This window comes from Actinoallomurus sp. NBC_01490, from assembly GCF_036227085.1.
In the GTDB taxonomy this organism is placed as follows: Bacteria; Actinomycetota; Actinomycetes; order Streptosporangiales; family Streptosporangiaceae; genus Actinoallomurus; species Actinoallomurus oryzae.
On sequence record NZ_CP109433.1, the window covers coordinates 7,439,105 to 7,496,775 of the forward strand.

Here is a 57,671-nt window from a genome sequence, read left to right on the forward strand (position 1 = left end):
TTCTCTTCTTCAAGCACGGCGTCGGAGGCTACCGGCCCGGCATCGGCCTCCCGCCGCCGGTCCACTGCCTGGTCGCCGGCCTGCCCCGCCCGCCGGGCCTGCTTGACCCACAACCGCAGCGTCTCGCGGTTGACGCCCAGGTCCTTGGCCACCGACGCGTACGTCGCGGTCGGATCCGACAGATACAACGCCACCGCGTCGGCCTTGAACTCCTCTGAGTAGACCTTCATCGCCACGCAGGACCCCTCTCACCCCCAGACCTCCATGATCCAGGGCGCTCAGGGTGTCCACACCTCAGGGGGAGGCCCCCTCATCGATCTCACGGACCCGTACCCGTTCTGCCACCCGCACAGACTGGCCGTGACCTACCGCCTGGGGCCAGCATCCCGACGGCGCGTCACCGCAACAGGGCAAACGTTGCTTGATGCGGCACTAGGTAGCAAGGTCATGAGCCTTGTTCTGACTGTCTGCGCAGGCCCAAAGGCGGCCCAGCCCGACCCGCTCACGACCCTTCGGTTCCGATCATGGCCGCTGTTTTCTTCGCCGTCGGCGCACGCCCGGCGCAGGCGTCGTTCCCAAGATCGCCTCCGCCATTGCAGTCCACGCCGGCTTGTTCACGGATATCAGCGACGATCACTTCGTTCTTGCTGCGTACCATCACGCCGTTGTCAGCGACGTGGACGAGGTTGCCGTCGAACGGCTGCACCGCTCCGTCCACCTCAATGACACCGCGGGATGGACGCCGTAAAGAGGTCGGCGAGCCGGCGAGCCGTCTCCGGACTCGCCGACGATCACGGGGTCGTCGATGCGGCATTCGTCGGGGATCAGCGATGCCCAGCGAACGTGGGCATCCGGGAAGAGCGCCCGGTCCGTGGTGTTAAAGCTGACTCGTCGTAGTTGCAGATAGCCGCGAGGTAAGGATCTTCGAGGGGCTCAATGGGATCGAGGTAACCAGACGTCCGCTCTGACATGATCACCGCACGAGCCCGATGGCGGCCATCGCACCGGCGATCGCGACCACCGGCGATCGCGATAGGCGAAGAGCCGGGACAATTTCCCAGTTCCCTTGCAGACTGGGCATATCGTTCATGAGCTCAGAAGGGACTGCGGATGGTCGTCGTTGCGGTGGAAACCGAGGATGGGACCGATCCGATCCAGGTCCAACTCACGGATGCACCTCGTGCGGAGGTGTCGGACGTCTACGCCGACGAGACGATCCGCAGCGCGCGGGAAAAGGTCGTGAAGCTGGCGCAACCGCTGTTCTCCGAGGCCATCGACCTCATACGGTCATGCGCGACACAGGTTAAGCAGAAGCTCGATGAGATGCCGGCGCAGACGCGTCCCGACGAGTTGGAGGTGCAGTTCGCGGTGAAGCTGGACGCCAAGTTCGGCGCCGCCATCGTGGAGTCCACCAGCGGCGCGCAGTTGCAGGTCACGATGCGCTGGAACGGCGACGGGAATGGCTGAGGCCGGCACCGTCCCGCTCCTGCCGTACAGCTACGTGCTCGGGCAGGACACGCTCCGCCGCGCCCTCGAGATCGCCTACGTCGCGCCGTCGGTCGGCGGAGTCTTGGTCAGTGGCGAGCGGGGCACCGCGAAGTCCACGACGGTACGCGCGTTCGCCCGGATGATGTACGGCGAGTTGCCGGTGACGTTGCCGATCAACGCGACGGATGACCGGGTCGTCGGCGGCTGGCGAATCGATGCCCTGATGGCGGGAAGGACCGAGCCTCAGCCCGGGCTGCTCGAACACGCGAACGAGCAGGGCGTGCTATACATCGACGAGGTCAACCTGCTGGACGACCACATCGTCAACCTGATCCTCGACGTAGTCTCGACGGGCCTGTTGGCGGTGCAGCGAGAGGGACTCGACCGGTCGGACATCCCTCTGTCGTTCACGCTGGTCGGGACCATGAACCCCGAGGAGGGGACGCTGCGCCCCCAGCTCCTCGACCGGTTCGGGCTGCTGGTGCCGGTGACCGCCGAGTCGGATCCGCGGGTACGCCGTGAGATCCTGCGGACCGTCCTACGCTTCGACGAGGAGCGCGCCCGGCCGACCTCGGAATGGCTCGACCGCGGTGCCGCGCTCGACGGCGAGCGGCGGGACAGGATCCGGGACGCCCGCGATGCCTTCGCCGACGTGCGCCTCGGTGACGACGCCGCCACCCTGTGCGCACGGATCGCCGCGGAGTTCCAGGTGGCGGGCCACCGGGGCGAGATCGTCATGGCGCAGGCCGCGAGGGCGACGGCGGCCCTGGAACGACGGACGGAGCCGACGCCGGAGGACGTACGGGCGGTCGCACCGCTCGCGATCATGCATCGCAGGCGCGAGGCGGTGTACGGCGAGGGCATCGCCTGGACCGACGAGGACGCGGCGACCCTCGACAAGGTGCTCGCGGAGGATCGTTGATGCACGTCCGCGAGCGGGTGGCCACGGCACTGGCCTGTGCGGCACTTGATCGCCAGCTCGCCGGGATCCTCATATTCGACCTCGACCCGGATCTCCTCCAGCCATTGACGCGCTGGCTGTGCGACCTGATCGGGGCGTCACCCTCGGTCAGCGTGCTGGGCGCCACGACGACCGACGGCGACCTGTGGACGCGAGTCCGCCCCGAACTCGCCGGAGCGGCTGGTTTTCGGCTGGAGCATGGTCCGCTCGTCGGCGTCGGCCGGCCGCCGGGCCTGATCGTCGTGCCTGATCTCACCCGGCTCGGACTCGCCGGCGCCCGAGCCGCCGTGACCATGATCGGGGCGGACGTGGTCCATCTCGAACGGACCGGCCTGCAGGTGCGCTGGCGCCCCGAGGACTACTGGATCGCCTGCTGCCGACGCGACGAGGTGGGGAGGGTCTCGCCGCACCTGCTCGATCGGTTCGCGGTCCGTATCGACGCGGCCGGCCTGGGCGTGCGCCGAGAGACGGACCCGGACGCCGCGCCCGTGCTCGACCCGCCGGATCCACGCTGGGTAACGGCCGTACGGACGGGCCGGTTGGCCAGTCTGTCGAAAGCGGCGGCCGAGGACGTCGTGGAACGCCTTCCGCTGGGCGCCGCGGGCATGCGGCGTGAGCTGGCGCTCGCCCGCATCGCCCGCGCGCTGGCCGCGCTGGACGATGACACCGTCGTCGAGCACGAGCACGTCGATGCCGCGGCGCGCCTAATCGGGCTCACCCCACCGGCCGCCACCGACGCCCCTGCCGCCTCGCCCGTTGAACCGCTCGTACGCGGCGTTGACGAGCCCGGTGACGGGGAGGTCCAGCAGGAGGTACGCCGGATCGAGGTGCCCGAAGGAGATTCCGTGCCGCTGCGGGCCGGTCCGCTTCCGGACGCCGAAGAACGCAGGTACCCCTATCCCGAGGATCATGCCGATCTCGAGCACGACCCCGACCCGCTCCGCTTCGGCGCCCGCCGGCGGACTGGCGGGCCGCCGCGTGGCCATCCAGTCGGAACACGGCCGGCGCGTGAGCTCCGCGACATCGCCGTGACCGCGAGCCTGCTGGAGTCGGCGAGGTTCCAGGCGGTCCGCTGCGGACGGCAGCACTTCCGGCTCGGCCACCCGCTTCACGTCGAAGCAGCGGACCTGCGCAGCCACCTGCGAGCACCACGACCGGCACATCTGCTCGTCCTGGTGCTCGACCACACCTGCCACCGCGATTGGGACTGGTACGACGCACTGACGCCGTATCTGCGGTGGGCGTACGCCGCCCGCGCGTCGGTGGGCGTGGTCGAAGTGGGCGCGGCCGACGCACCCGACGAGTTGTGCGCACGGGGGTTCTCCGCACGCGGACTGCTCGATCCCCGGGTGGCCGCAGCTCTGGAACGCCGACCCGGCCGGGCCACGCCACTCGCCCACGGCCTCAGCCTCGCCGCACGTCAGCTGCGCCATAACACCCAGCACGGAGACGCACCCGTCACCGAGGCGGTACTGCTCGTCGCCACCGACGGCCGTGCCAACATCCCGCTCGCGGCCAGCCGGTCGAGGCGCCTGCCGGAACGCGTCGCCGCCGAAGGCGTCCAGGACGCCCTCCGCGTGGCCTGCCAGATCGGCACGCTGCACCGGGTACACAGCGTCGTCGTCGGTCCCGGCTCTCGTCCCGGCGCCCACCTCACGACGATGCTGGCGGACGCACTCGGCGGTTCCGTCATCACCGACGGCGCAGGGGAGGACGGGTGATCCCCGAGCACCGCCGCCGGTTTCTGGGCGCCGTACTCGGAGGCGCCCGGCGCGCTCCGGGCGGCGCGGGACGGAGTCGGCCCCCGGTGGCCCGGAGCCGCCCGACGCCGGAGGCCCGCGACACGCCGGCTTCGGCAACGGATACCCGAGACGCCGGCGATCCGATGGTGCTCGACGTCATCGAGGCCAACCTCGGCGCGGGCCTGCCGGAAGGCATGGCCCTTCTCACGGTCATTCCAGTACGCCAGGACGATGGGAGCCCCGGTTTCCGGCTGCGCGGTGTCTGCTGCTGCGGCGATGGCACCGAGTTTCCGAAGGTGTACGGCCGCCCCCGGCTGGAGCTCGGATCCCTGGTGTCCGGCGACGGTGAGCTGCCCGCGGACGTGCTGAGTCTCATGCAAATCTGGTCACGGACGAAGACCAGGCTGACCCGATGGCTGGATCGGCGCCTCGCCGCCCACGGGGACCGGCTCCAGCTGGTGATCTGGGATGACACGGGATACCGCATCCCCTGGGAACTGTTCTGGCTGGAAAATGACTCCGGCCGCTACGAAGGTTGGCTGGGCGGCATCGTGACCATCACCCGGTGGCTGTCCATCCACACCCCCTGGCCCGAGGCCGTACGCGACTATCGCTCCGCGCACACCTGCACCGGGCCGGTGGCCACCTACATCGATGGGGCGATGGACCACGACCTGTCACTTCTCAGCGGCTACCGGATCGAGCGCAGCGGCAGCATGTACGAACTGACCAAGGCGCTCAGGGCCGACGGCGATGCCCTGGCCCTGGTCTATGTCGCCGCGCATGGGGAGTTCGGCGAGCAGGTGTCCGAGTGCACCCTGGGCAGCCTGTCGCTGATGCACGTTGATCCGATGAGGTTCCTGCGGCTGAAACCGTCGGCCACGTTCGTCTTTCTCAACGCCTGTCATTCGGGCTCTCTGGGCTATGACACGAAGTGGATCAACGACCGAGTGCTGCGCGGATTCGCGGAGGTCTTCCTGCGATCGGGCGCGGCCGGGGTGCTCGCGACGAACGGTGGCGTGGGTGACCGCCTGGCCCACGAAATGGCCGGTGAACTGCTCCGGCGTCTTCGCGACACCCCGGGACTGTCGGTGGCGCAAGCCGTCCGCGATCTGCGGGCCGAGGCCGCGAGCCTGGCGCCGATCGACCTCGCCGCGGTCACCGGCACTGCGGCCAACAAGAAGCTCCTTACGCTGCTGTACCGATTCATGTATGTCTGTTACGGGAGCCCGCGCACGCAAGTCATCCCGGACACGGCCAAGGGGGCGCGATGACTCCCGGCACCGAGATCAGGCTGTCGCTGGAGCCGGTCGTGACGCGGCCTCGCGTCATGACGCCCGGACGCCCGCACCTCGTGGCCGTCGATCTCCGCCTCGCCGGCCCCATCGAGGAATGGCCGTACGACGAGGAGGAGTTCGCCTTCACCTGCATGCTCGACGGGGCGGGCGGCCTTTCGACGGTGGCCGTGAATGACGCCACCGTCCTGGTCCACCGTTTCGGCGGCTCGTACGGTCCCGCCGAGTTCCTCGTCACGCCCGGTGAGACGGCCGGCGACCACTCCCTCTGGCTCAGCATCCTCACGCCGCGCGGCGTCGTGATCCACACGTCCGAACTGCCGGTACGCGTGCGGACGGCACCGCCGGACGCCAACCCGACGGCGACCCGCTCGCTCCTCGCACCGGTCCCGGTCGCCCGCCGAGCGGACCGGGAGCAAAGCGGCCCGCGTCCGGACGAAGCGGATTCGAGTGCGCAGCACGTCTACATCGCGATCGAGCCCATCGACACCATCCCCGATCGCAGAGTGTCCACGTTGATCACGGACTTGCTCACCATGGCGGGCGTCAGGGACGGCGACTGCTCCATCGAAAATCTCGGACCGAACGGAGCGTTCTGCGTTCTGTATCCGGATTCGGTCCGATCGGTTCCCGCGTTTCTGATCGAGTTGCGGCGCGCTTCCCCCCTGGCCGGGCTCCGGCTCTGCGTCGCGCTCGATAGCGGCGTCGCGGGGCCCGCACGGGCGACGCCGTCAGTGCTCCTACGGCTACTCAGCTCCTCCACGCTGCGCGTGGCCGAGAAACTGGAGGACAGCGTCGCCGTCATCGTGACTGACGATCTCTTTCAGGATCTGATCGATGAATTCCGACGGCTCCGACCGTGGACCTTCCGTAGCGCGCAGGTCAGTGGGCCCAGCGAAGACGTCTCCAATCATGCCTGGTTCTCGGTTCCGAGTCTGGAGCAGCTCCAGGAAGATCTCGCGAAAGTCCTAGCCGAGCTCTTCGGCCAGCGGACGAGCGCCTCATCCATTCTGGCGGACGTCGGCTTCCCGTCCCACCGCATACCGACCATGCAGAATCCAATAGAGTTCTGGGAGCCGATCGCGGCAGATTTCGCTCACGGAGTCGTCCCCGGTGGCCTTGCTCAGCTCGCGGAAACGGCGAGTCACTCCTATCCGGAAAATCTCGAGCTGCGACGCATCACCAGGGCCCTTCGGGAGGTCGAGCCATCGTCGTACGAGGTCCTCACGCTGGTCGGCAGCGATCGCTACGACGACTTCCTGCAATTGGTGCGCGCCCGGATCGATCCCGGCGCCGAAATATTGGCGGTCTCCCCCCGGACGTGCGCGGTGCTGATCGGTGATCCGCCCCCTCTAGAGGAGGTCCATTCGATTAGGGAGGCGACAAGTGGATGGGGCGAGGTACGGCTCCAGCTGCGCCGATACGCCTTCCGTCCCGCGGCGCTGGAAAGTCTGCTGGTTCGGCACACTGACGGCCAGGCGTTCGAACTGCGCGGCTTGCCGAATACCACACAGGTCCGGGGAATCGCCGAGGCGCTGGCCGACCAGTACCCCACGCCGGATGAGCCGCACGACCTGGTGCTGGAACGGGTCGGCCCGCAGGGGACGCCCCATCGGCTCGACCCGAACCAGACGCTGCACGATGCCGGGATCCTCGATGGTGACGAACTACGCCTCGTCCGGGCACCCGCGGAGGACGATGACCACCTCGTGGCGCTTCTGCGCCGGCCCGATGTCCACCTCATCGTCGACGGCGACAATGTGGCCCGTCACCGGGACAACCCTCTGCCCCCCGACGATCGGCACGGGAGTGTGGTGACCCGTCTTGGCCGTCTGGCGAGGGAGACCGGTGCGGAGGTCACCTGTGTTTTCGAGGGCCGGGAGTTGACGCCCGGGGCGGTCGTCGCACCACGCGCGGTAGTAAGGGTAAGGGTGCTGTTCAGCGAGCCTGGCGGGTCCGTCGAGGAACTGATCGAGCGACTAGCCCGGGCGGAGCCCGCAGAACGCCCCGTTGTAGTCGTCTCATCTGACCGGATCCTGACCTCGGCACTCCCGGACTCGATCGCAGTTGTTCGATCCGACGTGCTGCTGCGCCACCTCACCCGGACGCCCGGGGACACCATTCGAGGTCCGCGGCCCGAACTGGCTCAGGAACTACGAGACCTTACCGGAGCAGATCTTGAGCTCATAACCATCAGGGATTTCATGGCGGGCACTAAGACTCATCCGGCGTCGACAGTCTCCGACGAGACGCTCAGCGAATTGCCTGAGGTTGAGAACGCTATAGAACTGCCGGCGATCTTTACCGACCCTTCCACTTCACCGAATCTACTCGATATCTCTCATCAAGAGTTTGAGCACCTCATTCACTATCTACTGAATAGAATCTATTCCGGATACAATGTGACGCCAGCGGATGGACCCGGTGGTCGCGGCATAGACTTTCTGCTGGTTAATCCTCAGATCGGAAAGTCCATTGTAGTGGAGGTCAAACATTCTCGCCGCGCACTCGACTCACACGCCGTGTACGAGGTGTTTAGCGGTCTAGAGTTTGCCGAAGCCGCAGCGGCTCTCCTTATAACTACCTCATCATTCACGAGGCAGGCTAGAGAAGCCGCGAAAGACCTTCCTGTGACATTGATTGCCGGCAAGACGCTACTCGGCCTACTTAGCTCCATAGGAATTGACGCCGTGATTGATGATGGAAGTTGAGTGCTAGTTGAAAGGTATTGCGCTTTGTGAAATTCGATCGCCAAATGGCCCGGCTCGGGATCCGTCGGATTAGCCGCATAGGCGCTCGATTTGCAGCCACTTTAAGAGCGGGCGATGGACAACGAGATTCAGCTGATCAGCGACGGTGATGGACTGGCGGTCATCGGGAATGCGACGGATGTCGAGCGCTTCCTCGTCTCGGAGGGACTTTCGTCGAAGGATCTCGGCCTGCAACGGCTCAAGTCCGTCGCCGGCACCGGGTCTGCAGTCGCGCAGGCAGGTTCGGAGATTGCCGCCAACTCCGGTCACTGGGTGAAGCCGACCCCGAAGTCTGCGCGGCTTGTCCATAAGTACGGGCTGAGGGAAAGCTCGAAGACGGTCTCAACACAGGTGTGACGAGGGGGCCCAAGGGTCAAATCAGGGGATTCGTCGAATTCGCGAAGGTGCAGGGGCCCCGATCGCTTCTGACCAACCCGGCTTTCCTTGCCGGCGCCGCGGGGATCATGGCGCAGTTTGCGATGCAACAGACCATGGACGAGATCACCGACTATCTCGCCACGATCGACGCGAAGGTCGACGACGTGCTGCGCGCCCAGAAGGACGCCGTGCTGGCCCGCATGATCGGAGTCGGCTTCGTCATCGAGGAGGCTATGGCCATCCGAGAAAAAGAGGGGCAGGGTCGATCCCGTCAGACCCCCGTGCCCCCTCCTGTCGCACCTACCTGCTCGGGGCTTCGTGCGCCTGATCGCGGGCGGCCGGGTCGCGGTCACCTTCGTATTCGAAGTCTCACTCTGCCGCAGCCCCTACGACTTCCCAAATGTAAAAGGCCGAGCGCCGGTGGGCGTCCAACCAGGAACTCGTCGGCGATCCCGCTGGTGAGCTTGCCCTTTACCGAGCTAACCCGGTTGAGGGTCTCGTTGCCGCGGCTTCTGGCGGCATCGACGCCCTTTGCTCCTGTCTCGAGCACCTTGTCTCTCGCCTCCGCGGCCGCGTCCATCCATCGTCTCGCCTCCGAGGACTGGCGACCAGACTCAATCCCAAGCCGCCCGTGGAAGTCATAGACGCCGGTCGCGACATGGTTGCTCGCCTGACTACAGCCGGGGACTTGGTCGGGTGCAGCAGCACCTTCGCGTTGGCCGTGCCGGCAGCCGCGTTCATCCGGGCCACCAGCCGTTCGGTGCACCGCGAGATGTGTTCCAGCCGGTCCTGTCAGGCAGGCTTCAGTCCGAGGCGATGCCCGTCCAGCTCCTCCGGAGACGCGTCCAGCACCCGGTCGAGTTCGAGCACGGCGATCGCGCCCTGCAGTTGGAAGCAGCGAGCCAGAACAGCGAGCCACTCCCGAACCATGGACTCGGCTTCCTTGGCCGTCGTGGCGAGATCATCGATCTTGGCCTTGCGCTCCATCTTCTCCGCGAGCGCGTCGAGCTGCCGCAATGCGTACGCCTGGGTTTCTGCGATCGTCGCCGGTGCGGCCTGAACCTTCGACCACGTGACCGCCGCAATGCCCGTCACGCAGAACTGAGGGCGGCGTTGGATGTGCTGGTGGCAGTGACCTCGAACAGCTGGTCGGCCGGCAGAAGGCTGGGTGGCGTGTGCGGGCGGTCGGGCACGTGGTCGACAGTCCGGGTGGATTCGTGACCTGGCTTGACCCGGGTCCGCGGTGCGAGGTCCGGGGGCGTGGCGTGGGAGATCAGCTCGCGCTGGTCAGATCTTCGGTCGTACGGGCACTGAAGCCGGTCGTCCTGGACTCGCCACACTTACCGGCCTGGGAGGCGATCAGGCCGAAGGTATGTCCGGGGAGTTCAGGTTAGCGACGTGCGGGGACAGCGCGGGATCGTCACGGGCGTCATCGAAAATATTCTGGAGTGTCTTCAGGTAGGTCTGCCTGGCATTTTCGACCAGCGTGCGTCCCCGCTGAGTGATCTGGGTGTACACGCCGCGCCGGTCGGTTTGGCACAGGTAACGCTCGGTCAGTCCGGAGTTCTCCAGGCGTGCCACCAACCGGCTGACCGAGCTGTGGTTGAGCGGAATCGCGTCAGCCAGCTCCTGCTGGCGGAGGTGGCCATCGTCATCGGAATAAGCCAGGGCCGCCAAGGCCATGTACTCCGAAACCGATATACCGTGCGCGCTCTGAAGGGCCCGCTCCGCGGCATCGTCGGCTCGGCCTTGGAGCCGGCGCAGCGCCTGCCAGCGTTGCTCCAGTTCAGTGGGCAACTCCACTCGCGCCTGGGCTCGGGCTCCGCGAATCTTGGGCATCGACCCCTCCTTCCTCGGCTACCCAGTTTGACAGGTTACACCTGCATGCGCAGTATGTGTATATGCAGATAGTGTATGTGCACATAAGTGAGGGGATCTGATGCGCATCTTCCTGACCGGCGCGACCGGCTACATCGGGAGCTCTGTCGGCGTGCGGCTCATCGCCGAGGGGCATACGGTGACCGGCCTGGCCCGCTCGGCCGGCTCGGCGGACGCGCTCCGCCGGATCGGCATCGAGCCGGTCTCCGGAACGCTCGACGATCGCGACGTCCTCGCGCGCGCCGCGGCCGAGGCCGACGCGGTGGTCAACGCCGCCGACAGCGACCACCTCGGCGCAGTCCACTCGCTTGTCGAGGCGCTCGACGGCTCCGGCAAGCCGCTACTGCACACCAGCGGCTCCAGCATCGTCGGGGACGACGCCCGGGGTGAGGCATCCGACAGGATCTGGACCGAAGAGCAGGTGCTGGCACCCGGCTGGCGGCCAACCCCGGAAAAGGCCGCCCGGGTGGCCATCGACCGCCGGGTCCTGACGGCCGCCGACCGCGGCATCCGGTCAGTGGTCCTGTGCAACACACTGATCTACGGGCACGGGCGCGGACTCGCGCGAGACAGCGTGCAGATCCCTCGGCTCGTACGGCAGGCCGAAAGCAGCCGCGTGGCCCGACACATCGGCCGAGGAGCCAACGTTTGGTCGAATGTCCACATCGACGATGTCGTCGAGCTCTACCTGCGGGCGCTGACCGACGCTCCCGCCGGCTCCTTCTACTTCGTTGAGAACGGCGAGGCATCTTTCAAGACGATGACCGACGCCATCGCCGGCGTCCTGGGCTTGGAACCCGCCCAGCCATGGGACATCGACTCCGCGATTGCCGAATGGGGCTACGAACCGGCCGTCTACGCACTCGGCTCCAACAGCCGCGTCCGCGGCACCGGTGCCCGTACCGTCCTGGACTGGCGCCCCCAGCACGCCTCCGTGACCGACTGGATCCAGCAAGAACTTTCCCACACGACTTCAGGAGCTGAAGTGTCAAGCCGCAAGTGATTCGGCGTGATGTGACCAGGCGGTCGCTTCGTCGTAGAGCGTGCCTGTCTTGAAGCATCCGTGCAGGATGCCGACGAGCCGGTTGGCGAGCTGGCGCAGCGCGGCGTGGTGGCCGGGGTCTCGGGCCCGGAGCCGGTCGTAGTAGGCGCGGGCTCCTGGCGAGGCGGTCAGGGTGGCGAAGGCCTGAGTGTCGAGGGTGTCGATGAGCCGGTCGTTGTGGACGAAGCGGGCCAGCACGACCTTCTTCTTGCCAGAGGCACGAGTGATGGGGCTGGTGCCCGCGTAGTTCTTACGGGCCTTGGCCGAGACATACCGTCCATCGGCGTCACCGAACTCGGCGAGCACCCGGGCGCCGAGGATCGGTCCCAAACCGGGCTGGCTAAGGATGATCCCGGCGGCCGGGTGCCGCCCAAAATGGGCATCGACCTGCTCTTGCATGGTCTTGATCTGCTGGTTGAGGACGGTGAGGATCGCGGTCTGGGAGCCGACCGTGGCCGCATAAGCCGCCGTCACCCGGCGGGCTGGCCGAGGTGTTCGGCGCGCAACGCCTGCTGGATCTTGACGGCCTTGTCGCCGATGTTACGACGGCGGGCGCGTTTGGGTGCGGCGCTGATCTCTCCGATGGTCAGTCTGGCGGCCGAGGCCGGGTCGGGGGCCTTGGCCAGCAGCTCAAGGGCGTCGGTGGCGTCAAGGTCTTCGAACGCCTCCAGCGCAGCCGGGAAGTAGTCCCCCAACGCGTGCCGTAGCCGCTGGGTGTGGCGGGCGCGTTCCCAGATCAGCGTCTTGTGCGCCCGCGCCACCACCTTGATCGCCTCCGCCTCGGCACTGTCGCCGGCGGCCGGTCGCAACTGGTGGGAGTCAGTGCGGACCATGTCGGCCAGCATGTGCGCGTCGGCGGCATCGCTCTTGGCGCCCGAGACCCTCAGCCGGTCCCGGTAGCGGGCCGCTTGCAGCGGATTGACCGCGAACACCGTGTATCCGGCGGCCAGCAACGCCTGCGCCCACGGGCCACGGTCGGTCTCGATCCCGACCACCACCTCCGCCTCGTCGGCGTCCTCACCGAGTTGCTCACCGATCATGGCGTGCGGCCGGGCCATCCCCGCCACACCCTCAGGCAGACGGGCCCTGGCCAGCCGACGGCCCGAGGCGTCCATCAACTCAACGTCGTGATGAGCCTCGGCCCAGTCATCCCCAACGAACAACCGCAACGCTTCTCCCGCCCGCGAAGCCGATTTGTCTCAGCAGCCGGCGGGAGAACCATCAGCGACCTAATCGAACAGTGCTCACGCCACGATCGGGCGGGCACGACATCCCAGCAGCGATCAACTCTCCCGGCCAACCGGCAGGGGCACACAGCCAGGCGCTGGTGCCGCTGGTGCAGGGCATCCCGCCGATCCGCTCCCGGCGCGGACCGCGTCGCCGCAGACCGGCCAAACTGCACGCCGACAAAGGCTATGACCACGACCATCTCCGGGTGTGGCTGCGCAAGCGGGGGATCACACCGCGCATCGCCCGCCACGGTATCGAGTCCTCCCAGCGACTGGGCCGGCACCGCTGGGTGGTCGAACGCACGATGTCGCGGCTGAACGGGTGCCGCAGACTCCACCGCCGCTACGAACGCAAGGCCGACCACTTCCTGGCGTTCGTCGGCATCGCCGCGGCCCTCATCTGCTACCGCCAACTCACCAAATGAAACGACGTCTAAGACGTCGTTTCATTTGGGGTGATCAGCGGCGAAGCTGTATCGGGTGATCCTGGATGAAGGGCCTTTCCTCCGGAGTGTGGACACCCTGAGCGCCCTGGATCATGGAGGTCTGGGGGTGAGAGGGGTCCTGCGTGGCGATGAAGGTCTACTCCCCCCGAGGAGTTCAAGGCCGACGCGGTGGCGTTGTATGTGTCGGATCCGGCGGCGACGTACGCGCCGGTGGCCAAGGATCTGGGTGTCAACCGCGAGACGCTGCGGTTATGGGTCAAGCAGGCCCGGCAGGCCAAGGCCGGTGAGCACAGGCAGGAGCGGCGGCGGTGAGGCCGATGCCGGGCCGGTAGCCTCCGGCGCCGTGCTTGAAGAAGAAAACCGGGAGCTCGGTAAGAAGGTGCGGGAGCTGGAGGCCGAGCGGGACATCCTGCGCCGGGCGGCCAAATATTTCGCGGGAGAGACGAACTGGTGAGCCGCTTTCAGTTCGCCTGTGACCACCGGGAGCTGTTCAGCATCAAGCGGCTGTGTCACGTTCTGCGGGTGTCGCGGTCGGGCTATTACCGGTGGCGTGAGGCCGCTGAGGACCGGGCCGCACGGCGGCGTGCCGATGAGGCGCTGGCCGAGCAGATCCGGGCGGTCCACGCCGAGTTCGACGGTACGTACGGGTCACCGCGGATCACGGCCGAGCTGCGTGATGCGGGCAGGCGGGTGAACCGCAAGCGAGTCGAGCGGGTGATGCGGATCTTCGGAATCGCCGGGGTGCGTCTGCGCCGTAAGGTCCGCACCACGGTGCCCGCCCCGTCGCATCAAAGGGTGCCGGACCTGATCAAGCGGGACTTCACCGCCCCGGCGCCGAACCAGCGCTACGTCGGTGACATCACCTATCTGCCGGTCGGCGGCGGTGAGTTCCTCTACCTCGCGACGGTGATCGTCCTGGCCTCCCGGCGCCTGGCCGGCTGGTCGATCGCCGATCACATGCGTACCGAGCTGTGATCGACGCGCTGGAGGCCGCGGCCCGCACCCGGGGCGGGCGACTGGACGGCGCGATCTTTCACTCCGACCACGGAGCGCTGGCACACCACGACGACGCAGACCATCCGCTACGGCACCGCGGCCGCGATGTCCTGGGACCGGCTCCACCCCCGTCTGACCCGCCGCGCCGCCTGGCTCGACCATGACGGCCCACTGCCCGTCATCGACGGGGCGCTAATCCGCCTGCAGGTCGAGTACCTGCCCGCGACCGCGACCCCAAGCCGGTCTGGTTGTCGTCCTCGACCACCGGCACAAGCTGCGCTCACTTCGACCGGCTCTGGCAGGCGTTCCTGCGCGGATTCGACCTCGAACACATTCTTTCGCCTGTTCAAATCGCCTGTTCAAACAGACCCTCGGGTGGCCCACCCCGGAAATCCGCAGACCCGAGGCCGCCGACCGGTGGACCTGGCTCATCATCGCCACACGCACCCGGCTCCGGCCCGCCCGCCACCTCACCGAAGACCTCCGGCGGCCCTGGGAACGCCCCGCCGCACCAGGCCGACTCACCCCCCGCACGCGTCCGCCGCGGCTTGCGGAACATCCGTGCGACCATCGGCTGCCCGACCAGCGCACCAAAACCCACCGAACCGGGCTCTGGCAGACCGGCCAGGCTCCAAGAACAAGCGGCCCGCACCCATCCATGACGTCGGCAAAACGACCAAAAAACCCTCACCGCCCAGCTCGGGCAGGCAGCTTAAAGATCAAGCTGAGTAACTCTCCGGGCCGATCCGCTGCTCACTCCTGCGCGGTGATCACCGCGGGCGCCACGCGATCCGGCGAGCCGGCTGTTTCCGGGACGGTCCGCCGCACGGAGAGCAGCGATACGCACGCGATCAGCGCAGACAGGGCCGGAACGGCCACTGGTCCCCCCGCCGACAGGGCGAGCCCGCCGAAGGCGCCGCCGACGGCGACGCCCAGGAACTGCACGGAGAAGTGCAGCCCCAGAGCCAGGGACCGCTGCGAGGGCGCCAGGGCGGCGATCCGTGTCTGCTGGGAGACCCCGCCGCAGCACCAGGCGGCACCCAGGCAGAACAGCACCGGAAACGCGGCGATCTCCGCGGCGGTGCGGGGATGCCAGGCGGTGCCGACGGCGATGGTTCCGAGCAGCAGCGCCATCAGCGACAGAGCCACGCGCAGCACCCGCGCCACGGGCACCTTGACCAGGATCCTGCCGATCGTGCGCCCGGCCAGGAACGCGCCTGCGCCGAAGACGATCATCAGGGCCGCGACACCCTGGCTTCCCATCCCGGTCGCCCGCTCGGCGATCGGCGCGAGATACGTGTAGGTGCAGTACGCGGCGAGGAAGACCCCGAAGGTGGTCAGCAGACTCCACCGGACGGCCGGGCTGCGCAGCAGTTCGGCCCGGCCGGTGCCGACGGGAGCCGCCGGCACCGTCGGCAGCAAGACCGCCAGCATCAGCGCGGTCGTCAGCGCCAGGACCGTGACGAACAGGAACGTACCCCGCCAGCCGAGCAGTCCGCCGATCAAGGTGCCGATCGGCGCACCCAGGGTGAGCGCCAGCGCGTTGCCGCTGGCGGTGACCGCGATCGCGTTGGGGATGTCCTGCGGACGGCACAGCGCGGCCGCCGCCGCGGCGGCCGGCCCGGCCAGCAGGGCCGCGCTCAACGCGGCCAGCACGCGCGCCGCGGCGAGCACGGCATAGTCGAGTGCGCACGCGGCGAGGGCGTTGCTGAGCGCGAAAGCCAGCATGGCCCCGATCAGCACCGACTTCGGCGGCACCCTCCGGAACGCGCCGATCAGCGGCGGCCCGGCCAGGGCGTAGACCAGCGCGAAGACCGTGACCAACTGTCCGCCCACTGATACGGACACGTTCATGGAGTGCGCGACCGCCGGCAGTACGCCGGCGATGACATAGCCCTCGGTGCCGACGGTAAAGGTGGCCAGGGCCAGCACGTAGATCCGGGGGTTCATGCCGGTCCCGGCGCGGTGGGAACCGGTGCGGCCAGCCGCCGGCGGGCGAGGTCGTCGGCGGCCTGCGCTGTCGTGATCTTCGTGCGCGCGGCCGTCTCGAACAGGCCGGTCAGGGTGTCGGCGATCGACTCGATGCGCTTGACCGCTTCCTCCGGTTCGTCGCCGAGGACTTCGCGCGAGACCGCGTTGACGACACCGCCGGCGTTGGCGATGTAGTCGGGGGCCCAGAGGATCTCGCGCTCCCGCAACAACTCCGCCACGCCGGGATCGGCCAGTTGATTGTTCGCCGCGCCCGTGACCGCACCGCATCGCAGCCGCGCCACCAGATCCCGGGTCAGCAAGCCGCCGAGCGCGGCGGGGACCAGCACGTCCACCTCGGCGGTGGCCGCTGCGTCGGGTTCGGCGAACACCACGCCCAGTTCTGCCCCGAGCGAGCGCTTCGCCGGGTCGATATCGCTCAGGACCAGGTCGGCTCCCGCCGCCGCCAACTGCCGGGCGATCTGCTCCCCGACGTGCCCCAAGCCGATCACCGCGAATCTCCTGCCCGTCAAGGCCGGCGAGCCGAACAGCGCCAGGCAGGTCGAGCGCAGCGCGGCGACGACGCCCAGGGCCGTGAACGGCGAGGGGTCACCGCTTCCGCCGCCGGCCTCCGGCCGGCAGAACACGTACTCGGTCCGTTCGCCGATGACCGCCATGTCGGCCGGTCCGGTACCAGCGTCGGGACCGGTCACGTAGGCGCCGCCGAGCTCAGCCACGATGTCGCCGACATCGTGCAGCGTCGCGCGGCGTTCGTCCGCGGTGACGCTCCGCCCGGCGGGAAGGACCACGACCGTCTTGCCGCCGCCGTTCGGCAGTCCGGCGGCAGCGCACTTACGGGTCATGCCCTCTGATAGGCGCAACGCGTCGCGCAGGCCGTCCTCCCAACTGTCGTACGCCCACATCCGGCAGCCGCCGACCGCACGGCCGAGAGCAGTGGAGTGCACTGCGACGACGATCGGCAGCCGGCTCCGCCGCCCGCGTCGCACGACGACCGATTCATGACTGAACTCCATCGGATTCTCCACGCGTCCTCCAGTGCACCCAGATGCTTTCGACCCATCGCTGGGGACCTGGCCCCCGCGGCGTCCGCTGTCCAGCCTGCCGACGACCGGTCCGCGGGACCAGAACCGAATCTGAGAACTCCCCGGCGTCGTTTTTGCGGAATCCACAAAAAGGCAGCATGTGCGTTCTTGATCGCCTCTCGTCAACGCATGGTCGCAGTGAAGGTGCCATACGATCGCGAGAGAAATCACTAGGAAATCCACATCGGGAGGGGCGATGGTGAAGCCCGTGACCGAGAGGGCCGGGGCGCAGGCCGACACCGCCGCGGAGTGGCAGCCCGTCGTCGAACTCTGCGAATCACTCGCCGCAGAACTGCCCACGGTGATCCCGAGAATCGTTGACCGCATACGGCTCGAGGTCCCGAGCTATCAGATCGTGGACCGCGAGCAGCAAGAACGCGACGTCACCCGCCACTACCAGGGACTGCTCACCGGCGTGGCCGCACGCCGCTCGCCCACCCGCGAAGAGGTCGAGGCCGCGCATGCGCTCGGAGCCGAACGCGCCGCCACCGGCCTGCCGCTGCACGCCCTCATCGAGGCTTACCACGTCGGCTACCGCGAGATGTGGAACGTGCTGCTTGCTCGTGCTCAGTCGCATGACACCCGGGCCGACGCGCAACTCGTCTCGATCGTCGGGATGGTCTGGACGTGGGTGCAAGATTCCAGCAGCGCGGCTGCCGAGGCGTACGGCGTCGCCGTCCGCGCCGCCGATGCCACGCTCCTGAGGCTGACCCACCAGTTCCTCGACGGCCTCGCCACCGCCGAACCCGCAGGCGTCGACCTCGAGCAACTGGCTGCCGCCCTCACCTTCGACCCGGCCGGCGAGTTCCAGGCACTGTGCTCACCGGCCGAGGACTGGCCCGACGAGCGCATGATGGATCTGCGGCACCACCGATGGCCGGGCACGCTGCGCTGCGCGACCCGCGGCAACCTCATGATCGCCCTGGTACAGGGCATCTCGCCGCAGGCCGTGGTCGAAACGGCCCAGCGGCAGAACCCTGATGCGAGCTTCGGCATCGGCCTGCCGCGGACCGGGCTCTCCGGCGCCGCGACGAGCATGGCGGACGCGAGAGCGGCGCTGTCCCTGGCGGATCCGGGACAGGTGAAATCCTTTGCCGACCACTGGCTGCTCGCCACCTTGGCGCCCACCGCGCAACGCTTCGCGGTGCTGCTCGAGCCGCGCCGAGAGGCCGCGCAACAACACCCTGACCTGGCAGAGACAGTGCTCAAGTTCGCCGAGAACGGCTTCTCACTCACCGCGACCGCCCGTGTCCTGCACGTGCATCCGAACACCGTGAAGTACCGCCTGCAGCGCTGGCAGCAACTCACCGATTGGGACGTACGCACCTGGCAAGGACTGTCGTCCACCATCATCGCGCTCGGCCTGCCGACACTCTGAAAAGCTCATCCGGCCAGGGCCGCAAGCGGGTGGACGATGCGCTGGTTGAGTCGGCCCGGGGCGCGGGTGTGGCATTGCTGCCGTCCCGTTTCTATGTAATCTATGCAATAAGCCCTGAGTTCGCGTGCGCCTGCCTGCTGCTGTAGTCCCGGGACTTGGGGGTTCGTTGGGGATCTATGCGGATTCTGGCGTGTGAAGCCCGCTCGGGATTCCTGAAGTCCTATCGTCTCCATCACCAGTCCTGCGTTCTGAGTGAAGGCCGGATTCGTACGCTATTCCTGTGGGCGAATCTGGCCGTTAGCCGGGCGGGCCGAAGAACTGCGGTACATCGAAGCCGCGATCCGGCGCGTGGACGGGCCTCGGCGCGTGGTCCTCGTCGGCGCCGCCGGGGTCGGCAAGACGCGGCTGGCCCGGGAGGCACTGGCCCTGCTCGCCAGGCGTGGAGCAAGCGCACGCTGAGCGACCGGCACGGCCTCGGTACGCGCGTTGCCGTTGGGGGCCTTCGCGGGCAGGCTCGACGATGCCGACCCGGCTGGTGAGCGTGACGATCAGCACCCTGCCGGCCGGGGCACCGCCCGCGGGCATCGTGCTCGGCGTCGACGACGCGCATTTGCTGGACGAGCTGTCCGCGCTGGTGGTGCACGAGTCACGGGAGGTCCCGGCCTGCCGTCGAGGAGGCGGCGAAAGCGCTGGCATCCCCGGAGCCGCCGGAGGTGGGCGTTCTGCTGGCCGCCCATGGCAGCGTCGCCGGGCTCGGTGCTCTCGGGCGCGCCGACGAGATCGGGCCGATCGCCGCTCGTGCCTACGCCACGGCCCCCCAGTCGTTCTCCACGGCGGTGGGCGCCTTCGGGCTGTGCGACATCCACCTGATGGCGTTGCACGCCGCCGGCCATGTGCAGGCGGTGGGTGACCTGGCTCAGCGACACTACCTGCGGGCCGCTGACATGCCGGACTACTCGCGGTTGAGAGGCGTCGCGTTGCGCGGGCACGCCGCGCGATACCAGGGCCGCCTGCGGGCCGCGATCGGGAACCTGCGGGAGGCACAGGCCGGTTTCGCGCACGTGGACGAGGAGGGATACGCGTTCCGGTGTGCTGAACGCTGACGCAGGCATTGGCCGCCGCCGGGGACGGCGGTGGGTGCCCGGCAGGCCTGCACAGAACTGGAGACCGTCCGGCTTCCCTCGTTCGCATCCCTGCCGTACGCTCCCGCCGGTCGGACGCCCGCCCCAGGTCCACCCGCCGTACCGTTACCCCCGCTAACCCGCCGGAGATCGGTCATGCCTCACGATCTGCCGAAGACACCGGACTCACCACCTCAGGTCCCGCCGAAGCCGGGGCGCACCCCGAACGCCCATGCGGCCTGGCAGAAGAAGCACGAGGCGAAGATGATCCAGCGCCCTGCCGGTCCGGCCGACAGCGCCGGAAAACCTGGCGGGCCGAAGAAGCCGGACGGCGCCCGACGTCCACCGGACACGCGCGCGCCGATCCCCTCGGAGATGGCCAAGGCGGCCAGGGAGATCCGCGGCTGGGTGGCGGCGGAGAAGAAGCCCGTCAGGGAATACGAGCGGATCATCGCCGTCAACCCGGACGGCTGGGAGCACAACTACCGGGTTTCCTATGTGGTCAATTACGAACTGAAGCGAGTCGGCGCGGTCCCTGGACGTCACTACACGCACGCGGAACGGGCGGCCCTGTCGGAAAAGGCGCTGTGGGCTCCCGGACTCGGCCGTGGCAACCCGGGCATGCCACACAGCAGAACAGGCGGCGAGCCGTGGTACGACCGCGGGCACGATCGGTCCGCCCGCACGGACACACAGGCCCCCTTCATCCTGGAAGTCCCCAGGCCGGCGCCCACGCCCGAGGATTCGGCCGGCCACCTCGCACAGCCACCGGGGCACGTGGACCTCGGATACGGCGAATCGGTCAATTCCCAAACCGGCCGGTACTCCCCCGGTATCGGCCCCGAGTACTGAGCATGCCGCGCTCGTGGACGCGAAGGCGGTCGCGCAGTCCGTGCCGGCGCCTCGTGGGTGGCCTGGGGCAGCATGCCGCGGGGAGGAGTGTGAGAGGGATGGCGACAACCAGCGACCTTGAGAGCGCGACAAGATGGGATTGTCGGTTTCGGTGCGACAACCTACGATTGTCGCATAGAGGAGATGACCGTGCGGGCCCTGGTCGAGATCGTGCAACACCGGGCGGCCGGCGATGACCCGCTTGTCCTGTTGGAGACCGCGATCGCCGTGGCCGGACAGGCCAGCGGCGCCGCTGAGGGGCTGATCGAGCACTACGTCGGTGCCGCCCGCGCGGCGAACGTGTCGTGGACACTGATCGGTGAACGGCTGGAGTGTCCAAACAGGCCGCGCGGCAAAAGTTCGCGCACCGTCTGGAAGTCAGTGACGTCCTCGCCCGGCGGTCGTGCGGATGGCTGGTCCGCCCTACCCCAACGCGCTCAGGGCGTGCTGTCGGTAGTCCCTGGGCGGGAGGTCGAAGGCGGCATTGAAGGCGCGGGTGAAGCTGGCGTGATCGTTGAACCCCCAGCGCGCCGCGATCTGGTGGACGGGCGTCATTCGCAGCGTCGGGTCGGCGAGGTCACGTCGCGCGCGTTCAAGGCGCTGGCGGCGGATCCACGTTGAGACGGTGGTGCCGTGGTCGCGGAAAATTCGGTGCAGGTAGCTGACGGAGATATGGTGCGCGGCGGCGATCGACCGTGGCGACATCTGCGGGTCGTGCAGGTGCTGTTGGACGAACGCCTCGATGCGCAGGAACAGGGCGCGCCGGCGGGAGTCGGCCGGGATCTCGGTGTATGCGTCGATGTGGTGAGCGATCGTTGCGTTCACCAGATCGACGGCCACGCCGCTCAGCCGAGGGATGTCGGCCGGCCGGTAGGACGCCGAGCCTGCGGTCAGGCTGGTCAGGAACTGGGTGAGCAGAGCCCCCACGCCTCCGTGCCCGGACATGGGTACCGCGAGAATCCGGTCGACCTGGCACGCGCTCAGCGGCAGGAGGACCCGCGGCAGCTGGGCACGCACCAGCGTCGCGGTCTCGCCCTCGGCAGCGATTCGAATGTGTGAGGGGCGCTGGCTGTCGTACAACGCGAAGTCTCGCGCGCCGAGAGTGGCTTCGCGGTCGGCCTGGACCACGTCGACCCGTCCGCGCAGGGGAAACACGATCGAATACAGCTCCGGATCGGAGTCTCGGATCATCCGGGGCGTCCGCCGTACGTCGGCCGAAGAGCATGTCAGCTCGACCACGTTCACTGCCGCGAGGTCGAGTGCTCGCGCCGTGGCGCGGAAGTTCTCCGGCTCCTCGCTCCGCACCCGCATCGGGTACTCGCTGTTGACCTGGAATTCATCGAAGCGGGTCAACCGGTTTTGCGGCGGCATGTCGTCGCTGTGAAACACCGTCTTGATCATTGTTCCCCGAGCACGGGATCAGGGCAGGGTGGCATCCGCCACCCGCCAACATCACCGACAAAGAAAAACACCTGAACGCCGCCCCTACAGCTACACCCACTCACTCCACGGCCGACCCACCGGAAGAGCCGACGCAAGGTGATTGAGATATCAACTTGATGTGCAAATATCTGCAAATGCGCGCAAACAGTGCTGCTGCCGTATCAACGCTCCTCGGCGGCATACTGTCGTGGTGCGCGATATCCATCCCGTGATCATGGGAGCGCCTCATATCCCCGCGCTGCTGCTGGCCGGCGCGGAAGAGACCGGCCTCGACCGCACCACTCGGGCATACAGGGCGATCAGGCGCCAGATCATCGACCTGACGCTGCCGCCCGGCAGCAGCTTCAGTGAGGCATCGCTCGCGCAGCAATGGCGCATCAGCAAGACGCCGGTGCGCGAGGCGCTCGCGCGGTTGAGGCGCGATGGGTTGGTGGATGCGCTTCCGCGCGCGGGCTACGTCGTCAGCCCGATCACCCTCCAGGACACCGACGATCTTTGCGCCTTGCGGACGCTGCTCTCCTGCGAGGCCGCCGCCGCGGCGGCACGCCGAGGCGTCGAGGCGCCGGCGCTCGAACGGCTCGAAGTGCTGTCCAAGGTGCACTTCGCGCTCGCAGCGGGCGAAGTGGAACTCGAGGAGGCGCTGCGGGCCGCGATGGAGTTCGAGGCCATCATCGCCAACTTCAGCGGCAACAACCGTTTCGGTAAGGCGATCATCGACGTGCTCGACGAGTTGGAGCGGGTCCTGCGGATGGCCGCGTTGATCGCTCCCGAGGCCGCGAGCCCGCCCGGGGAACTCGAGGCCATCTTCGAGCGACTGCGCGCGCGGGATGCCGACGGCGCCCACGAGGCCATGCGCAGGCGCTGTGAGCGCGTACGTCGCGACGTGCTCCAGGTCCTGGCGAAGAGCCACTCCGTCAGCAGGGCGCACATTGAGATTCCGGCGTCGTCGCTCCCCCCGGCCTAGATGCGCGTCTGCCGGAGCTTGGTCACACCGGGGTGCGGGTTCTCTGCTTGAGGCGTTCACCATGGCTCATCGTGGTTCTCCGGGCCAACCGGCACAGGACACGACCTCGAATCCCCGGCTGGGGAAGACCGCGTCCATGAAGAAGTCGTGCATGGCCGGGTCACCATCGGCGCAACCGTCCCGCAGCACGGTCACCTCATAGCCACGGTCTGCCGCGTCGTAGCACGTCGCAGCCACCATTGCGCTGGTCGCGACTCCGGCGATCGCGAGAGTGTCGACGCCGCCCGCGCGGAGCACAAGGTCAAGATCTGTGCCGGCGAACGCGCTGGCGCGGCGTTTCATCACGACGACGTCCTCGTCGGCGACCGGCAGATCGATCTCGGTTCCGGCCGATCCCTCGTGGAAGGCGTCCCCGGCTTCAAAGAACGTCCTCAACATCGCGTTGCCCGGCGGCAGGTCGGCCCCGTTGACCCGGACGGCGAAGTGCACGAACACAACGAGAGCACCGGCCGCGCGGGCGCGCGGGAGCAGCTCGGTGAGCGGCGCCACGACTTGCCTGGCGAACGGGTAGCCGCTCGTGATGCCCTGCTGGACGTCACCGATGATCAGTGCGGTGGCCATGACAGGTTCCCTTCCAGTCTCTTCATCCGACGCCCTGCGGTGAGCAGGACAGCTGTTCCGGCGGCCAGGTCGGCTTCAGCGAACCCGGGCAAGAGCCGCGCGACGAACAGCGTGGTCGCCGAGTTTTCCTTGGCTGTTCTGATTCATTTAACCGGGCTGAGATCACAGTAGAACCAAGCTGAGATATCAGCAACCCATCCTAACGTCGCCGAAGAGAAGCACCGTGTGGTCCAACCTGCCGGGCACACACTCGCTCGCGATAGACCCGCGCGACGCGCTCCGCGTGCCGACCCGCGTCCAAAGCGCAAGGCCGTGAAGTCAATGGCGTTCGCCCAGGAACAAGAATGATCACGAGTGCCCGGCGAGTCCTGCGGGAGCCTCGGGTCTTTCATCGCCAGGCCGAGGCTGCACGGCGTTCAGGGCGGTCATGAAACCTGTGAGGAGGGGGCTCATGTCCCCGGCTCGCCAGACCAGATGCAAGGTGGTGGCGGTACCCGCGAGTCGTCGAGGTGTCACGCCTTCCCGGTGCAGGACTCGATAGGAGTCGGCCATCACGGCGGCACCGAAACCGGCGGCGACCAGCGCGAGGATCGTCTGAACGGTCCGTCCTCGTGCGCCGATGCGTGGCACGATCCCGGCATGGTGGCACAACGAGGTGATCTCATCATGCGCATGGGGCGCGGATTCGCGTGGCCACAGCACCAGGGAGATCTGGCCGAGTACGGACACCGGTGCCGGCTCACGGGTCCTGGCGAGCGGGTGCCCGGCCGGCAGGAAGAGGGCCAACGGCTCGCGCGCCCAGACCCGTGTGGCGAGGCGAGCGTCGCGGACCGGTAGCCGCTGCACTGCCACGTCGAGGCTTCCGTCAAGGATGCCGGCCGACATCTCGGCGTCGTCGAACAGTTCCACCAGGGACAGGTCGACGTCGGGGAGTTCGGCTCGCAGCCGGCCGAGGGCGTCTCCCAACGCGCCATTGATTCCGGACCCGGCGAACCCCACCGTCAAACGACCGGTCTTGCCCTCGGCCGCCAGCCGTACGTCGTTCAGGGCGGCTTCGGCATCGGCCAGCATGTGCACGGCACGCCGGAGCAGCGCCTCGCCCGCGGCGGTCGGAATGAGACCGCGGCCGGCGCGTACGAAGAGTTCGGCCCCCAAGCGTCGTTCCAGGTCACGTAGCTGCCGGCTCAGGGTCGGCTGGGTCAGCAGGAGGCGGCGGGCGGCTCCGCTGATGGACCCCTCTTCGGCGATCGCGACCACATAACCCAGCAACCGTAGATCCATCCATACCTCCACAGCATGGGCGTCATATCACCCGATGCCTCACAGTAGGCACGTGGAGATCCCCCGGTAAAGAATGAAGTCGTCCCGATCCCCGGACAATGCCGGAGCCGTCGTGAAACATCTCGGAGTTCTCGCTCACAGCACGGGGGGAGCCGCCCTTTGCTTCCTCACCTTCTGCGAGGAGGGATTCCACCGGACCGGCCGCAACGAACATCCCGACGTCACCATGGACTACATCGCCTTCGGGTACAGCATGCCCGCCTGGGACGCGGGGGATCACGCGAGCGTCCGGGCCACCCTGGCCACCAGCGCGCAGCGGCTCGCCCAGGCCGGCGCCGACTTCTTCGTATGCCCCGACAACACCGCCCACATGGCTCTGGAGGTGCCGGGACCGGACCTCCCCCTGCCGGGCCTGCACATCGCCGAGGTCGTCGCGGACCAGGCCGCGACCGAGAGGCGCGCACGCGTGGGCGTGCTGGGCACCAGGTACACGATGGACGGCCCGCTGTACCCGCGTGCGCTCGCCGCCCGCGGGATCGCCGCGGAACTGCCGGACGCCGACGACCGCCACCTCGTCAACGAGATCATCTTCACGGAACTGGTGAACGGCGTGATCAGCGACTCGTCGCGCCAGACCTACCTCCGCGTCATCGAACGGCTGGCCGACCGAGGCTGCGACGCGATCGCGCTCGTCTGCACCGAGATCCCGTTGCTGATCACACCCGACGTCTCACCCCTGCCGACATTGGATTCAACCCGCCTGCTGGCCCGAGCGGCCTACGACGTCGCCGTGGGCGAGCGGGCGATGCCCGACTGGCGCGGCGGCCCTCCCTGAGCCTGAGACACCACATAACGGAGTATGAGATGTCAGATTTCGAACGGCGCCTCGGGGCGCTGGGGCTGACGTTGCCGGAGGTCATTCCGCCGGTCGCGACATACTTGCCCGCCGTACGCAGCGGTGACCATGTCTACGTATCGGGCCAGGTGCCACTGCGGGAAGGGCGGCTGATCGCGACAGGCCGGCTCGGTGACACGGTCAGCGTCGAACGCGGATACGAGTGCGCGCGCCAGTGCGCACTGAACGCGCTGGCGGCGCTGAAGGCGGAGATCGGCGACCTGGCGACGGTCGCCCGCGTGGTCAAGGCCCTGGTGTTCGTCGCGTCGACAGCCGATTTCACGCGGCACCCTCAGGTCGGCGACGGAGCGTCGGACCTGCTCCGCGAGCTCTTCGGCGACGCCGGACGGCATGCCCGCTCGGCAGTCGGAGTATCGGCGCTGCCGCTGAACGCACCCGTCGAACTGGAACTCCTGGTCGAGCTCGGCCGGCCGGCACACGGCTGAGCCCGCGAATCTTCAGAACCCCCGGCCGCCGGCCGGTGGGGAACGCAACATCTTTCGGTCACGAGGAGGGCGCGCACGTATGCCCGCGAAAGTCCCGGCGGCGATCGTCGGTTCAGGCAACATCGGCACGGATCTGCTCTACAAGCTACGCCGATCCGAGCTCGTCGATCCCCATTTCATGATCGGCATTGACCCTGGCAGCGAGGGTCTGCGGCGAGCGAAGGAGCTCGGCGTCGAGGTGTCCGCGGAGGGGGTCGACTGGCTGCTCGGCCGATCGGACCGACCCCCGCTGGTCTTCGAGGCGACCTCGGCGAAGGTGCACGCCGCGGCCGCGCCACGCTACGCGGCCGCGGGGATCACCGCGATCGACCTGACACCCGCGTCGATCGGCCCCTGGGTGGTACCCGCGGTCAACCTCGACGACCACCTGCAGGCACCGAACCTCAACATGGTCAGCTGCGCAGGACAGGCCACAATCCCCCTCCTGTACGCGATCGACCAGGTCGCGGACGTCTCGTACGGCGAGATCGTCGCCACCATCGCGAGCGCCAGTGCCGGTCCGGGCACCCGGGCCAATCTCAGCGAGTTCAGCGAGAAGACCGCACAGGCCCTGACCACGGTCGCCGGAGTGGACGAGGCCAAGGCGTTCTCGCTGATCAATCCGGCCGAGCCGCCCATGGTCATGCGCGACACCGTGTCCGCGAGGGTCCGCCGGAGTGACGCCGACCAGATCGAGCACGCCGTACGAGACATGGTCGCGAAAGTCCGACGGTACGTGCCGGGTTACCGGCTGCGATTCGTGGAGGTCGACGGCGACCTGGTCACCGTCATGGTGCAGGTCGAGGGCGCCGGCGATTTCCTGCCTGCGTACGCGGGCAATCTCGACATCATCACCGCCGCCGCGGTCGCCGTCGCCGAACGGATCGCGGGGAAGACTCTTGGAGCCACCCGATGATCACTCTCGTGGATACGAGCCTGCGCGACGGCATGAGCAGCGTCTCGCACAGGTTCACACCGGAACAGGTCGGCGCGGCGGCAAAAGGCCTCGACAGGGCGGGGATCCAGGTCATCGAGGTCGCCCACGGCATCGGCATCGGTGCCTCCTCGATCCAGTACGGGTTCGCCGCCGCGACGGACGTCGAGTACGTACAGGCCGCTGTCGGTGCGGTGGACAGGGCGGACATCGCCGTGTTGTACGTGCCGGGGATCTCGACGCTCGCGGCCTTGGACGCCGTCCGCGACGCGGGGGCGACCACGGTACGAGTCGCCACGCACTGCACCGAGGCCGACTGCGCCGAGCAGCCGATCCGCCACGCCCGCGACCACGGCATGCGTGTAATGAGCTTCCTGATGATGAGCCACAAGCTCGAGCCCGCGGCGCTCGCCGAGCAGGCCGCCAAACTGGACTCCTACGGCGCGCAGGTGATCTACGTGGTCGACTCCGCCGGGGCGCTCGTGCCCGGTTCCGCCGGAGCACGCGTCGCCGCACTGCGCGACGCGGTCCACGCCGACATCGGGTTCCATGCCCACAACAACCTGGGTGTGGGCATCGGCAACGCGCTCGCCGCAGTCGAGAACGGCGCGACCTACATCGACGGGTCGCTCCGAGGTCTGGGAGCCAGCGCCGGCAACGCCCAGACGGAGGTTCTCGCAGCGGCGCTCGAACGAGCCGGTCACCACCCGGGAGTCGACGTCTTCGCACTGATCGAGGTCGCCGAACACGTCATCGCGCCGTTGATGACCGAACCTCAGATCATCGACGAGACCGCGCTCCTTCTCGGCTACGCCGGTCTCTACTCCACCTTCTTCCACCCGGCGAAGCGCGCCGCGGGCAAGTACGGCGTGCCCGTGCGCGAAATCCTCCTGGAGCTGGCCCGACGCGAGGTCATCGGCGGCCAGGAGGACATGATCATCGACGTCACGGCGGAGCTTTCGAGCCGAGTACGGAGCGCGTAAGTGATGAAGCCTGCCGAGATTCGTGAGGCGGCCGCCGCGCTGCTCGACGCCTATCGCTCGGGCACACCGATTCCTCCCTTGATCACGACCTACCCCAGCGCGACGATCACCGACGCCTACCGGATCCAGCAGGAACAGGTGCGGACCTGGACCGAGGCCGGAGACCAGGTCCGCGGCCACAAGATCGGCCTGGTCTCCGCCGCGATCCAGCGACAGATGGGCATCCACGAGCCGGACTACGGCCACCTGACCGCGAACATGTTCCGCCCGGAGCACCGGCCGATCCCCGCCTGCACGTTCATCCAGCCACGGATCGAGCCGGAGATCGCCTTCGTCCTCGGTGTGCCTCTCCGGGGGCCCGGCGTGACGGTCGAGGACGCCATCAAAGCGGTGCGATATCTGCTGCCGGCGCTTGAGATCGTCGACTCCCGCATTCAGGATTGGAAGCTCTCAATCGTCGACACGATCGCCGACAACGCGTCGTCCGGGGCGGCGATCCTCGGAAGCACGCCGATCTACCCGGCCGACGTCGACCTGCAATCCGCGAACTGCACTCTGCGCAGGAACGGTACGGTCGCCGAAACCGGCACAGGAGCGGCGGTCCTCGGCACACCGTTCAACACTCTGGCCTGGCTGGCGAACGCCATCGGTCCGCTGGGGGTGTCGCTGGAGCCTGGTCAGGTCGTGCTGTCCGGCTCCATCACCAGAGCCATCGCGATCGCGCCCGGCGACAACATCACGGCGGAGTTCCCCGGGATCGGGAGAGTGACGGCGGTGCTGGCTGAGGAAGACCCGTCTTGACAGAAAGGGTCCGTGAACGGGGCTGGCGGTCGGCGGCGAGGAACAACTGACGAGATGCCGTCGTGCGTGCGCACTCTGAGACGAACGTTGTCGAGACCGTACGATCCGTAATCCCCAAGGCACCTCCCGCCTGGCCGTCGATGGCGCACCCGACTACGAAGCCTCGGCAGGGGCCGTCACCAGGCCGGCGCACGTCATCACAGCGGGAGCACTCAAGATCGGCCGCGCCGCCTGACCCCATCGCGAACGACGCGTGCCTGCCACTCACCACTGATCAGGAGAGGAAGAACGACATGTCAATCGTCACATTTTCCTGGACGCTGGAACGAGATTCTCCGAAGCGTGGACATCCGTCGTTATGCGGCCTGTGTCACCGTACAGAACCTGCACGGATCGCAGTCGCGACCTGACGGGTGGCCCTGGCCATCACACCCGCCTCGTGAGGTTCCCGATTGCCGATCAGAGGTGCTCGCCAATCGCGATCGACAGTTGCCGCAAACGGTTCTCGTCTCGTCGGTAATGCGTCCATTTACCGACACGCGTGGAGTTGACGAGCCGTGCACGCTCAAGGGTCGCCATGTAGGAAGAGACAGTCGACTGCGCCAATCCGGCCTTAGCCTGAATGTGACTGACGCACACACCGACAACCTGGCGATCCGCAATCGGCTCGTAGTCCGCGAACTCGTGGTCCGGATCCCTGAGCCACTGCATGATCTGGAGGCGGATTGGGTTGGCCAGCGCCTTGAACGCTTCGAGCATGTCCTCGGGCAGCCAAGCCTCATCACCCATAGCCAGCCTCCTTCTCGTCATCTCGATATATCACGGTATCTCGATGACGGCCCGATACCCAAACTCGGTGCACCTGCGGCAGGGTGACTCCGGCTGACCAGCCTGTCGATACCTGCTCATGGCACCCCCCATGTCGGAGGCCTGGCGTCCCCGCTCTGGCGAGTGCGGCCCGATCGATGACGTCGCCCAGGACGCGGCGGCCCCGGCCGGGTCGAGGCCGTACGGCTGCATCGAAACTCCAGGTCAGACAGCACCGAAGGCCTCTCCGCCGACAGCCGTTTGGCTTCATATCGAGTTTATGCGATACTTCGATGTGTTCGCGGTCCACGCGGACGCATCGAGTGATGGAGGGTTTGACATGCCTATCGGGCTTCTCGCCCTGGCCCTGGGGGGCTTTGGCATTGGACTCACCGAGTTCGGGATCGTGGGGCTATTGCCGCAGGTGGCTGCGGATTTCCGCGTCAGCGAGTCGGTGGCCGGATATCTGGTCTCGGGATACGCACTGAGTGTGGCGGTCGGCGCACTCGCGCTGACCGCGGCGCTGGCTCGGTTCGACCGCAAGAAGGTGCTGCTGGGTCTGATGGGGTTGTTCATCGTGGGCAACCTGATCTCCGCGCTTGCGCCGTCCTACTCGGTGCTGATGACCGGCCGGGTCATCGCGGCCCTGTGCCACGGTGCGTTCTTCGGGGTCGGCTCGGTGGTCGCCGCGGACATGGTCGCCCCGAACCGGCGTGCCGGCGCCATTGCGCTGATGTTCGGAGGGCTGACCGTGGCCAACGTGGTCGGAGTGCCCGCCGGGACCCTGCTGGGTGAGCAGTTCGGCTGGCGGTCGACGTTCTGGGCGTTGACCATTATCGGCGTCGTCACCCTGATCGGCATTCGGCTGCTGGTGCCGTCTGCTCCGGCTCCCGCTCAGGTGAGTTTGCGCGGAGAGCTCGCCGTCTTCGGTCGTCCCCAGGTGTGGGTCTCCCTGGCGGTCAGCGTGCTGGCCTTCGGCGGCGTGATCGGCGCGTTCACCTACATCGCCTTCACCCTCACCAAGGTCAGCGGATTCGCCACCGCCACCGTGCCCTGGCTGCTGGTGCTGTATGGCGCGGGCACGTTCGTGGGCAACTACTTGGGCGGCAAGTTCGCCGACCGGACGCTGAACACCTCCCTTGCCACGATCCTGGCGCTGACCACCGCCGTGCTGACGGTCTTCGCGCTGACCGCGCACAGCAAGCCCATGACGCTGGTCTCGCTTGTGCTGCTCGGCATTGTCGGTCTGGCCACCGCGCCTGGCCTGCAACTGCGGACCATGCGTTTCGCGCAGGACGCCCCCACCCTGGCGTCTGGCGCCAACATCGCGGCCTTCAACGTCGGCAACGCGCTCGGCGCCTGGTTGGGCGGGCTGGCCCTAGCGGCCGGCTACGGATTCGTCTCACCGCTGTGGGTTGGCGCGGCCGTCACCCTGGCCGGACTCGCCGTCCTCGCCACCGGATCGGTCCGGACCCGGCACCAGGACCGGGCTTCCATTCGGCAAGCTCCGTCCGAACGCCCAGCGTCGGCGGTCACCGCCACCAGCTGACCTGACGCCACCACGCGACCCACCGCCAGGCCACCGGCCGGCGGTGGGTCGCGGCGTTCCGCGGCTGGAGCCGGCCGGCGCAGCGGTGCTGCCGGCAACGCTTATCGGTACGTGGTCGTCTCGCCCGCTGAAATATGTTTGTGCGGACCTACGTATAGAATTACAGTCGACCGCATGATGATTCACCCTTGGGATGCCGCGGAGACGCAGGAGGCGCTCGGCTTCGTACGGAGAAATGAGTTCGGGCATCTGATCGCTGCAGGCCGGGACCGGGCCGTTCCCATGGTGGTCCCCACTCAGTTCCTCCTCGCGGATGACCGAACCGTGCTGTTGCACCTCGCCCGGCCCAATCCCATCTGGCGGGCCATCGAGGAGAACCCCGCCGTCGTGCTGTCGATTGCAGAAGATTGGTCGTACGTACCCGGCAGTTGGCGTGGCCCCGCACGGGGTGGAGAGCCCGCCTACGGAATTCCGACCACGTACTACGCCGCTGTTCAACTCGTTGGAGACGCTCAAATCGTCAAGGACGAAGTCGGCAAGGTAGAGATCCTGCGGGCGCAGATCGGTCGACACGAAGCCGACGGTGGACTGGTGGATCCCGGAGAACATGCCCGGCACCTCCCTGGAATCCAAGGACTGCGGATCACCATCCGGCAGGTAAGAGGAAAGCTCAAGTACGACGGGCATCTCGACGACTCGGCCAGAAGCTATCTGGCTGACCGCTTCGCCGAACGCGGCGGGCCAGGTGATGCCACCGCCTGCAGGCATCTGCGTTCTGCACGAACGGAAGCCGGTAAGGCGCCGTCGGCCTAAGCCAGGATCTCGGACGCCGGCACCCTGAGGAACTGTTCGTCACGCCATGGGCACTACTGCGCCGGCATGCTGACCTGACGAGTCCGCCCGGCGGCCCCTGGGTACGTCATCAGGTTCCCTTTCGTGTCTCCGGTCTGGCCCGCCCTGGCGTGTCAGGACTCTTCTCGCGTGCAGCGGTCGAAGAGTTCGACCAGCCACATGGATAAGACATGACAAGCCGCCGGCACGGCGTGCCATCGGCTCTGAACCTTGTAGGAGGGAACATGTCAGTTCGGGCTCTCGTCGTCGATCCATCGGTGAGCGAGTCGGTGCGGCCGGCCGATGTACCGGACCCTGTGGCCGGGCCTGATCAGGTGGTGTTGGAGGTGCATCATGCCTCGCTGAACCATGGGGACCTCAATGACGCCCGGACCGGCCGTGTGCCGCCGGGCGCGGTGCTCGGTTCGGATGCCGCCGGTGTGGTGGTGCAGGCCGCGGCCGATGGCACAGGCCCGGCGGTGGGCACCCGGGTGGTGGCCTTGACCGCTGGGGCCTTCGCTGAGCGCACCACGGTCGGCGTCGACGGATTGGCCCCGGTTCCGGAGTCGGTCGACCTGGTGACCGCGGCGGCGTTGCCCGTGGCGGGTCTTGCCGCCCTGCGTTCTTTGCGCGCGGCCGGGCTGACTTCGCGGAAGCGGGTCCTGGTCACCGGCGCATCGGGCGGTGTCGGCCGGTTCGCCGTGCAACTGGCGGCGCACGCAGGCGCCCACGTGATCGCCTCTGTCGGCTCGGCCGGCCGCGGGGAGGGGCTGGCCAAGGCGGGTGCCGCCGAAGTCCTGATCGGGCTGGCGGACCTCGACCGGCCGGTCGACATCGTGATCGACAACGTCGGCGGTCCGCAGCTCGTCGAAGCGTGGAGCATGCTCGCGCCGGGAGGAAGTCTGCAGAGCGTCGGCTGGACCTCCGGTCAGCCGGCCACCTTCCCGCCGTACTCGACGATCGGCCCGGCCAAATCGTTGACCTCGTTCGTCAACGAAGGCGAGTTCGCCGCAGACCTGGCCATCCTCGTCCAGCTTGTCGCCGAGGGCGCCCTCCGCACCGAGATCGGCTGGCACGGATCGTGGGAAAACGTGGCGGAGGCGGGCAAGGCGCTGCGCGGGCGGCAGGTCAACGGCAAAGCCGTCCTGGACATCGACACCCACGGCCGTCGACACGCAGCCGAGGACGTCGTGGTGGAGCCACGGTGAACGGCCCCATCGCGTAGGCGACGCGCGTCTGGCGCTGAGCACGGCTCCCGCCGACCCGAAAATCGTCGTAGCGACCGACGGTGATCAGGCTCTACACGGCGCCGCGGCAACCTTCTCAGCGTCGGTCGTCCCAGCGGGGCGCGGCCCGCATGCCGCGCCCCGGGCGAAGACCGCGTGGACCGCAGGGCCGTCCTGGACCGTCAGGGCTGTTTCTGGACGGTGCGACTGTAGTGATCGGCGATGTCGTCGCTGGTGGTCAGCCAGACGTCGGGCTGAGCCGCGAGGTAGGCGAGGGCCTGGTCGAGGTACTTGGCGCGGAATGCCTGCCCGGTCACGAACGGGTGCAGGGCCAGGGGCAGCACCCGGCCGCCGTGCTCGGAGTCGGCGCTCAACTGCTCGTGCTGGTCCTTGACGATCTGGACGAACTCCTGGCCGCTGGTGCCCTTGGCGAACAGGCCGAGGTCGTTCAGTTCGACCGTGTAGGGGACGCTGAGCAATCCTGGCACGTTCAGCGGGTAGGGCTGGTCGTCGTTGGTCCAGTCCAGTACATAGCTGAGGCCGAGTTCGGCGAGCAGCCCCGGGGTGTTGAACGTCTCGGTCAGCCCGGGGCCCATCCACCCTCTCGGCCGCCGTCCGGTGGCGTCGGCGACAGTGTTGACGACACGGGTGAGGAGGGCGCGCTCCTGGTCCTGGTCCATCGCGGCGTGCAGGATCGAGTTGGTCTGCCCGTGCGCGAGCCAGGCCCAGTCCCGTTCGAGGCCGGCCTTGATGATCTGCGGGTTGTGATGGACGACGTCGGAGTTCAGCAGCACGCTCGCGCGGACGCCGTGCCGGTCGAGAATCTCGGTGATCCGCCAGACGCCGACACGGGGCCCGTAGTCACGCCAGCCGTAGTTGAGCGCGTCGGGGACGAGGTCGGCGGTGCCGGGCCAGATGCTGGTGGACGGGCGGTCGATCAGGAAGTGCTCGACGTTGAGCCCGACATAGACGGCGACCCGCTTGCCGTCCGGCCACTGCAACGGCGGGCGGTCGGTGATCGGGCTGTAGTCGAAGAGCGCGTTCTCGAGTTGCATGGATCAACTGTGCGGTGACCGATATATGCAGATCAACGGGGAGTTGATCTATGATCGGTGCGTCAGATTCACCGATCGGATCGGGCAGGCGTTGGAGCGGCACGAGATCGAGACATTCCTGACGCTGGCGGAGGAACTGCACTTCAGGCGGACCACCGAGCGGCTCGGCCTGGCCCAGGGCCGGGTGAGCCAGACCATCAAGAAGCTCGAGCGACGTCTCGGCGGCCCGCTGTTCGAACGCACGAGCCGCCATGTCGCGCTGACCCCGATGGGAGAACGGCTCCGCGACGACCTGGCGCCCGCATACCGGCAGATCCAGGATGCGGAGGCGCGGGCGATAGCGACCGGAAAGGGCATCACCGGGATTCTGCGCGTCGGGTTCTCAGGCCAGTGGGTGAGCGATCTGCTCCTCCAGGCCGCCGAGGCGTTCACCGGCCGATACCCCGACTGCGCGGTGCGGACGCAGGAGGTCCAGCTCACCGACCCATTCGGTCCGCTGCGGGCCGGTGAGCTGGACCTGCAGCTCACCGAGTTCCCCGCTGCCGAACCGGACCTGGTGACCGGACCGGTGATCTTCTCCGAGCCGCGCGCGCTGATGGTTCCGGCCCGGCATCCGTTCGCCCGCCGCGCCACGGTCAGTGTCGAAGACCTCGCGCGAGTGCCGTTGGTCGCCGTGTCGGGTGCCATCCCCCAGTACTGGCTCGACCACCACTACCCAGCTCGGACACCGCAAGAACGGCCCATCGAGCGGTTGACCACCGCCGTCTACTGGGCCGAGGTGCTCTCCCTTGTCGCCACCGGCCGGGGAGTGTCGACCGCAGCGCTGCGCGCGGAGAAATATCACGCGCGTCCCGGCATCGTGTTCGTACCGTTCAGCGACGCGCCGCCCATCGAGTACGGGCTGATCTGGCCGCGCAACGGCCAGACGGCACGGGTCCGCGCGTTCTGCGACACCGTCGTACGGCAGGCGAGCAAGGACAAAGCGCGCGGCATGAGCCCGTGAGCGTACCTGCGAGCCGCTCGGCGCCGCCCGCAAGTGCGGTTCGGCGTCCTCGGGGTCCGCCAGCAGGCCGCGGGCTCGGCTGATCAGCGCACGCAGGCGGGGAGAGGCGTTCTCCGCGAGCGCTCGTGCGGAACGCTCGACGATCGGGCCGACCTCCTCGCGGCGGCCGCAGCGCACAGCGGCGACGGCCAGATCCGCGAGCGCCGGATAGGAGGCGTGATAGTGCACGGGCGCACCGTCCGCCGTGAAGACCATGCGGAGTTCGTCGTACGCGGTCTCGTACGCGCTTTCCGCGACCGGCGCGCACCGCGCGCTTCAGCAACGCACTCTGCAGGTGCAGTCACGTTACGGATACCGCGCGTACGAAGGCCGCTCGTAGGGTCCGAGGAAATGCTCTCCGATTCCGAGAATGTCTCATGCCCCAGATCACGCTCGGGAACGTCACCATCACCCGAGTCTGGGAATACTACGGTTCGGTCGAAATGACGCCCGACACCTTCTTCCCGGAAAGCCCGACGGAAGTATGGGATGAGAGCGCGTTGTTGTCGGCCGCCCAGCCCAGTACCTTGCGGCGGGTGGCGCGGGCGGCTGCGGCGTCCTCGCAGAAGCAGCTGTTGGAGGCGGGGTCGAGGATCTGGACCGGGCTGTGCAGCATGTCACCGACGAATACCGCACGGTCCGCTCCGGAGGTAAGGGTCAGCACGGAGCCGCGGAAGTGGCACGCGAGGGGAACAAGTTCGCCATCAAGGGCTGGGCCCCCTTCACCCCGTACACCGAGCAAGCCCCGCTGCCCCAAGGCATCCGCAAGGGCCCCGTCCTGCAGAACAGCCCCGGGCTCCCTACCACTCAATAGGTCCCTGACCTGCGGTTACCTTTTTTCGGCGGATCTTGTATTGGTCCTTGGCACCCATCTCCAGCAGGGCCCGCAGCGCAGCACCGGCGCGCCGCTTGGAACGGGCCTCGAAGTAGCGGCCGGCCAGGATGAACACCGTAACCCCGGCGGCGACCTCCAGATAGATCTGTCTCGCTCCGGAGGTGCCTTCGATCGTGCAGGTGAACGGGTGTCGCATGCCGGCTCGCCAGCGGTGCCGAAGAACAGCGCGTACAGCGACCAGCCGAACGCCGCGATCGTGCCCAGCGACACGAGGGTGTCCATCGTCGCCGCGCCGAGTTTGAGGTTCTTGTACGCCGTGCGGTGGAACGGCAGCGCCTCCACACCAGCAACAGGGCCGCCAGGGTCAGCGACGCCCACTGCCAGTACCGGAACTGCAGCGCCGGGACCATGGCGAGCAGGATCACCGGGACGGCCGGCACGGCGCTGACGATGGGCCGCTCGCGCAGCGGACCGTACGGCGGCGTCCTCCGCGTCCGCCGCGTTTCTCCACCTGGGCGATCAGGTCGTCCGGGGGTGATGTCGAGACGCTGGCCTTCTCGGTGGCGTAGTTGACGGTCGCGGTGACGCCGTCCAGCTTGCTCAGCCGCTTCTCGATCCGCGCCGCGCGCGCACGTCATCCCGCGATCGCCAACTCCACCCGATCAGGTGCCGTGCTATTAGTGGTGCTCGTGACCCTTTCCCGATCTAGTGGCGGGTGGCCGCGTCGGCCACGACGGTGAACTCGGCAGTGTGGACCGTGCCGTCGTGCTGGAAGTCCAGATAGAGACGGTAGGCGCCGTCGGACGGTGCCTCGGCGTGGAAGGTGACGGTCGGGCCCGGTGTGGTCTTCCCGTCGCCGGGCTCGCCGTCGGGGTGGATGTGGAGGTAGGCCAGGTCGCCTTGGCGCAGCGCCACGAGGTGCCCGTACGCGGCGAGGTAGGGCTGCAGATCGGTGACCGGGCGGCCGTCCCGGGAGACCGTCAGGTCGAGCCGGCTCCCCCGCCCCGCGACAAGGGTGCCTTTGCGGGTGACGGTGTAGCCGTCGACGGTCACGGTCGTCGCCGGTGCGGGCAGTGGCCTGGGCGTTCCGTTGCGCGCGACCGCGGTGTCGATGCCGAGGGTCAGTGGGCCGGCGCCGGTGGGCTTGAAATCGGCGAACGCGCGGTAGGCGCCCGGCCCGCTCAGCGGGGAGGCGACCCGCCAGGTGCCGTCGGTGTCCATCGTCGGGTGCACATGCCGGAACCCGGACAGGTCGCGGCGGACGACGATGAGGTGCATCCGCTTGTCGTGCTGCGTGTCGAGCGCCGTGACCGCCCGCCCGTCCGGCCTGGTGATCCGGAACGCGAACGCGCCGGTCGCGTCGGGCACCGTGGTCAGGGTGTACCCCTTGTCGGAGACGAGCAGCCCACCGGGCTGAGCACTGCCCGTCGCGCCGTGACCGCCGTGGCCCATGGTGTCGTGGTCCATACCGCTCTCCATTCCTGCGTGGTCGTCGCCGTGTGCGGTGTGCGGTTTCTCTGCGGCCCCGACGGGGCCGGCCAGGTGACCGGCCCCGAGCGCCGCGCCGAACACCGCCGCCAGTCCGAGGCCGAAGATGCCGAGCCTGACCGGCGTGTTCATCGCTGTCTCCTATTGCTCCGCTCGTCTCCGGAGCGGCTTGGCGTCTCAGAACCGACGAGTTCGTAGCCGGCCGATCTGGTAGGTGGTGTTGACGATGCCGGAAGCCAGCCCGCCCTGCTCCGGAGCGACCCCGCCGATGGCCGCCATGGTCGCGGGGATGAACACCAGCGCCATGCCGACCGCCGAGATCAGCGAGCCGGGCAGCACGTCGGTGGTCCGGCAGGCTATCCGTGAGATCGCCGAACTATGGGAACCGGCAGAGCCGCTCGTCCGCTACTTCGCCCGCGAGATCATGCCACTGATGCCCCAGGTTCGATAACCGACCAAGGTTCAACGAAGCGGCATGCCTCGAAGGGCAGGTCACCGCCACGGCGCACTCACCACGATCCTCTTGCTCCTCATCGCCGTAGTGGCCGTCGCCTTGATCGGCATCTCGCCGATCGCGCTGGGGATCTTCCATAGCGCCACCAGGGCACGGGAGCGGCTGAGCTTCATCCACCAGACCTACGGCGCAGCATCCGCGATCATCTCGGTGCTGGCACTCGTCGGCATCGTTTTGACACTGAACTACCAGGCACGACAAACCAAACTCGCCCGCGAACAGGCACAAGGCCAAGCCGTCAGCGACCTGCTCAAGATGGCGATGAACGACCCGGACCTCGCCGAATGCGAGGGACCGATCACGCCACCAGAAGATCCCAAGATACGCAAACAACTCCTTACACCAACATGATCAGTGGCTGGTGGTGTGCAGGCCGGCCAGGCCGGAGTCGAGCATGATCTGTTCCACCGTTTGGCCGAGCGGGCTGTCCGCGCCGATCACCGTCTCGACTCCGCCGGCGAGAACGTCCAGCGGCCGGTACCAGGTACGCATCTCCACTTCGCCGTACTCACCGGCCTGCGGCTTGGTCGCGTGACGGCGCAGAGTCTCGTCGAAGGGGACGTCCAGGTAGTAGGCGCAGCTGGTGCCGCGATGATCAGCGAGAAGCTGGGTGAGCATTGCACCGTACCGGTCGGCGTACAGAATGCCTTCCACGACCGTGTGATAGCCGGCATCCAGTGAATATCGGGCAACGGTATCGATCAGGCCGATATTCGCACCGCCCGGGATGTCACGTTCGCGCAAGACGATCCGGCGCAGATTGTCCTGGGCCACGATCGCCAGGCCCCGACCGAAGCGCTGCCGCAGGTGAGCGGCGATGGCAGACTTGCCAGATGCCGAATTTCCGCGCAACACGATCAGCCGCGTCTGGTCCGTACCTGTCATCATCGCCCCCACGCTACGACACCGAGAAAACGCAAGCAGGATAAACCGCAGGGCTTGAACCCTGCGCTCACCAAGAGCTTCCCGCAGGACACGCACGGAAAGGAGCGGAATAGGGTACTCCTGAATGTCTCCATCCGCTCCATCTGGACCCGACCCCGAGATATAATCGGACGCTAGGAACCGATTAGAATTTTGTGTGTTTCACGGAACGGGCCCCATTCGGGCCATGTGCGGTCGGATGCGGTCCCCCCTCGGACACACTATTTGTACATGCCCGAAGATTCTCGGCATGACAGAGCGCCCGCTCGATGCCCAGCTTCGGCTGTGGCATCGAGTCCTGCTCGTGTTACCTCCCTCCGGTGTCAACGCCACGTGTAGAGCGGTGCGCTGTGGTCGCGTTTGGGCGTATCAGCGCGTGCGGCCGAGGGTGATCTCCACCTCCCCAGTTCCTCAAAGATGAGGGTTCCCCCGAAGTGTGGATACCGGGTGTTATGCGGCTTGCGCGGCTGGATCCGCCGCGCCCGCGAGGAGAGGCTCCGTCGGAGAACATGCGGAGGTACCTGATTCCAGGACTTCCAGTTCGTCGACGCGTTCACAGCGCTGCTGAGGGCGGCCGTGGCGTGCGCCGAATCCTTCGAGGCGCGAGTACCGTTCGGGCGGTACCTCGGCCAGATCGCCACGGACACCGAACGGAGGCACCTCCACCGCGCGCTGACCGTTCTCGCCGCCGACGCGGGGCCCGCCGAGCCAGAGCCGGTGACCGCCGAATTCCGGGCGCTGATGGATGAGACCAGGACCCGGCAGGACTACCCGGCGGCCCTCGCCGTTCTGTGCGTGGCGGAATAAAGCCATCTGGGATGGGCCGGCCGGACGACACGGTCGCTCCCGGAGAACTTCGTGCACCGGGAGTGGGCCGAACTGCACAGCGGCCCGGAATTCGAGGCATGGGTGACGCTCCCGGATCAAGAACGCGAACCGGTCCGCCCGATCGCCGAAGGCGATCAACAGGGTGCGGGCCAGCTGGATCACCCACAACAGCAGTCGAGTGGGCGGTGCCATCAAATACATGGATGCTGCGGATCGCGTGCTCCGCGACTACCCACGACGAGCCCTCGTCGCTTCCCCCGAGCGAGCTACACCAAGTGACCACCGCGAGGTGATGTCCCGAGCCGGATCAGTTCCGTAGCTTCTCCCTACCGACAAAAGACGAAGGAACATTGGATGATCACGACCGAAACACACGTGGACGTCGCAGTCGAACTCCGTGACGTGGTTCGGGAATACGGCAGCAAACAGGCACGCGTCCGCGCCCTCGACGGCGTCGGTATCGGTTTCGCGCGGGGCACGTGGACTGCCGTGATGGGACCATCCGGCTCGGGCAAGTCCACGCTCCTGCACTGCGCCGCCGGCCTCGAGCGTCCCACCAGCGGCCAGGTGCTGCTCGGCGACCGCGAGCTGACCGCCGCCTCCGAGCGCGAGCTCACCGCGTTGCGGCGTAAGGAAATCGGGTTCGTGTTCCAAAGCTTCAACCTCGTCGGCTCGTTGACCGCCGAGCAGAACGTCGCGCTGCCGCTGCGGCTGGCGGGCCGCAAGGTATCCACGAAGGAGGTGCGTGCGATCCTCAGCGAGGTCGGCCTCGGCGAGCGATTGCGGCACCGACCGCGCGAGCTTTCCGGCGGTCAGCAACAGCGCGTCGCGATCGCCCGCGCCATGATCACGCGGCCATCGGTGCTGTTCGCCGACGAGCCGACCGGCGCGCTGGACTCCCGCTCCGCGCGCACGGTGCTCGGCCTGCTGCGCTCGCTCGCCGACGACTCCGGGCAGACCATCGTGATGGTCACCCACGACCCCGCGGCGGCGGCCCGCGCCGATTCGGTGCTGTTCCTATCCGACGGGCGCATCGTCGACCACCTGACCCGTCCGTCCACACGCCAGGTCGCCGACAGGCTCGCCGTACTGGAGGACTGATGCTCAGCCTGTCCGTCGCCACGTTCCGGGAACGCTGGCAGCTGTTCGTCGGGGCGATCATCACCGTGACGCTCGGCGTCGCGCTCGTGCAGTCCTCGCTGCTGATCGTCGTGTCCGCCGGGGACCACGGTGAGGCGATCGCGGTACTCGGGCTGGCGCTCGGGGTCTCGACGTTCCTCGCGATCTTCATTGTCAGTTCCACGTTCGCGTTCACCATCGCCCAGCGGCGCCGCGATCTGGCGCTTCTCCGCCTCATCGGCGGCAGCCGCGGGCAGGTGCGACGGCTGCTGCTGTCCGAGGCGCTCCTGCTCGGCGCCCTCGGCACGGTCCTCGGCGTGCCCGTCGGGCTGGTCGCGATGAGCGCGCAGACCTCGCTGCTCGCGAGTCTCGGGTTCCTACCGGATTCGTTCAGCGCCGAATGGCACGGCTGGATCCTTTACGTCTCAGCGGGAATCGGCATCGGTGTCGCGCAGCTAGGGGTGCTCGCCGCCTCACGCCGGGCGTCGCGGGTGCGTCCGCTGGAAGCGCTGCGGGAGACCGGGGCGGCCGCCAAGGTCATGACGCTCTCCCGGTGGTTCGCCGGAATCCTGCTGCTCGCCGTGGCGATCACACTAATGTCGATCTCGACCGCTGTGGACAGCCCCAACGGGGCGATCCCGCTGTCGATCAACTCCACGCTCGCGCTCGCCCTCGGGCTGAGCGCGTTGAGCCCGGTCGTCGTGCCGCTGGTCGGCAGGGTCACCGGAAGCCTCGCGGGCACAACGACCCTCGGCAGGCTCGCGCGGGCGAACCTGCGCGACGGCGTCCGCCGCAGTGCGTCCACCGCGGCACCACTCCTGATACTGGTCGCGCTCGTGATCGGGCTGGCCGGCACGTTCGACACGCTTTCCGCAGGCGCGCAACGGCAACTGGCCGACGACGTGCACGGTGACCTCGTCGCGGCGGGACCGGTGGCGCCCGGCACACCCGGCGTGGCGAGCGCGTCCGCGGAATACACCCTGTCGATCAAGGTCACCACCGTCTCGTACGGCGACGAGGAGACCGACGACGTGGAGGCGCTCGCCATCGACCCGGCCGCCTACCAGCAGGCGCACCGGCAGCGGCTCGTCGCCGGGTCGTACGCCGACCTGCACGGGCTCGCCGTCGCAGCGGCGGGTGGCGATCTCGGCTCCACCGTCCGGATCCGTGTCGGAGGCCGGGAGATCACCCCGCGCGTGGTGGCGGTGTTGCCGCCGAAGCTCAACGGTGGCCCGGAGTACCTGCTGCCGCGCGATCTCGTCCCGCCTGCCGCCCTCGGGCCGGCCCGGTCGATCGTGCGGCTACAGCCGGGCGCCGACGCCGGCGCCGTGGCCGCCGCGCTGCCGCAGCCGGTGTCCACCGTGGACGACTGGATCGCCGAAAATGACAGCGCGCAGGACACCCTCAACGCCGGCGTGATGAAGGTGGTCATGGGGCTGGCCGCGCTCTACGCGATGATCGCGGTGGTGAACGCGGTCGTCATCGCCGCAGGGGAACGGCGGCGCGAGTTCGCGGTCGCACGGCTGACCGGGTTCGGCCGGGGACAGGTGATCGCCACCGCGTTGCTCGAATCGTCCGTCGTCACCGTGACCGGCCTCGGGCTCGGCTGGCTCGCGGCGCTGGCCACGCTGATCGGCATCAGCGGGGTCGCGGGCACGGTGGTGATGCCGTGGGGCGTCTTCTGGCTTACCGTCCTCGGAGCGTTCCTGGTCGTCGGCGCGACGAGCGTGTGGACGAGCCTCACCGCGACACGCCCCACGCCGATCTCGCTGGCGGGAACGCGCGAATAACCCACCGACCACCAGGATCGACAACAAGGTATACCGCTGCGGCACAGCGAAAGCCGACACGCCCGCCGCTGATGCTCGACCTTGGCGGGAGGCCGGCGACCTGAAGTGCGCGGATCAGGTGCTCGTCGCTCCAGTCGCCTGCGGGTGGCGATGACGGCTATATATCGGAATCACTGCGCCCGGTCTCGATGCCGCCCGCCGTCGGTGGCCTGCACCAGGGCGCCCTCGACGCGGCGCCCTTCCAGGTATCAGGGCCTCCGACCAACCCGGGGGCGCTCCACACGGTGTTGCGGTACAAGCGTCACCAGAGCTAGACAACGTTGTCACCGATGGAAGCATCGTCGTAATCTTCCTGCGGCCGGGTCCCGCCCTTCCCGGTCGCACCAATGGCGACGGAGAAGCGGCTCTGACCTGGCGATCTTTGGGGCGGAACTCTCCAGCGCACTCGACCGTTGACCCTTCACGTGGACGGATGACGGTCGACGCATTGCTGATAACGATGTCTCACTAGGCGGGCTATGCTGTCGGGCAGCCGTCAACCCGCCGAAGTTCGGGGCGACGAACAGGGCTGAGCGACCTCTGGCAGAAGGGCTCTGGTGGACAAGCAGGACAGGCCACGCAGGCCAACGATCTCAGATGTGGCGGCCGCCGCCGGAGTCAGCCCAAAGACGGTGTCCCGTGTCATCAACAACGAGCCGGGCGTGCGCGCCGAACTGGCCGACCAGGTGCTCGCGGCGGTCAGCAAGCTCGGGTTTCGCCGCAACACCATGGCCAGCTCACTGCGCTCCGGCCGGCAGACCGCGACCATCGGGCTGATCATCGAGGACCTGGCCAACCCGTTCTACTCCACGATCGCGGCGACGGTGGCCAACATCGCGCGCACCCACGACACCCAGCTGATCACCGTCAGCTCCGAAGAGAACCCCGACCTGGAGCAACGCCAGTTCCTCCAACTGTGCCAGCGTCGAGTGGACGGCATGATCATCGTGCCCGCCGGCTCCGACCACTCCTACACCCGACCTGAGGTCGAGATGGGCATGCGGATGGTCTTCCTGGACCGTCCCCCGTCGGGCATCCTGGCCGACAGCGTTGTCATCGACAACGCGGCGGGTGCTCGGGCCGGCATCGTGGACCTGCTGAAGGACGGACACCGCCGTATCGGAGTCGTCATCGACTCCCCGGTCATCTACACCGCACGTGAACGGCTGACCGGCGTGCGCTCGGCGCTGGCCGAGGCGGGCATCCCCTATGACGACACACTGGTCAAGGTCGGCGTCACGAACCCCGATGAGGCCGCCCACGCCGTCGCCACCATGCTCGACGGCGCCGACCCGCCCACCGCCTTCTTCACCGGCAACAACCGGAGCACCGTCGGCGCGATCCAGGAGCTGTACCGCCGCGACAGCGACGCCGCGCTGCTGGGCTTCGACGACTTCGAACTGGCCACACTGATGCCGCGCCCGCTGACCGTGATCGCGTACGACGTTCAGGAACTCGGCCGCGCCGCCGCCCTCCGGCTGTTCGAGCGGATCGGTGGGGACACCTCCTGGCCGTCAGAGACCGTGATCCCCACTCATCTGGTGCAGCGTGGCGTCCAGCTCCTGAAGTCCTGACGCTCTCACTCGTGGCGTGTCGCCGGCGGCGGTCATCCGCAGCAGGAGGGCATCGCTTCGATGACCGATGCTCCCCCGTCGTCCAGGTCGGTGCCCTACCGCCCGAAGCGCAGGTCGAGGAAGCGGGCGCGGTTGTTGTTGATGTTCGCGTACAGGTCGTCGATCTTCTGGCTGTTGACGTTGTAGGAGATCACCAGCTCGCCGGGGCGGCTCAGCTCCGGGTGCGCTGCGATGTTGTACGGCGCGTAGATGTCGCCGCCGCCCTCGGGGGCCGTGTACACGTCGGTCCGGTTCGTGAATGGACCGACGGGTGTCGGCGCGGTCGCCACGTAGATGTCGTGACCGAGATAGGCGTCGGATGTGGTGAGGACGTAGTAGCCGTTCACCTCGGTAACGCTGTAGGAGGCCCCGACGTTGTCGGTCACGCGCGCCGACGCGGTCGAGTCGTGCGACCAGCCGGAGCCGGTGTAGAACTCCCACGAGCGATCGACGAGGTGGCCGACGCGGGCACGCGCGACGTGCATGTGACCCGACTCGACGCCATAGATGTAGATGTAGCCGCCGACGCGCGTCAGCTCGACGCCCCACGAGACGTTGCCCTCGTCGTAGCCGTGGGTCACCTTCGCATTGCGCAGGTCGTGCGAGAAGGAGGCGATGTCGGTCCTGACCCATGTGAAGTTCCACGGCGGCGGGTCGTCCGTGGGGACCTGGGCGTACTCGAACAGTCGCAGCTTGCCGCCGTCCATGATGCCGTCGCCGTTCCAGTACCAGGTGTCGTTCGTCCCCGAGGGATCCCACGGCGGCGCCGACGGCGTCTCGCCGATGAGCGACTGCGGTGCGTCGTGCGTCCCTCCGGTCAACGTGGTCTCGGGAAGCCCGTCACGTCCGGCCGTGACGATGGTGTTGTGCACGAAGCCCGCGTCTTTCGGCAGGCTCTCGTCGGCGTTCACCGGGCCGAGGAAGGTGTCGTTGAGGAGCCATGCGACGCGCCGACCCGGCAGCGTCGCCGAATACGTGCCGTCCGAGGCTGCCCAGCCGCGATGGTTGGTCCAGCCTCCGCCGCTGTCACCGAACGCACGCCAGGCGGCGTTCAGGCGCTCATCGGGGACGACGCTCGTCACTACCGGTGCCTGCCGGATGCCGGCGCCCTGTCCGGAATGCGGTGGGGTGCTCGCGAGGGCTCCCGGCGCGAGGGCGTCGATACCGAGCACCGCCGCGGCCAGAACGGCCGTCACCGGGCCGACGCGAGCACGCCGGCGACTGCTCCCGGGGGCTCGGAAACAATGAGCGGGCCAGCCACTACGCGGCATGGAATCGTCTCCTCATCTTCATCCCTGACATCGATGTCATAAGTGAGGGTCTCGAATAGAACGTGATCAACGCTTAGCGAGCAACTCCACCTCGGACAGTCTCAGCCCGTGGTCGTCTGCCGGCGGGTCGAAATCGAACCGAACGTACTGGTAGCTGCCGGTCACATCACTCGGCGTGAAGGCCCGCGTCTGCTGGCGCCAAGCGAACCGCTCGCCACTTCTGCGGTCCACCTCTGTCCAGTGAGTGCCGTCGGTGGAAACGCTGACCTTCCAGGCCGCCGGGTCACCGCCGGGTTGGGCGGCGCTGGTGAGCGTGTATTGGGCGATGGGGTGCGGTCGGTCGAACCGATAGGTGACGGATTCCGGTCCGGCCGGGAAGGCGACCGCGGTGTTCGAGTCGTTGTCGAACAGTGCGCCCGGGTCGGTGCCGTCATTCGTCGTCGCCGTTCCGCTCCCGGGACCGGTCTGGTCGACCGGCGGGTTCGCGGCCTTGGAACCGGTGGTCAGCGACGGGGGCGCGGCCGAAGGCGCGGTACCCCAGGCTGAGGCGCGCGGGCCCATCTGGAGATCGATGTGTCCACCGCGGGTCAGATCGGCGTGCTGGACATAGGTCTTGTCCCAGCTCTTGCCGTTGATCCGCATCGACTGGACGTAGATGTTGCGGTTTGAGTTGTGGTGTGCGGTGATGGTCAACGTACGCCCGCCGGCCGGGCGGATGGTGACTCGGTCGTACAGGGGCGATCCAATGGCGAACGTAGGCGAGCCTTGCTGTAGCGGGTAGAGCCCGAGCGCGTTGTCGATGTAGAACGCCGACATGGAACCGTTGTCCTCGTCACCGGGGTAGCCCTGACCGATCGTGCTGCCGGTGAAGAGCCGGCCGAGCGCGTCCCGTATGTGCGCTGCGGCCTTGGCCGGCTGCCCCACGTAGTCGTACATGTAGGGCACGTGCATTGACGGCTGGTCATTGAAGGCCCACTGCCCGATCTGGTCGTCCCGGGACTCGAACATCTCGTGGTAGGGGCCACCCCAGCCTCCGCCGTACTGCGCGGTCTCCGGTGTGGCGAAGAACTCGTCGAGCTTGTCGGCGAGGGCGGCCCGGCCGCCGTAGAGGTTGGCCAGGCCGTTACCGTCCTCGGGAACGGCGAAGGCATACGTCCATCCGTCGCCCTCGGTGTAATCGGTGGCGTTCCAGTCCAGCGGGTTGTACGTGCCGGGCGTGTGCTCCCAGCTGCCGTCGGCGTTGCGGGGCTGGAAGAAGCCGGTGGACTTATCGAACAGCTCGACGTAGTGCTGGGCCCGATCGCGAAAGTACCGGTAATTGTCCAGATACTCACGCCGGTGGACGTCGTCCGCCGCGCTGGTCCGGTACAGCTTCAGTGACATTTGGGAGATGCCGTAGTCGGCGAGGTAGTCCTCCAGCGATACCGACGCGCTGGACCCGGTCGTCTGCGGGGTGTAGCCCAGGAAGGTCGAATGCGCCACGTCGGGACGGCCGGTCAGCCCGGACGACGGGATGGTGGCGTTCTTGATCGCGGCCTCGTACGCCTTGCGGACGTCGAAGTTGGTCACCCCGCGCAGATAGGCGTCGGCGATGGCCACGTCCGAGTTGGTGCCGCTGAATCCGAGATAGCCGGGCGCCGTCCACTGCCCGATCCAGCCACCGTCCCGGTACTGCTGCACGAACCCGTCGATCATCTCGCCGGTCAGCTTCGGATAGAGCAGCGAGTCCAGCGACCAGGCAGTCCGGTATGTGTCCCAGAAACCCTCGTTGGCGTACGGCTTGCCCTTCATTACCGCGGCTCCGGTGGTCGTGGAGGTCGCATGGCCGGTGGCCGGCCGATACGGGCTGGCGTAGCGATAGTCGGGAGCGGCCTGTGTGCCGGTGTTCTCGAACAGCTCGTTCGGGTACAGGTTCAGGCGGTAGAGACTGGAGTAGAGCGTTATGAGCTGGTCCTGGCTCGCACCGTCCGGCCTGATCACGCCCAGTGCCTCATCCCAGGTCCGCTGTGCCACGGCGTGCACCTGGTCGAACCCGGCGTTGCCGACCTCGAGTCCGAGGTTGTGCTTCGCCTGGTCGACACTGATGAAGGATGTTGCGATGCGCATGGTCAGCCGGTGGTCCGCGCCCAGGGAGAAGCCCGCGTATCCGGAGACGTTCGCCCCACCGCCGCCGGTCAGCGGGCCGCTACCGGTCATCGGCCGGTCGAAGGTCGCGTAGACGAACATGCGGGGCGCGCCCCAGAACCCCGCGACATCGGAGTAGCCGCTGACCACTCCGTGCGCACGGTCGATCGTCAGACCGCCGTTGTCGTTGACGTTGTCGAAGATCAGACTGTTCTGGCCGGAGGGAAAGCTGAACCGCATCACGGCGGCGTGATCGGTCGGCGTGATCTCCCCGTGCAGGCCGTTGTCGAAGGTCACGCCGTAGTAGTCGGCGCGAGCGGTCTCATGGTCGTGGCTGAACGCGAGCGCGCGGGCGGCTCGGTCGGCCGTCGCCGGGACGGCGGACGTGGACGGCATCACCTGGAACGTCTGATGATCGGCGACCCAGATGCTGGGCTCGTGGCTGACGGAGAACGCCTGGATCTCCGGCTTGTTCGCGGCGTTGTTGCCCTTCTGGTACGCGTAGATGATCCCGGTGCTGCCCGCATCGGTGACCGGAGTCCAGAAGTTGAAGCCGTGCGGAAGCGCAGCGGCCGGGATGTCGTTGCCGCGCGAATAGTCGCCTGTGGAGTTGGTGCCGCGAGTGGTGATGACACACGTCGACGGGTGGGCGCAGTCGCCCGCCGGCGGCGCCGATCCTATGTCGATGTCGTCCAACCAGCCGGCGAAACGCCCGGGACCGGAGGAGTTGTCGTAGCCGACCATGATGCGGGTGACGGTCTTGCCGACCGCGACCCGGCCGATGTCAGCGACCACCGCGTTCCACTGGTCGGTGTGCAGTACCTTCGACTCTCCCTGCGCCTGCGGGCTCAGGCCCTTGCCGTTCTGGTCGGTGGCATTGAGTTCACTGAGATAGGTGCCATCGCTGAAGGCCAAATCGACCGCGACGTACGTACTCGGGTACGCCAGGTCCTTGCCCGTGAACTCCGGAAAGATCTTGTACGACAACCGGCTGTCACGGCGTACCGGCAGGGAGACCTGGTAAATCTTGTCGTACGCCCTGCCGTGGTCGGTGAGCTGCCAGCCTGCGTAGTGGAGAGCGTGCGTTCCGGTGAAGCCGACGTGCGTCTTGGCCGTGGGGCTCGACGAGGGGCCGTCCCCGATCGCGGCCGTCATTCCGGCGTCCTCCGACGGCGCCCCGCCGAGTGCCAGTTCGGCGAGCTGCGTATGACCGTCGCCCTGATTGGCGGAGATCGCCAGTCGGTAGTGGGAATACGCGCCCGCGTGCCGGACGGCGAAGATCCTCGTCTGCGAGCGCTGACCGAACCGCTGACCGCTCTCGGTGTCCACCGTCTGCCAGGTCTGGCCATCGGTCGAGCCCTCCAGCCGCCAGGACTGGGGATCCCGCTCGGGCCAGTCGGACGCCGAGGTCATGGCGTAGCTCTCGATCCGGGTGGGTTCGGTGAAAGCGACCGACAACGAGGGCGACCGGCTCGCGGCCTGCCAGATGGTGTTGACGTCGCCGTCGGTGGCACGTGCCGCGCCGTGGTCGGGCAGGATCTCGTCACTCGCCGTGACGCCCGTCACCGCGGACATCGCCGAACCGGGTAGCCCGGCGCCGGTGTCGGGGTACACGCCCGCCGTTCGGTGGCTGTCGTGGCCGCCGTCCGGTGTGCTCTGCCAGTCGGGGGCCGGGTTGCCCGGCTCGAACGATGTCGCGAAGGTGCCGCGTCCGGCGGGAGGCGGCGCGGCCTCGGCCGACGCGCTCTGCGCGGGGAACAGGGACAGGACGATGCTCGCCAATGCCGCCACCGAAACGGGTACAGGGTGTCGAGAACAGCGCCTCCGGGAGAGGCGGCGAGGGGGTTGGGCCACGACCGAGGCTCCTTGGCGGGGGAGGTTCCGACAGCTCTGGGAGTTCGCGCGGCCCGCGGCTGACGCTCGGGCCGGCAAGGATGGGGTGACAACGTTGACAGCAGTTGATCAGTGTCAGGCGCGCTGGATTCGTCTGTCAACCCTCCGTCGCGGCCTGCTGTCGGACCTCGGGGCCTTCGGGTTTCCTCCTCCGGGATGTGGCGCGCTCGTGCTCCCGGCGATACGGCCGGGAGCACGAACGAGGAGGTCAGCGTGCCGTCGACCGGTTGGATCACTGTGGAAGGGCCACACTTCTCTGCGGTCGTCGGCCGTCGGTTCGCGGGCGCCCGGGCCGGCGGGACGCGCGTCATCGGCCGAGCGACTCTCGGCCTGTAGGTCCTTTCGGTGACCATCGGCCGACTCATCGCCTGTCGGCGGCCTCTTGACGAGGGTGAGTCCTGAGGTCAAAACTATGCGCAGCCTATGACAACGATGTCATCTTCACTCGACTGTATTGACGTGCCTCCGCACCGGACCAAGGAGCCCCGATGCTCGACGACCACACTGAGGGCACGCGGGAGAGAGCACGGCTGACGCGCCGCGACGTGCTGCGCACGGGCGCCACTGTGCTTGCGAGCGTCAGTTTGTTCGGGGCGTTCGAGGACAAGGCGGTCGCGTCGCCCGCCACCTCGGGGGCGGGAGGCCAGGCGCCCGTCGCCGACCTGGCGCTCTACCGCCCCGTACAGGTCTCCTCCACCGCTTACGCGCCCGCTCCCGGCCACTTCGTCGTCGACCGCATGGCGAGCAGCGGACCCCGCGGCAGCGGATGGCGGGCGGCCGACACCGACACCCCGCAGTGGGTGGCCGTCGACCTGCAGGGACCGTGCCGGGTCACATCGGTCGTCTTCGTCTTCGAGGCGGCCGAGGGCGACGTCGTGTTCAAGCCCGCCGACGACGTCAACCCGCGCGTGAACACGACAGGATGGGAGGTCCTGTCCAGCTACGCCACCCGCTTCCGCGTCGAGGTCTCAGCTGACGGAAAAACGTGGAAGTCGGTCAAGGAGGGCACCACGGGCAAGGGGGGCACCGTCGAGGTGGTCCTCGACCAGCCCGTCACGACGCGGTGGATCCGCATGGTCGGCACCGGACTGTCCAATCCGAACCCGCTGGGTCTGAACTCCTTCCAGGTCCTCGGCACCGCGCCGGCCCACCGTCCACCGGCGTCGGGATGGACCGAGTGGACGAGCGGCGCCCGGCCGGTTCCCCCGCTCGACGTCGCGGACGACGGCACCGTGCCGATCGAGTCGGGCTGGAACCTCACCCTTGAGGGGTTCGCCGGCACCGGTGACGGATCGCGGCTGTCGTCTCCCGGGGTGGACACCTCGCGCTGGTTGCGCGGTCAGGTGCCGGGCACGGTGCTGGCCTCGCTGGTGGAGGAGGGCCACCTGCCCGATCCCGTGCGGGGCCTCGACAACCTCCGCGTTCCCGAGGCGCTCAGCCGCAATTCCTGGTGGTACCGCCGCGTCTTCGACGTCCCGCGCGGTTTCGGCGACCGCGGCCATGACCACGTCTGGCTGGAACTGGACGGCGTCAACCACCACGCCGAGATCTGGCTTGACGGAGCCAAGGTGGGCGAGCTCACCCACCCGTCCGCGCGCGGCGCCTTCGACGTCACCGCCCAGCTCCGGCGCGGCGGGCAGCACGTGCTGGCCGTCCGCATCGATCCCATGCCCTATCCGGGCAATCCTGGTGACAAGGGTCCGGACGGCGTCCCCTACGCCGACGCGGGCTCCAGCATGATGATGCGCAACGGCCCCACCTACCTGGCGATGTCCGGCTGGGATTGGATGCCCGCGGTACGCGACCGCGTCATGGGCGTCTGGAACCATGTGCGGCTGCGCTCCACCGGCCCGGCCGTCATCGGCGATCCGCGGGTGGACACCGTGCTCCCCGATCTGCCGGAACGCTCCCGCGCCGACGTCACCCTCACCGTGCCGATCCGCAACACGGCCGCGGGCAGGCGCACGGTGACGGTCCAGGTCCGGCTCGGCGACGTCCGCGTTCGCAAGAACATCCCGATCGACGGCGGGAAGAGCGCCGAGGCGGTCTTCTCCCCGGATGAGTTCTCCGCCCTGCGCCTGTCCGACCCGGCCCTGTGGTGGCCGAACGGCTATGGCGATCCCACGCTGCACGACCTGCGGGTCTCCGCCTCGGTCAGCGCCGTCACGAGTGACCGGCGCACCGTACGGGTCGGGTTGCGCCAATTGCAGTACGCCTCCGACAACCCCATCACCTTCGAACCGGGCGCCAACCGCGTCGAGCAGACCGTCGACATCCCCACGCAGCAGGCCCGCTACGTCCGTGTTCAGGCCGGTCGTCGCGCCACGGGCTACGGCGTCTCCCTGTGGACGCTGTCCGTCATCGACAGCGCGCAGCCCCAGACCGACCTCGCCCTGCACGGCGACGCCTCGGCCTCTTCCACCGACACCGCCGACCATCCCGCCTCGGCCGCGGTGGACGGCGACTCCCAGACCCGCTGGTCGTCCGCCTACTCCGACGACCAGTGGATCCAAGTGGACCTGGGCAAGACACGAACCTTCGACCGGATCACCTTGGTCTGGGAGGTCGCGTACGCCCTGACCTTCACGATCCAGGTCTCCGACGACGGCGAGAAGTGGACCGACGTCCAAGCCGTCGACAACCGGCCTCACCAACTGCAGATCAGTGTCAACGGCGTGAAGATCATGTGCCGCGGCGGCAACTGGGGCTGGGACGAATTGCTGCGCCGCATGGGGGGCGGCCGGATGGAGGCCGTGGTCGAGATGCACCGTGACATGAACTTCACGATGATCCGCAACTGGCTCGGCAGCAGCAACCGCGAGGAGTTCTACGCCCGTTGCGATGAGAACGGCCTGCTGGTGTGGAACGACTTCTGGAACGCCTGGTTCCTCGACCCGCCGGACCACGCGCTCTACCTCGACCACGTACGCGACACCGTGCGGCGGTACCGATCACACCCGTGCATCGCGGTGTGGTGCGGTGCCAACGAGGGCACCCCTTCGGGCGAGATCGACGAGGGCGCCAGGAAGGCCGTCGCCGAGGAGCATCCCGGCGTGCGCTACATCAGCAACTCGGCGGCCGGTGTCGTCAGCGGGAGCGGGCCGTACGCCTGGATCGACCCCAAGCAGTACTACCTGCCGCAGACTTACGCCGCCGACACTTTCGGCTTCCACACCGAGATAGGCATCCCCACCGTGTCGGTCGTCGAGAGCATGCGCAACCTGGTCGGCGACGAGAGCGGATGGCCCATCGGCACGGTGTGGAACTACCACGACTGGTCTACTCGCGGAAACCAGTACCCGCAGAACTACAAGGCGGCGATCGACGAACGCCTGGGCGAGTCCTCCAGCCTGGAGGAGTTCTGTGCCAAGGCACAGCTGGTCAACTTCGAGTCCATGCGTGCGATGTTCGAGGCATGGAACGCCAACCTGTGGAAGGACGCAAGCGGCCTGCTGCTGTGGATGTCCAACCCGGCCTGGCACAGCACCGTGTGGCAGACCTATGACTACGACCTCGACGTCAACGGCAGCTACTACGGCGCCCGCGCCGGCTGCGAGGCCCACCACGTACAAGCCGACCCACAGCACTGGAACGTGATCGCGGTCAACCACACCGCCGATGAACTGCGCGCGGCGGTCGTCGACGCCGAAGTGCTGGACCTGTCCGGCCGGCGGCTGGTAACACCCCAACGGCGGACCGTCGACATCGCCGCCTCGTCGACGGCGTCCGCCTTCACCGTCGCCCAGCCGAGCGGCGACCACCCCCTGCACCTGGTCCGGCTGCGCCTCACGGGCGCCGACGGGACGACGCTGTCCGAGAACACCTACTGGCGCTGCGTCGAGCCCAAGGACCTCCAGGCGCTGACCAAGCTGTCCGGAGCCGTCTTGCGCCTCACCCGGGGCCATGCTCGCGCCGGACGTGACGGCCGCCTGACGATCACGGTGACCGTACGCAACGCCGGCGACGTCGTCGCGCCGATGGTACGGCTGTCACTACGAGACCATCGATCGGGAGACCGGGTACTGCCCGCCCGGTACTCCGAGAACTACCTGTGGTTGCTGCCCGGAGAGCAGCGGACCGTGACGATCTCCTGTCCCCGAGGCGAACCGTCTCCCGGGAACCTGGAGGTCAGGGCACAGGGCTACGGCACTTCCGCCGTCTCGGACCGAGCAAGACGCTGAGGTGCGGCGATCGTCCACGCCGGCGCGCGGCGAGTGACTTCGGAAATCGACACGGCCCTTCGACGCCGGTAATTACTCCGCAGCTGTGGACTTTTAACCCTAGGTTCCGGGTTCGAGCCCCGGGCGCCCTACCACTCATCTTGCCGCTGACCTGCGATTGACGCCCGTGCCTGCGTCGTCGCCGGGACGCTGACGCAGGCAGATGGCCGGCTGGCCCGTCACGGGGTACTGGAGAATGCCCACTTGCGATCTCGCTGGCGTCCTTTCCAGCGTCGGAGCTGGTACACAGGAGCGACGAGACGTTCTCACCCCTGACCGGCTATCGTGTGACATGGGTCATATGGATCGGGTTGACATCGTCTGCGCCGCTGACTCTCCCCTCCCGCTCAGCGACATCGTCATGGACGTCCTTGGCCCGCCGGAAGATGACCCCGCGATCCTCCCGACGCGGGCCGCCGAGATGAGATCCCGTCCTGCTGGAAGTTTCACCCTTGCATCTCGCGGGTGTTCTCTCCAACCGCGGATGTGGAACCGTAGGAAGTCCCATCATCCCAGGTCAGAGGAAATCCGCGCCCTCATGTCCGGCCTCTGACACGGCTGTTAATCGGTGGATCGAGGTTAGGACGTCGGCGGATGGGGGCTTTCCTGTACACGTCACGCCGGATGGACCAACTGCGTCGGCTGCGCCGCGCTCGTCCTACCCGATTGTTGCGCGTCGTTCCCGGTGAACGGGATGGCGCTCCAGTCCGGGCGCGGCCTGGTGGGTTGGCGTGATGGTGACGGTGGTGAAGCCGGCCGCCAGGAGCGGGTCGCGGTAGTCGGTGGCGGTGAGAGTGCCGTCGGCGCAGCCGACCTGCTGTTCGGCCTCCGCGTCGAGGTTCGGGTCGGCGATGACGTCGGTGACGCCGAACCGATCAGGCGACGTCACATCGGGCTGAAAACGACCGGTAGTGAGATCAGGCCGCGCATCCACACGGACGGGCGCCATTGGAGCTCGTTCTCCGGTACCGCCAGCGCGATGTGCGGGAGCCGGTCGAGCAGTACCTCGATGGCGGTCTCGACGATGGCCTCGGCGATCTCGCGTGCGGGCTGCGGGCACCCGTGGAGGCCGTGGCTGAACGACATGTAGGCATGGTTGCCGGACGTGCGCGCGTACGAGGCGGGCCGTACCTGCGGATCGGTGTTGGCCGCCGCCAGCCCGAGTACGACTGCGTCGCCCTTGCGGATGTGCTGGCCGGCCAGCCGCGTGTCCTGGATGGCCCACCGGCCGACGAAGTTCTGCGTCGGCGTCTCCTCCCACAGAACCTCATTCAGCGCCTGGCCGACACTTCGGCGGCCACCGGACAGGTTCAGCGAGAACCGGTCGTCGGTGAGCATCAGCCGCAGCGTGTTGCCCATCCAGTCCGCGGTCGTGAGCTGTGCCGCGCCCATCGTCAGGAACAGATCCGTCGGAATCTCCTCCGGCGGCAGGCCCGCGGGATGGGCCAGCAGGCGGGACGGGTAGTCCGGGCCGGGCCGCTCCTGCTTCTCCTCGACGAGCCGCCGCATCCGGGCGACCACCCGCTGATGCGCCCGTACGGCCTCCTCGCCCTCGTCGGCCGAGGTGGCGATGTCCGCGGCCAGGGTCGGCGCCTCGGCATCGGGCAGGCCGAACAGCCGCGCGATGGCCAGCACGGGCAGGCGCAGCGCGTACTGCGTCATCAAGTCGGCCTTGCCGCTGCTGGCGAAGAAGTCGATGAGCCCGTCGGCGATGCGCTCGACGTCGTGCCGGAGTTCGAACTGGTCGACCGCCGCGAGGGCGTCGCTGAGCGCGCCACCACGTCGCCGATGCTCGTCCCCCTCGGTGAACACCGAGCACGGCTGGTATTCGGCGTACGGCCGGATCGCCCAGTCGGCGGGGACGGCCGCCCAGGCGTTCCATCGCCGGGAGTCACGTCCGAAGATCTGCGGATTGCTCGTGACGTGGAGCACCTCGCGGTATCCGAGCACGAGCCATGCCGGCACATCACTCTCGAGCAGAACCGGCGCCACCGGCCCGTGCTTGCGCCTGATCTCCCGGTACACCACAGCCGGTTCGTTCTGGAACCGCGGTCCGTACAACCGGACCACCTCGCCGAGATCCGTGAGCGAGTCCAACGACGCCGGAGTGACCTCAGGATTCGTCTCGACCATTCATCATCACCCGTGATTGCCCACTCGCCTGAAGATCGGGCCGTCCATCCGTAGGACGGGAATCCTAGACCTCCCTCAGTTACATCGGCGAGCCCTACACGAGGTGACCTCGCCCCAGCGCCGGAGGGCATGACCCCGGGCCTCCTCGTGGAGGCCCGGGGCAGATGCCGCCTCCATCTCCTCGACGTACGCGAGCGGCTAGCGCTCCTCGAAGTCGCGGTTGATCCCGTATATGTCGCGCCGGCCGGCGTCATTCGTATCAGACCCTGCCAACCGTCTGGCTGGCGTCAACGAGCGGATTTTCCTCACGCGGCTGGGACGGCAGCGCCTCGTCGCCCCCGCACGAAAAGGCCCACGACCCTGATCCCACGCGGTCACCTCACCGACAAGGTGGATCGAATCCATAGTCGCCGACAGTCTGATCCATTTTGAAATACTGCAAAAAGGAGGAGAGAAAGCGTTGCGTTTGTTCGGCCATCAGAGGCCCGTGCTCACGCGCGCGTGCCGCAAGCCTATTTAGCACCACCTTCGCTTCATGGTCTCGACCAAGCAGCATGTATCCGATCGACAGCTTTCTGTCTCGATCGTCCGGACCGACACTCTCACTCAGATGGGCCACGATATCGTCGAGCGTGGCCAACGATTCAAGGAAGGGAAACCCATACGCTCCGATATCCGCGTAGATGGCCGCAGATACTCCATCAATGTCACTCGGCGTGCGAACGGTCCATTCGTTTCCGACCATTCTCCCGTGATCATACAGAAGAGTATCTAGACTGCGGCCGATGGTCGCGAGGTAAGGACTCTGAGGTGACCCCAGGAATCGCGGCTCCAGCCGGCCGATCTCCGAATGCCGCACTGAGACCGTTGGCCGGATCAACAAGGATCCATCCGCCTCGACGGACACGTCCAGCCACACCTGAAAGGATATGTCCGAAGAAATTGACCTTATGAAGAGCCCAGGATGTCCTTCCGGCCGCCACCCCCAGCCCGACTTCACAAGACGCGCTTCGAGGGCGGCGAGCGATTCTTGCTCTATGGATTGCATACCGGACAACTCCAGATATCCAACTGAACTTCCATTTTGACGACGGTGTCAAGAGGCCATATTGGGAAAGCTTGTCACTATTCAACACGGCTCCACCTTTCTGGAGTTCAGGATATCCAAGCTTTTGGTTATCACTGATCTCGAATCCAGGGCCCGTCTTTGCGTCGAACGCTATCCAGTTACCATCCGCTTCCTGCGCAACCCAGTCCGCGCGGAATGGCCGACCTTTACTATTAAGGAACTGAACCT

The 57,671-nt window shown here is 67.7% G+C and carries 47 protein-coding genes and 4 pseudogenes (1 of these 51 cut by a window edge); 29 read left to right on the plus strand and 22 right to left on the minus strand.

Annotated elements, in window-relative coordinates:
* A protein-coding gene (locus tag OG417_RS34385) for a transposase (protein ID WP_442875592.1) crosses the window boundary here: on the minus strand, positions 1–230 show its 5' portion. It extends 85 nt beyond the left edge of the window; the window shows 230 of its 315 coding nt (coding positions 1–230); it begins with the start codon at positions 228–230; its stop codon lies beyond the left edge, outside the window.
* Positions 231–502: 272 nt separating this feature from the next.
* Complete coding sequence (locus tag OG417_RS34390; RefSeq protein WP_329237635.1) at positions 503–706, minus strand: hypothetical protein; 204 nt, start codon at positions 704–706, stop codon at positions 503–505.
* 404 nt (positions 707–1,110) lie between these two features.
* On the opposite strand from OG417_RS34390, the gene OG417_RS34395 reads away from it, so the two are divergent.
* From OG417_RS34395 to OG417_RS34420, 6 genes are all read left to right on the plus strand, one after another.
* Positions 1,111–1,467: a CU044_2847 family protein gene (locus OG417_RS34395; RefSeq protein ID WP_329237638.1), complete on the plus strand. Its 357-nt coding sequence runs from the start codon at positions 1,111–1,113 to the stop codon at positions 1,465–1,467.
* Positions 1,460–2,410 carry an AAA family ATPase gene (locus OG417_RS34400; protein ID WP_329237641.1) on the plus strand — a complete coding sequence of 317 codons (951 nt, stop codon included), beginning with the start codon at positions 1,460–1,462 and terminating at the stop codon, positions 2,408–2,410. The genes OG417_RS34395 and OG417_RS34400 overlap by 8 nt, the downstream gene beginning before the upstream one ends.
* Complete coding sequence (locus OG417_RS34405; RefSeq protein WP_329237645.1) at positions 2,410–4,170, plus strand: hypothetical protein; 1,761 nt, start codon at positions 2,410–2,412, stop codon at positions 4,168–4,170. The genes OG417_RS34400 and OG417_RS34405 overlap by 1 nt, the downstream gene beginning before the upstream one ends.
* Positions 4,171–4,334: 164 nt before the next feature.
* Positions 4,335–5,465: a CHAT domain-containing protein gene (locus tag OG417_RS34410; protein WP_329237647.1), complete on the plus strand. Its 1,131-nt coding sequence runs from the start codon at positions 4,335–4,337 to the stop codon at positions 5,463–5,465.
* Positions 5,462–8,197 (plus strand): restriction endonuclease, encoded by a 2,736-nt coding sequence (locus tag OG417_RS34415; protein ID WP_329237650.1) that lies wholly within the window; start codon positions 5,462–5,464, stop codon positions 8,195–8,197. The genes OG417_RS34410 and OG417_RS34415 overlap by 4 nt, the downstream gene beginning before the upstream one ends.
* Positions 8,198–8,311: 114 nt before the next feature.
* On the plus strand, positions 8,312–8,593 hold the full coding sequence (locus OG417_RS34420; protein ID WP_329237652.1) for a hypothetical protein: 282 nt from the start codon (positions 8,312–8,314) through the stop codon (positions 8,591–8,593).
* A gap of 813 nt (positions 8,594–9,406) precedes the next feature.
* On the opposite strand, the gene OG417_RS34425 is transcribed toward OG417_RS34420, so the two are convergent.
* Complete coding sequence (locus OG417_RS34425; RefSeq protein WP_329237655.1) at positions 9,407–9,709, minus strand: hypothetical protein; 303 nt, start codon at positions 9,707–9,709, stop codon at positions 9,407–9,409.
* A gap of 264 nt (positions 9,710–9,973) precedes the next feature.
* Positions 9,974–10,453, minus strand: coding sequence for a MarR family winged helix-turn-helix transcriptional regulator (locus OG417_RS34430; RefSeq protein ID WP_329237658.1), 480 nt, complete (start codon positions 10,451–10,453; stop codon positions 9,974–9,976).
* Positions 10,454–10,553: 100 nt separating this feature from the next.
* Between OG417_RS34430 and OG417_RS34435 the strand changes: the two genes are divergently transcribed.
* The gene (locus OG417_RS34435; protein ID WP_329237661.1) at positions 10,554–11,495 is read left to right on the plus strand and encodes an NAD-dependent epimerase/dehydratase family protein; all 942 of its coding nucleotides are present in this window, start codon (positions 10,554–10,556) and stop codon (positions 11,493–11,495) included.
* Here the strand turns inward: OG417_RS34435 and OG417_RS34440 are convergent.
* Positions 11,481–12,649 (minus strand): annotated as a pseudogene (locus OG417_RS34440) (IS110 family transposase). The gene OG417_RS34435 and the pseudogene OG417_RS34440 sit on opposite strands and share 15 nt — an antisense overlap.
* A gap of 200 nt (positions 12,650–12,849) precedes the next feature.
* On the opposite strand from OG417_RS34440, the pseudogene OG417_RS34445 reads away from it, so the two are divergent.
* Both OG417_RS34445 and OG417_RS34450 read left to right on the plus strand, forming a co-directional pair.
* Positions 12,850–13,188, plus strand: a pseudogene (locus OG417_RS34445) (transposase); the annotation flags it as partial.
* Between the two features lie 189 nt (positions 13,189–13,377).
* Positions 13,378–14,261, plus strand: a pseudogene (locus OG417_RS34450) (IS3 family transposase); the annotation flags it as partial.
* Positions 14,262–14,958: 697 nt separating this feature from the next.
* Here the strand turns inward: OG417_RS34450 and OG417_RS34455 are convergent.
* Positions 14,959–16,155 (minus strand): MFS transporter, encoded by a 1,197-nt coding sequence (locus OG417_RS34455; protein ID WP_329237664.1) that lies wholly within the window; start codon positions 16,153–16,155, stop codon positions 14,959–14,961.
* Positions 16,152–17,207 carry a Glu/Leu/Phe/Val dehydrogenase family protein gene (locus OG417_RS34460; RefSeq protein WP_329237667.1) on the minus strand — a complete coding sequence of 352 codons (1,056 nt, stop codon included), beginning with the start codon at positions 17,205–17,207 and terminating at the stop codon, positions 16,152–16,154. Before OG417_RS34460 ends, OG417_RS34455 begins: the two co-directional genes overlap by 4 nt.
* 265 nt (positions 17,208–17,472) lie before the next feature.
* Here OG417_RS34460 and OG417_RS34465 point away from each other — a divergent pair, with 265 nt between their 5' ends.
* From OG417_RS34465 to OG417_RS34480, 4 genes are all read left to right on the plus strand, one after another.
* A complete protein-coding gene (locus OG417_RS34465; RefSeq protein WP_329237670.1) occupies positions 17,473–18,654 on the plus strand; it encodes a PucR family transcriptional regulator in 1,182 nt (393 codons plus the stop codon).
* A 252-nt stretch (positions 18,655–18,906) separates the two neighbouring features.
* Positions 18,907–19,113, plus strand: a complete 207-nt coding sequence (locus OG417_RS34470; protein ID WP_329237673.1) for an AAA family ATPase — start codon at positions 18,907–18,909, stop codon at positions 19,111–19,113.
* Positions 19,114–19,367: 254 nt separating this feature from the next.
* Positions 19,368–19,757, plus strand: coding sequence for a hypothetical protein (locus OG417_RS34475; RefSeq protein ID WP_329237676.1), 390 nt, complete (start codon positions 19,368–19,370; stop codon positions 19,755–19,757).
* 174 nt (positions 19,758–19,931) lie between these two features.
* On the plus strand, positions 19,932–20,627 hold the full coding sequence (locus tag OG417_RS34480) for a hypothetical protein (protein WP_329237679.1): 696 nt from the start codon (positions 19,932–19,934) through the stop codon (positions 20,625–20,627).
* Between the two features lie 462 nt (positions 20,628–21,089).
* Here OG417_RS34480 and OG417_RS34485 read toward each other — a convergent pair whose 3' ends face one another.
* Positions 21,090–22,067 (minus strand): helix-turn-helix domain-containing protein, encoded by a 978-nt coding sequence (locus OG417_RS34485; protein WP_329237682.1) that lies wholly within the window; start codon positions 22,065–22,067, stop codon positions 21,090–21,092.
* A gap of 232 nt (positions 22,068–22,299) precedes the next feature.
* On the opposite strand from OG417_RS34485, the gene OG417_RS34490 reads away from it, so the two are divergent.
* Positions 22,300–23,073 carry a GntR family transcriptional regulator gene (locus OG417_RS34490; RefSeq protein WP_329237685.1) on the plus strand — a complete coding sequence of 258 codons (774 nt, stop codon included), beginning with the start codon at positions 22,300–22,302 and terminating at the stop codon, positions 23,071–23,073.
* 66 nt (positions 23,074–23,139) lie between these two features.
* Here the strand turns inward: OG417_RS34490 and OG417_RS34495 are convergent, their stop codons facing one another.
* Both OG417_RS34495 and OG417_RS34500 read right to left on the minus strand, forming a co-directional pair.
* On the minus strand, positions 23,140–23,694 hold the full coding sequence (locus tag OG417_RS34495) for a cysteine hydrolase family protein (RefSeq protein ID WP_329237687.1): 555 nt from the start codon (positions 23,692–23,694) through the stop codon (positions 23,140–23,142).
* Positions 23,695–24,042: 348 nt separating this feature from the next.
* The gene (locus OG417_RS34500) at positions 24,043–24,975 is read right to left on the minus strand and encodes a LysR family transcriptional regulator (RefSeq protein WP_329237689.1); all 933 of its coding nucleotides are present in this window, start codon (positions 24,973–24,975) and stop codon (positions 24,043–24,045) included.
* A 112-nt stretch (positions 24,976–25,087) separates the two neighbouring features.
* Here OG417_RS34500 and OG417_RS34505 point away from each other — a divergent pair, with 112 nt between their 5' ends.
* From OG417_RS34505 to OG417_RS34525, 5 genes are all read left to right on the plus strand, one after another.
* Positions 25,088–25,810: an aspartate/glutamate racemase family protein gene (locus OG417_RS34505; protein ID WP_329237691.1), complete on the plus strand. Its 723-nt coding sequence runs from the start codon at positions 25,088–25,090 to the stop codon at positions 25,808–25,810.
* Positions 25,811–25,839: 29 nt separating this feature from the next.
* On the plus strand, positions 25,840–26,316 hold the full coding sequence (locus OG417_RS34510; RefSeq protein ID WP_329237694.1) for a RidA family protein: 477 nt from the start codon (positions 25,840–25,842) through the stop codon (positions 26,314–26,316).
* Positions 26,317–26,395: 79 nt separating this feature from the next.
* The gene (locus tag OG417_RS34515; protein ID WP_329237696.1) at positions 26,396–27,271 is read left to right on the plus strand and encodes an acetaldehyde dehydrogenase (acetylating); all 876 of its coding nucleotides are present in this window, start codon (positions 26,396–26,398) and stop codon (positions 27,269–27,271) included.
* A complete protein-coding gene (gene dmpG / locus OG417_RS34520; protein ID WP_329237699.1) occupies positions 27,268–28,272 on the plus strand; it encodes a 4-hydroxy-2-oxovalerate aldolase in 1,005 nt (334 codons plus the stop codon). Before OG417_RS34515 ends, dmpG begins: the two co-directional genes overlap by 4 nt.
* Before the next feature lie 3 nt (positions 28,273–28,275).
* A complete protein-coding gene (locus OG417_RS34525; protein ID WP_329262790.1) occupies positions 28,276–29,073 on the plus strand; it encodes a 2-keto-4-pentenoate hydratase in 798 nt (265 codons plus the stop codon).
* 459 nt (positions 29,074–29,532) lie between these two features.
* On the opposite strand, the gene OG417_RS34530 is transcribed toward OG417_RS34525, so the two are convergent.
* Positions 29,533–29,862 (minus strand): ArsR/SmtB family transcription factor, encoded by a 330-nt coding sequence (locus OG417_RS34530; protein WP_329237703.1) that lies wholly within the window; start codon positions 29,860–29,862, stop codon positions 29,533–29,535.
* Between the two features lie 358 nt (positions 29,863–30,220).
* Between OG417_RS34530 and OG417_RS34535 the strand changes: the two genes are divergently transcribed.
* The 3 genes from OG417_RS34535 (at position 30,221) to OG417_RS34545 (ending at position 33,468) form a co-directional block, all read left to right on the plus strand.
* Positions 30,221–31,429: an MFS transporter gene (locus OG417_RS34535; protein ID WP_329237706.1), complete on the plus strand. Its 1,209-nt coding sequence runs from the start codon at positions 30,221–30,223 to the stop codon at positions 31,427–31,429.
* 174 nt (positions 31,430–31,603) lie between these two features.
* Positions 31,604–32,242, plus strand: coding sequence for an FMN-binding negative transcriptional regulator (locus OG417_RS34540; RefSeq protein ID WP_329237709.1), 639 nt, complete (start codon positions 31,604–31,606; stop codon positions 32,240–32,242).
* A 263-nt stretch (positions 32,243–32,505) separates the two neighbouring features.
* Positions 32,506–33,468, plus strand: coding sequence for a zinc-binding dehydrogenase (locus OG417_RS34545; protein ID WP_329237712.1), 963 nt, complete (start codon positions 32,506–32,508; stop codon positions 33,466–33,468).
* 200 nt (positions 33,469–33,668) lie between these two features.
* Here OG417_RS34545 and OG417_RS34550 read toward each other — a convergent pair whose 3' ends face one another.
* A complete protein-coding gene (locus OG417_RS34550; protein ID WP_329237715.1) occupies positions 33,669–34,541 on the minus strand; it encodes a polysaccharide deacetylase family protein in 873 nt (290 codons plus the stop codon).
* A gap of 43 nt (positions 34,542–34,584) precedes the next feature.
* On the opposite strand from OG417_RS34550, the gene OG417_RS34555 reads away from it, so the two are divergent.
* Positions 34,585–35,544, plus strand: a complete 960-nt coding sequence (locus tag OG417_RS34555; RefSeq protein ID WP_329237718.1) for a LysR family transcriptional regulator — start codon at positions 34,585–34,587, stop codon at positions 35,542–35,544.
* 466 nt (positions 35,545–36,010) lie between these two features.
* Here OG417_RS34555 and OG417_RS34560 read toward each other — a convergent pair whose 3' ends face one another.
* The 4 genes and pseudogenes from OG417_RS34560 to OG417_RS34575 all read right to left on the minus strand — a co-directional run bounded on the left by OG417_RS34560 (position 36,011) and on the right by OG417_RS34575 (position 38,245).
* Positions 36,011–36,199, minus strand: coding sequence for a hypothetical protein (locus OG417_RS34560; RefSeq protein ID WP_329237720.1), 189 nt, complete (start codon positions 36,197–36,199; stop codon positions 36,011–36,013).
* A 226-nt stretch (positions 36,200–36,425) separates the two neighbouring features.
* Positions 36,426–37,034: pseudogene (locus OG417_RS34565) on the minus strand (heavy metal translocating P-type ATPase); the annotation flags it as partial.
* An 89-nt stretch (positions 37,035–37,123) separates the two neighbouring features.
* Complete coding sequence (locus OG417_RS34570) at positions 37,124–38,038, minus strand: hypothetical protein (protein ID WP_329237724.1); 915 nt, start codon at positions 38,036–38,038, stop codon at positions 37,124–37,126.
* A gap of 45 nt (positions 38,039–38,083) precedes the next feature.
* Positions 38,084–38,245 (minus strand): hypothetical protein, encoded by a 162-nt coding sequence (locus OG417_RS34575; RefSeq protein WP_329237726.1) that lies wholly within the window; start codon positions 38,243–38,245, stop codon positions 38,084–38,086.
* Between the two features lie 184 nt (positions 38,246–38,429).
* Between OG417_RS34575 and OG417_RS34580 the strand changes: the two genes are divergently transcribed.
* Positions 38,430–38,771: a DUF6082 family protein gene (locus tag OG417_RS34580; RefSeq protein WP_329237729.1), complete on the plus strand. Its 342-nt coding sequence runs from the start codon at positions 38,430–38,432 to the stop codon at positions 38,769–38,771.
* Here the strand turns inward: OG417_RS34580 and OG417_RS34585 are convergent, their stop codons facing one another.
* Positions 38,772–39,308, minus strand: coding sequence for an AAA family ATPase (locus OG417_RS34585; RefSeq protein ID WP_329237732.1), 537 nt, complete (start codon positions 39,306–39,308; stop codon positions 38,772–38,774).
* A gap of 612 nt (positions 39,309–39,920) precedes the next feature.
* Here OG417_RS34585 and OG417_RS34590 point away from each other — a divergent pair.
* From OG417_RS34590 to OG417_RS34605, 4 genes are all read left to right on the plus strand, one after another.
* Positions 39,921–40,151: a hypothetical protein gene (locus OG417_RS34590; RefSeq protein ID WP_329237735.1), complete on the plus strand. Its 231-nt coding sequence runs from the start codon at positions 39,921–39,923 to the stop codon at positions 40,149–40,151.
* 375 nt (positions 40,152–40,526) lie between these two features.
* Entirely contained in the window at positions 40,527–41,273 is a 747-nt protein-coding gene (locus OG417_RS34595) for an ABC transporter ATP-binding protein (RefSeq protein WP_329237738.1), read from the plus strand.
* Positions 41,273–43,081 carry an ABC transporter permease gene (locus tag OG417_RS34600; RefSeq protein WP_329237740.1) on the plus strand — a complete coding sequence of 603 codons (1,809 nt, stop codon included), beginning with the start codon at positions 41,273–41,275 and terminating at the stop codon, positions 43,079–43,081. The genes OG417_RS34595 and OG417_RS34600 overlap by 1 nt, the downstream gene beginning before the upstream one ends.
* Before the next feature lie 638 nt (positions 43,082–43,719).
* Positions 43,720–44,694 carry a LacI family DNA-binding transcriptional regulator gene (locus tag OG417_RS34605; protein ID WP_329237743.1) on the plus strand — a complete coding sequence of 325 codons (975 nt, stop codon included), beginning with the start codon at positions 43,720–43,722 and terminating at the stop codon, positions 44,692–44,694.
* Between the two features lie 95 nt (positions 44,695–44,789).
* Here the strand turns inward: OG417_RS34605 and OG417_RS34610 are convergent, their stop codons facing one another.
* Together OG417_RS34610 and OG417_RS34615 are read right to left on the minus strand one after the other, a co-directional pair.
* The gene (locus OG417_RS34610) at positions 44,790–45,929 is read right to left on the minus strand and encodes a DUF5005 domain-containing protein (protein WP_329237746.1); all 1,140 of its coding nucleotides are present in this window, start codon (positions 45,927–45,929) and stop codon (positions 44,790–44,792) included.
* Between the two features lie 141 nt (positions 45,930–46,070).
* Entirely contained in the window at positions 46,071–49,910 is a 3,840-nt protein-coding gene (locus OG417_RS34615) for a GH92 family glycosyl hydrolase (RefSeq protein ID WP_329237749.1), read from the minus strand.
* Positions 49,911–50,509: 599 nt separating this feature from the next.
* Here OG417_RS34615 and OG417_RS34620 point away from each other — a divergent pair.
* Positions 50,510–54,202: a discoidin domain-containing protein gene (locus tag OG417_RS34620; protein ID WP_329237754.1), complete on the plus strand. Its 3,693-nt coding sequence runs from the start codon at positions 50,510–50,512 to the stop codon at positions 54,200–54,202.
* Positions 54,203–54,899: 697 nt separating this feature from the next.
* Here OG417_RS34620 and OG417_RS34625 read toward each other — a convergent pair.
* From OG417_RS34625 to OG417_RS34635, 3 genes are all read right to left on the minus strand, one after another.
* The gene (locus OG417_RS34625) at positions 54,900–55,130 is read right to left on the minus strand and encodes a hypothetical protein (protein ID WP_329237757.1); all 231 of its coding nucleotides are present in this window, start codon (positions 55,128–55,130) and stop codon (positions 54,900–54,902) included.
* Positions 55,127–56,374, minus strand: coding sequence for a cytochrome P450 (locus OG417_RS34630; RefSeq protein WP_329237760.1), 1,248 nt, complete (start codon positions 56,372–56,374; stop codon positions 55,127–55,129). The genes OG417_RS34625 and OG417_RS34630 overlap by 4 nt, the downstream gene beginning before the upstream one ends.
* Before the next feature lie 379 nt (positions 56,375–56,753).
* Positions 56,754–57,119: a hypothetical protein gene (locus OG417_RS34635; protein ID WP_329237763.1), complete on the minus strand. Its 366-nt coding sequence runs from the start codon at positions 57,117–57,119 to the stop codon at positions 56,754–56,756.
* Positions 57,120–57,671 lie beyond the last annotated feature (552 nt).

Bases quoted from the DNA above. Each gene is read 5' to 3' on its own strand.
- OG417_RS34395 (WP_329237638.1), top strand. From the start codon at position 1,111: ATGGTCGTCGTTGCGGTGGAAACCGAGGATGGGACCGATCCGATCCAG.
- OG417_RS34400 (WP_329237641.1), top strand. From the start codon at position 1,460: ATGGCTGAGGCCGGCACCGTCCCGCTCCTGCCGTACAGCTACGTGCTC.
- OG417_RS34405 (WP_329237645.1), top strand. From the start codon at position 2,410: ATGCACGTCCGCGAGCGGGTGGCCACGGCACTGGCCTGTGCGGCACTT.
- OG417_RS34410 (WP_329237647.1), top strand. From the start codon at position 4,335: ATGGTGCTCGACGTCATCGAGGCCAACCTCGGCGCGGGCCTGCCGGAA.
- OG417_RS34415 (WP_329237650.1), top strand. From the start codon at position 5,462: ATGACTCCCGGCACCGAGATCAGGCTGTCGCTGGAGCCGGTCGTGACG.
- OG417_RS34420 (WP_329237652.1), top strand. From the start codon at position 8,312: ATGGACAACGAGATTCAGCTGATCAGCGACGGTGATGGACTGGCGGTC.
- OG417_RS34430 (WP_329237658.1), bottom strand. From the start codon at position 10,453: ATGCCCAAGATTCGCGGAGCCCGAGCCCAGGCGCGAGTGGAGTTGCCC.
- OG417_RS34435 (WP_329237661.1), top strand. From the start codon at position 10,554: ATGCGCATCTTCCTGACCGGCGCGACCGGCTACATCGGGAGCTCTGTC.
- OG417_RS34455 (WP_329237664.1), bottom strand. From the start codon at position 16,155: ATGAACCCCCGGATCTACGTGCTGGCCCTGGCCACCTTTACCGTCGGC.
- OG417_RS34460 (WP_329237667.1), bottom strand. From the start codon at position 17,207: ATGGAGTTCAGTCATGAATCGGTCGTCGTGCGACGCGGGCGGCGGAGC.
- OG417_RS34465 (WP_329237670.1), top strand. From the start codon at position 17,473: ATGGTGAAGCCCGTGACCGAGAGGGCCGGGGCGCAGGCCGACACCGCC.
- OG417_RS34480 (WP_329237679.1), top strand. From the start codon at position 19,932: ATGCCTCACGATCTGCCGAAGACACCGGACTCACCACCTCAGGTCCCG.
- OG417_RS34485 (WP_329237682.1), bottom strand. From the start codon at position 22,067: ATGATCAAGACGGTGTTTCACAGCGACGACATGCCGCCGCAAAACCGG.
- OG417_RS34495 (WP_329237687.1), bottom strand. From the start codon at position 23,694: ATGGCCACCGCACTGATCATCGGTGACGTCCAGCAGGGCATCACGAGC.
- OG417_RS34500 (WP_329237689.1), bottom strand. From the start codon at position 24,975: ATGGATCTACGGTTGCTGGGTTATGTGGTCGCGATCGCCGAAGAGGGG.
- OG417_RS34510 (WP_329237694.1), top strand. From the start codon at position 25,840: ATGTCAGATTTCGAACGGCGCCTCGGGGCGCTGGGGCTGACGTTGCCG.
- OG417_RS34515 (WP_329237696.1), top strand. From the start codon at position 26,396: ATGCCCGCGAAAGTCCCGGCGGCGATCGTCGGTTCAGGCAACATCGGC.
- dmpG (WP_329237699.1), top strand. From the start codon at position 27,268: ATGATCACTCTCGTGGATACGAGCCTGCGCGACGGCATGAGCAGCGTC.
- OG417_RS34525 (WP_329262790.1), top strand. From the start codon at position 28,276: ATGAAGCCTGCCGAGATTCGTGAGGCGGCCGCCGCGCTGCTCGACGCC.
- OG417_RS34530 (WP_329237703.1), bottom strand. From the start codon at position 29,862: ATGGGTGATGAGGCTTGGCTGCCCGAGGACATGCTCGAAGCGTTCAAG.
- OG417_RS34535 (WP_329237706.1), top strand. From the start codon at position 30,221: ATGCCTATCGGGCTTCTCGCCCTGGCCCTGGGGGGCTTTGGCATTGGA.
- OG417_RS34540 (WP_329237709.1), top strand. From the start codon at position 31,604: ATGATGATTCACCCTTGGGATGCCGCGGAGACGCAGGAGGCGCTCGGC.
- OG417_RS34545 (WP_329237712.1), top strand. From the start codon at position 32,506: ATGTCAGTTCGGGCTCTCGTCGTCGATCCATCGGTGAGCGAGTCGGTG.
- OG417_RS34550 (WP_329237715.1), bottom strand. From the start codon at position 34,541: ATGCAACTCGAGAACGCGCTCTTCGACTACAGCCCGATCACCGACCGC.
- OG417_RS34560 (WP_329237720.1), bottom strand. From the start codon at position 36,199: ATGCTGCACAGCCCGGTCCAGATCCTCGACCCCGCCTCCAACAGCTGC.
- OG417_RS34570 (WP_329237724.1), bottom strand. From the start codon at position 38,038: ATGAACACGCCGGTCAGGCTCGGCATCTTCGGCCTCGGACTGGCGGCG.
- OG417_RS34585 (WP_329237732.1), bottom strand. From the start codon at position 39,308: ATGATGACAGGTACGGACCAGACGCGGCTGATCGTGTTGCGCGGAAAT.
- OG417_RS34595 (WP_329237738.1), top strand. From the start codon at position 40,527: ATGATCACGACCGAAACACACGTGGACGTCGCAGTCGAACTCCGTGAC.
- OG417_RS34600 (WP_329237740.1), top strand. From the start codon at position 41,273: ATGCTCAGCCTGTCCGTCGCCACGTTCCGGGAACGCTGGCAGCTGTTC.
- OG417_RS34620 (WP_329237754.1), top strand. From the start codon at position 50,510: ATGCTCGACGACCACACTGAGGGCACGCGGGAGAGAGCACGGCTGACG.
- OG417_RS34630 (WP_329237760.1), bottom strand. From the start codon at position 56,374: ATGGTCGAGACGAATCCTGAGGTCACTCCGGCGTCGTTGGACTCGCTC.
- OG417_RS34635 (WP_329237763.1), bottom strand. From the start codon at position 57,119: ATGGTCGGAAACGAATGGACCGTTCGCACGCCGAGTGACATTGATGGA.